This is a genomic window from Merdimonas faecis (genome assembly GCF_001754075.1).
In the GTDB taxonomy this organism is placed as follows: domain Bacteria; phylum Bacillota; class Clostridia; order Lachnospirales; family Lachnospiraceae; genus Merdimonas; species Merdimonas faecis.
Genome location: NZ_MIEH01000010.1, coordinates 1 through 57,671, shown reverse-complemented (window position 1 = coordinate 57,671; position 57,671 = coordinate 1). Strand labels below are relative to the sequence as shown.

The 57,671-nt window shown below is 48.3% G+C and carries 56 protein-coding genes, 1 other RNA gene, 1 pseudogene, 1 riboswitch and 1 other annotated feature (1 of these 60 running past the window's edge); of the genes and pseudogenes, 6 read left to right on the top strand and 52 right to left on the bottom strand.

Features of this window, described 5'->3' with window-relative positions:
- From BKD12_RS04885 to BKD12_RS04785, 21 genes are all read right to left on the bottom strand, one after another.
- Positions 1 to 179, bottom strand: the 5' portion of a protein-coding gene (locus tag BKD12_RS04885; protein ID WP_070088205.1) for a cobyrinic acid a,c-diamide synthase CobB. It extends 1,216 nt beyond the left edge of the window; the window shows 179 of its 1,395 coding nt (coding positions 1-179); it begins with the start codon at positions 177 to 179; its stop codon lies off the left edge, out of view.
- Positions 176 to 2,212, bottom strand: a complete 2,037-nt coding sequence (locus BKD12_RS04880) for a bifunctional cobalt-precorrin-7 (C(5))-methyltransferase/cobalt-precorrin-6B (C(15))-methyltransferase (protein ID WP_070088204.1) — start codon at positions 2,210 to 2,212, stop codon at positions 176 to 178. Before BKD12_RS04880 ends, BKD12_RS04885 begins: the two co-directional genes overlap by 4 nt.
- Positions 2,209 to 2,937, bottom strand: coding sequence for a precorrin-3B C(17)-methyltransferase (cobJ, locus tag BKD12_RS04875; protein WP_070088203.1), 729 nt, complete (start codon positions 2,935 to 2,937; stop codon positions 2,209 to 2,211). The genes BKD12_RS04880 and cobJ overlap by 4 nt, the downstream gene beginning before the upstream one ends.
- Positions 2,852 to 3,925, bottom strand: a complete 1,074-nt coding sequence (locus tag BKD12_RS04870; protein WP_070088202.1) for a cobalt-precorrin 5A hydrolase — start codon at positions 3,923 to 3,925, stop codon at positions 2,852 to 2,854. The genes cobJ and BKD12_RS04870 overlap by 86 nt, the downstream gene beginning before the upstream one ends.
- 19 nt (positions 3,926 to 3,944) lie before the next feature.
- On the bottom strand, positions 3,945 to 4,703 hold the full coding sequence (cobM, locus tag BKD12_RS04865; protein ID WP_070088201.1) for a precorrin-4 C(11)-methyltransferase: 759 nt from the start codon (positions 4,701 to 4,703) through the stop codon (positions 3,945 to 3,947).
- Positions 4,700 to 5,395, bottom strand: coding sequence for a precorrin-2 C(20)-methyltransferase (gene cobI / locus BKD12_RS04860; RefSeq protein WP_070088200.1), 696 nt, complete (start codon positions 5,393 to 5,395; stop codon positions 4,700 to 4,702). Before cobI ends, cobM begins: the two co-directional genes overlap by 4 nt.
- A 3-nt stretch (positions 5,396 to 5,398) precedes the next feature.
- The gene (gene cbiD / locus BKD12_RS04855; RefSeq protein WP_070088199.1) at positions 5,399 to 6,505 is read right to left on the bottom strand and encodes a cobalt-precorrin-5B (C(1))-methyltransferase CbiD; all 1,107 of its coding nucleotides are present in this window, start codon (positions 6,503 to 6,505) and stop codon (positions 5,399 to 5,401) included.
- 116 nt (positions 6,506 to 6,621) lie between these two features.
- Positions 6,622 to 6,814, bottom strand: a riboswitch (cobalamin riboswitch).
- 62 nt (positions 6,815 to 6,876) lie between these two features.
- On the bottom strand, positions 6,877 to 7,293 hold the full coding sequence (locus tag BKD12_RS04850) for a zinc ribbon domain-containing protein (protein ID WP_408606937.1): 417 nt from the start codon (positions 7,291 to 7,293) through the stop codon (positions 6,877 to 6,879).
- 137 nt (positions 7,294 to 7,430) lie between these two features.
- On the bottom strand, positions 7,431 to 7,757 hold the full coding sequence (locus BKD12_RS04845; RefSeq protein WP_070088197.1) for a DUF3784 domain-containing protein: 327 nt from the start codon (positions 7,755 to 7,757) through the stop codon (positions 7,431 to 7,433).
- Between the two features lie 68 nt (positions 7,758 to 7,825).
- A complete protein-coding gene (locus tag BKD12_RS04840; protein ID WP_141736930.1) occupies positions 7,826 to 8,083 on the bottom strand; it encodes a hypothetical protein in 258 nt (85 codons plus the stop codon).
- Between the two features lie 36 nt (positions 8,084 to 8,119).
- A complete protein-coding gene (locus BKD12_RS04835; RefSeq protein ID WP_070088195.1) occupies positions 8,120 to 8,707 on the bottom strand; it encodes a GNAT family N-acetyltransferase in 588 nt (195 codons plus the stop codon).
- 17 nt (positions 8,708 to 8,724) lie between these two features.
- Positions 8,725 to 9,099 carry a hypothetical protein gene (locus tag BKD12_RS04830; RefSeq protein WP_070088194.1) on the bottom strand — a complete coding sequence of 125 codons (375 nt, stop codon included), beginning with the start codon at positions 9,097 to 9,099 and terminating at the stop codon, positions 8,725 to 8,727.
- A gap of 60 nt (positions 9,100 to 9,159) precedes the next feature.
- Complete coding sequence (locus BKD12_RS04825; RefSeq protein ID WP_141736929.1) at positions 9,160 to 9,540, bottom strand: hypothetical protein; 381 nt, start codon at positions 9,538 to 9,540, stop codon at positions 9,160 to 9,162.
- A 143-nt stretch (positions 9,541 to 9,683) separates the two neighbouring features.
- Positions 9,684 to 9,881 carry a nucleic acid-binding protein gene (locus tag BKD12_RS04820; protein WP_070088192.1) on the bottom strand — a complete coding sequence of 66 codons (198 nt, stop codon included), beginning with the start codon at positions 9,879 to 9,881 and terminating at the stop codon, positions 9,684 to 9,686.
- Between the two features lie 185 nt (positions 9,882 to 10,066).
- The gene (locus BKD12_RS04815; protein ID WP_070088191.1) at positions 10,067 to 10,957 is read right to left on the bottom strand and encodes a DUF362 domain-containing protein; all 891 of its coding nucleotides are present in this window, start codon (positions 10,955 to 10,957) and stop codon (positions 10,067 to 10,069) included.
- Between the two features lie 270 nt (positions 10,958 to 11,227).
- A complete protein-coding gene (queA, locus tag BKD12_RS04810) occupies positions 11,228 to 12,253 on the bottom strand; it encodes a tRNA preQ1(34) S-adenosylmethionine ribosyltransferase-isomerase QueA (protein ID WP_070088190.1) in 1,026 nt (341 codons plus the stop codon).
- Between the two features lie 2 nt (positions 12,254 to 12,255).
- Entirely contained in the window at positions 12,256 to 12,891 is a 636-nt protein-coding gene (locus BKD12_RS04805) for an RDD family protein (RefSeq protein ID WP_070088189.1), read from the bottom strand.
- The gene (sppA, locus tag BKD12_RS04800) at positions 12,872 to 13,843 is read right to left on the bottom strand and encodes a signal peptide peptidase SppA (RefSeq protein WP_070088188.1); all 972 of its coding nucleotides are present in this window, start codon (positions 13,841 to 13,843) and stop codon (positions 12,872 to 12,874) included. Before sppA ends, BKD12_RS04805 begins: the two co-directional genes overlap by 20 nt.
- A 15-nt stretch (positions 13,844 to 13,858) precedes the next feature.
- Positions 13,859 to 16,279: a phenylalanine--tRNA ligase subunit beta gene (gene pheT, locus BKD12_RS04795; protein ID WP_070088187.1), complete on the bottom strand. Its 2,421-nt coding sequence runs from the start codon at positions 16,277 to 16,279 to the stop codon at positions 13,859 to 13,861.
- 98 nt (positions 16,280 to 16,377) lie between these two features.
- Positions 16,378 to 17,397 (bottom strand): phenylalanine--tRNA ligase subunit alpha, encoded by a 1,020-nt coding sequence (pheS, locus tag BKD12_RS04790; protein WP_070088186.1) that lies wholly within the window; start codon positions 17,395 to 17,397, stop codon positions 16,378 to 16,380.
- A gap of 43 nt (positions 17,398 to 17,440) precedes the next feature.
- Positions 17,441 to 17,679: a binding site (T-box leader), on the bottom strand.
- 58 nt (positions 17,680 to 17,737) lie between these two features.
- Entirely contained in the window at positions 17,738 to 18,553 is an 816-nt protein-coding gene (locus BKD12_RS04785) for a YihY/virulence factor BrkB family protein (RefSeq protein WP_070088185.1), read from the bottom strand.
- Between the two features lie 111 nt (positions 18,554 to 18,664).
- Between BKD12_RS04785 and BKD12_RS04780 the strand changes: the two genes are divergently transcribed.
- A complete protein-coding gene (locus BKD12_RS04780; RefSeq protein ID WP_070088184.1) occupies positions 18,665 to 19,234 on the top strand; it encodes a xanthine phosphoribosyltransferase in 570 nt (189 codons plus the stop codon).
- Between the two features lie 65 nt (positions 19,235 to 19,299).
- Here the strand turns inward: BKD12_RS04780 and BKD12_RS04775 are convergent, their stop codons facing one another.
- The 15 genes from BKD12_RS04775 to BKD12_RS04705 all read right to left on the bottom strand — a co-directional run bounded on the left by BKD12_RS04775 (position 19,300) and on the right by BKD12_RS04705 (position 34,577).
- A complete protein-coding gene (locus BKD12_RS04775) occupies positions 19,300 to 20,643 on the bottom strand; it encodes a SpoIID/LytB domain-containing protein (protein ID WP_083262834.1) in 1,344 nt (447 codons plus the stop codon).
- 80 nt (positions 20,644 to 20,723) lie between these two features.
- Positions 20,724 to 20,906: non-coding RNA, 6S RNA (ssrS, locus tag BKD12_RS04770), on the bottom strand.
- Between the two features lie 21 nt (positions 20,907 to 20,927).
- Complete coding sequence (locus tag BKD12_RS04765) at positions 20,928 to 21,806, bottom strand: sensor histidine kinase (protein ID WP_242872706.1); 879 nt, start codon at positions 21,804 to 21,806, stop codon at positions 20,928 to 20,930.
- 58 nt (positions 21,807 to 21,864) lie between these two features.
- On the bottom strand, positions 21,865 to 22,695 hold the full coding sequence (locus tag BKD12_RS04760; protein WP_070088182.1) for an ABC-2 transporter permease: 831 nt from the start codon (positions 22,693 to 22,695) through the stop codon (positions 21,865 to 21,867).
- Positions 22,688 to 23,602 (bottom strand): ATP-binding cassette domain-containing protein, encoded by a 915-nt coding sequence (locus BKD12_RS04755; protein ID WP_070088181.1) that lies wholly within the window; start codon positions 23,600 to 23,602, stop codon positions 22,688 to 22,690. The genes BKD12_RS04760 and BKD12_RS04755 overlap by 8 nt, the downstream gene beginning before the upstream one ends.
- An 83-nt stretch (positions 23,603 to 23,685) precedes the next feature.
- A complete protein-coding gene (locus tag BKD12_RS04750) occupies positions 23,686 to 24,360 on the bottom strand; it encodes a response regulator transcription factor (protein ID WP_070088180.1) in 675 nt (224 codons plus the stop codon).
- Positions 24,342 to 25,193 carry a Cof-type HAD-IIB family hydrolase gene (locus BKD12_RS04745; RefSeq protein WP_070088179.1) on the bottom strand — a complete coding sequence of 284 codons (852 nt, stop codon included), beginning with the start codon at positions 25,191 to 25,193 and terminating at the stop codon, positions 24,342 to 24,344. Before BKD12_RS04745 ends, BKD12_RS04750 begins: the two co-directional genes overlap by 19 nt.
- A 15-nt stretch (positions 25,194 to 25,208) precedes the next feature.
- Positions 25,209 to 25,688 carry a Cys-tRNA(Pro) deacylase gene (gene ybaK, locus BKD12_RS04740; RefSeq protein ID WP_070088178.1) on the bottom strand — a complete coding sequence of 160 codons (480 nt, stop codon included), beginning with the start codon at positions 25,686 to 25,688 and terminating at the stop codon, positions 25,209 to 25,211.
- 206 nt (positions 25,689 to 25,894) lie between these two features.
- Positions 25,895 to 27,217, bottom strand: coding sequence for an MATE family efflux transporter (locus tag BKD12_RS04735; protein ID WP_070088177.1), 1,323 nt, complete (start codon positions 27,215 to 27,217; stop codon positions 25,895 to 25,897).
- A gap of 162 nt (positions 27,218 to 27,379) precedes the next feature.
- Positions 27,380 to 28,867: a threonine synthase gene (thrC, locus tag BKD12_RS04730; RefSeq protein WP_070088176.1), complete on the bottom strand. Its 1,488-nt coding sequence runs from the start codon at positions 28,865 to 28,867 to the stop codon at positions 27,380 to 27,382.
- Positions 28,868 to 28,873: 6 nt separating this feature from the next.
- Positions 28,874 to 30,160: a Na+/H+ antiporter NhaC family protein gene (locus BKD12_RS04725; RefSeq protein WP_070088175.1), complete on the bottom strand. Its 1,287-nt coding sequence runs from the start codon at positions 30,158 to 30,160 to the stop codon at positions 28,874 to 28,876.
- A gap of 15 nt (positions 30,161 to 30,175) precedes the next feature.
- Positions 30,176 to 30,673 (bottom strand): 3-isopropylmalate dehydratase small subunit, encoded by a 498-nt coding sequence (locus BKD12_RS04720; RefSeq protein WP_070088174.1) that lies wholly within the window; start codon positions 30,671 to 30,673, stop codon positions 30,176 to 30,178.
- The gene (leuC, locus tag BKD12_RS04715) at positions 30,673 to 31,947 is read right to left on the bottom strand and encodes a 3-isopropylmalate dehydratase large subunit (protein WP_070088173.1); all 1,275 of its coding nucleotides are present in this window, start codon (positions 31,945 to 31,947) and stop codon (positions 30,673 to 30,675) included. Before leuC ends, BKD12_RS04720 begins: the two co-directional genes overlap by 1 nt.
- 19 nt (positions 31,948 to 31,966) lie before the next feature.
- A complete protein-coding gene (locus tag BKD12_RS04710) occupies positions 31,967 to 33,493 on the bottom strand; it encodes an isopeptide-forming domain-containing fimbrial protein (RefSeq protein ID WP_070088172.1) in 1,527 nt (508 codons plus the stop codon).
- A 235-nt stretch (positions 33,494 to 33,728) separates the two neighbouring features.
- Positions 33,729 to 34,577, bottom strand: coding sequence for a putative ABC transporter permease (locus BKD12_RS04705; RefSeq protein ID WP_070088171.1), 849 nt, complete (start codon positions 34,575 to 34,577; stop codon positions 33,729 to 33,731).
- Positions 34,578 to 34,703: 126 nt separating this feature from the next.
- Between BKD12_RS04705 and BKD12_RS04700 the strand changes: the two genes are divergently transcribed.
- Both BKD12_RS04700 and feoB read left to right on the top strand, forming a co-directional pair.
- Positions 34,704 to 34,937, top strand: coding sequence for a FeoA family protein (locus BKD12_RS04700; protein WP_070088170.1), 234 nt, complete (start codon positions 34,704 to 34,706; stop codon positions 34,935 to 34,937).
- The gene (gene feoB, locus BKD12_RS04695; protein WP_070088169.1) at positions 34,930 to 36,972 is read left to right on the top strand and encodes a ferrous iron transport protein B; all 2,043 of its coding nucleotides are present in this window, start codon (positions 34,930 to 34,932) and stop codon (positions 36,970 to 36,972) included. The genes BKD12_RS04700 and feoB overlap by 8 nt, the downstream gene beginning before the upstream one ends.
- Positions 36,973 to 37,065: 93 nt before the next feature.
- Here the strand turns inward: feoB and BKD12_RS04690 are convergent, their stop codons facing one another.
- The 10 genes from BKD12_RS04690 to cysK all read right to left on the bottom strand — a co-directional run bounded on the left by BKD12_RS04690 (position 37,066) and on the right by cysK (position 46,054).
- Positions 37,066 to 37,893 carry a PHP domain-containing protein gene (locus BKD12_RS04690; protein ID WP_070088168.1) on the bottom strand — a complete coding sequence of 276 codons (828 nt, stop codon included), beginning with the start codon at positions 37,891 to 37,893 and terminating at the stop codon, positions 37,066 to 37,068.
- A 71-nt stretch (positions 37,894 to 37,964) separates the two neighbouring features.
- Positions 37,965 to 39,569 (bottom strand): phosphoenolpyruvate carboxykinase (ATP), encoded by a 1,605-nt coding sequence (gene pckA, locus BKD12_RS04685; RefSeq protein ID WP_070088167.1) that lies wholly within the window; start codon positions 39,567 to 39,569, stop codon positions 37,965 to 37,967.
- Positions 39,570 to 39,677: 108 nt separating this feature from the next.
- Positions 39,678 to 40,409 (bottom strand): ABC-2 transporter permease, encoded by a 732-nt coding sequence (locus tag BKD12_RS04680; protein WP_070088166.1) that lies wholly within the window; start codon positions 40,407 to 40,409, stop codon positions 39,678 to 39,680.
- A gap of 453 nt (positions 40,410 to 40,862) precedes the next feature.
- Positions 40,863 to 41,291, bottom strand: coding sequence for a DUF6465 family protein (locus tag BKD12_RS04675; RefSeq protein WP_070088165.1), 429 nt, complete (start codon positions 41,289 to 41,291; stop codon positions 40,863 to 40,865).
- Between the two features lie 82 nt (positions 41,292 to 41,373).
- A complete protein-coding gene (locus BKD12_RS04670) occupies positions 41,374 to 42,222 on the bottom strand; it encodes a putative manganese transporter (RefSeq protein WP_070088164.1) in 849 nt (282 codons plus the stop codon).
- Positions 42,223 to 42,233: 11 nt separating this feature from the next.
- Positions 42,234 to 42,749 carry a transcription repressor NadR gene (locus BKD12_RS04665; RefSeq protein WP_070088163.1) on the bottom strand — a complete coding sequence of 172 codons (516 nt, stop codon included), beginning with the start codon at positions 42,747 to 42,749 and terminating at the stop codon, positions 42,234 to 42,236.
- 14 nt (positions 42,750 to 42,763) lie between these two features.
- Positions 42,764 to 44,353, bottom strand: coding sequence for an ABC1 kinase family protein (locus tag BKD12_RS04660; protein WP_070088162.1), 1,590 nt, complete (start codon positions 44,351 to 44,353; stop codon positions 42,764 to 42,766).
- On the bottom strand, positions 44,340 to 44,690 hold the full coding sequence (locus tag BKD12_RS04655; RefSeq protein ID WP_070088161.1) for a phasin family protein: 351 nt from the start codon (positions 44,688 to 44,690) through the stop codon (positions 44,340 to 44,342). Before BKD12_RS04655 ends, BKD12_RS04660 begins: the two co-directional genes overlap by 14 nt.
- Positions 44,691 to 44,718: 28 nt before the next feature.
- On the bottom strand, positions 44,719 to 45,093 hold the full coding sequence (locus BKD12_RS04650) for a diacylglycerol kinase family protein (RefSeq protein WP_070088160.1): 375 nt from the start codon (positions 45,091 to 45,093) through the stop codon (positions 44,719 to 44,721).
- Between the two features lie 34 nt (positions 45,094 to 45,127).
- On the bottom strand, positions 45,128 to 46,054 hold the full coding sequence (gene cysK, locus BKD12_RS04645; RefSeq protein ID WP_070088159.1) for a cysteine synthase A: 927 nt from the start codon (positions 46,052 to 46,054) through the stop codon (positions 45,128 to 45,130).
- A gap of 226 nt (positions 46,055 to 46,280) precedes the next feature.
- On the opposite strand from cysK, the gene BKD12_RS04640 reads away from it, so the two are divergent.
- Together BKD12_RS04640 and BKD12_RS04635 are read left to right on the top strand one after the other, a co-directional pair.
- Complete coding sequence (locus BKD12_RS04640) at positions 46,281 to 46,601, top strand: DMT family transporter (RefSeq protein WP_070088158.1); 321 nt, start codon at positions 46,281 to 46,283, stop codon at positions 46,599 to 46,601.
- A 102-nt stretch (positions 46,602 to 46,703) separates the two neighbouring features.
- Positions 46,704 to 47,858 (top strand): annotated as a pseudogene (locus BKD12_RS04635) (FprA family A-type flavoprotein); the annotation flags it as partial.
- 102 nt (positions 47,859 to 47,960) lie between these two features.
- Here the strand turns inward: BKD12_RS04635 and BKD12_RS04630 are convergent.
- From BKD12_RS04630 to tdh, 6 genes are all read right to left on the bottom strand, one after another.
- Entirely contained in the window at positions 47,961 to 48,539 is a 579-nt protein-coding gene (locus BKD12_RS04630; RefSeq protein WP_070088156.1) for a YgjV family protein, read from the bottom strand.
- A 106-nt stretch (positions 48,540 to 48,645) separates the two neighbouring features.
- Complete coding sequence (ppdK, locus tag BKD12_RS04625; protein WP_070088155.1) at positions 48,646 to 51,270, bottom strand: pyruvate, phosphate dikinase; 2,625 nt, start codon at positions 51,268 to 51,270, stop codon at positions 48,646 to 48,648.
- A gap of 160 nt (positions 51,271 to 51,430) precedes the next feature.
- Entirely contained in the window at positions 51,431 to 52,819 is a 1,389-nt protein-coding gene (locus BKD12_RS04620; protein ID WP_070088154.1) for an aminopeptidase, read from the bottom strand.
- 132 nt (positions 52,820 to 52,951) lie between these two features.
- Complete coding sequence (locus tag BKD12_RS04615) at positions 52,952 to 53,719, bottom strand: transposase (protein ID WP_070088153.1); 768 nt, start codon at positions 53,717 to 53,719, stop codon at positions 52,952 to 52,954.
- 120 nt (positions 53,720 to 53,839) lie between these two features.
- The gene (locus BKD12_RS04610; RefSeq protein WP_070088152.1) at positions 53,840 to 55,036 is read right to left on the bottom strand and encodes a glycine C-acetyltransferase; all 1,197 of its coding nucleotides are present in this window, start codon (positions 55,034 to 55,036) and stop codon (positions 53,840 to 53,842) included.
- 53 nt (positions 55,037 to 55,089) lie between these two features.
- Positions 55,090 to 56,151 carry an L-threonine 3-dehydrogenase gene (gene tdh, locus BKD12_RS04605; protein ID WP_070088286.1) on the bottom strand — a complete coding sequence of 354 codons (1,062 nt, stop codon included), beginning with the start codon at positions 56,149 to 56,151 and terminating at the stop codon, positions 55,090 to 55,092.
- A gap of 283 nt (positions 56,152 to 56,434) precedes the next feature.
- On the opposite strand from tdh, the gene sstT reads away from it, so the two are divergent.
- The coding region (gene sstT / locus BKD12_RS04600; protein ID WP_070088151.1) for a serine/threonine transporter SstT at positions 56,435 to 57,671 on the top strand (1,237 nt) is incomplete at its 3' end.

Genomic DNA, 57,671 nt, shown 5'->3' with positions numbered 1-57,671 from the left:
CTGCCGACTCCTAAGGCTTCCCGGTGAAACATGGGATCGATATAATCCGGACCGCATTTATAGGAAATAAGGCGTAATCCTTTTTCTTTCCAGGCTGCGAGAAGGGCGCAGGTCAGCATGGTCTTTCCCGAGCCGCTCCCCGGCGCCGCGATCATGATTCTTGGAAGTTTTGTGTTCATTGTTCCTCCTCGTCACAGGTAAAACTAAAGATCCATACCGGGTTTAACCCGGTCATCAGATGATAGTTTCCTGCTTTTCTTGCCCGGCTTACGGACACCTGCACCACGTCCTCTTCCCGGTGCCGGATCTTTTCCATACAGGCCTTCGCCTCTGCCACCGTTTCCAGAGAAATGGCTGTGAGCACCACCCGGACGCACGGATTCTTCCGAAGCACCGCTGCAAGGATTTCTGAAAGCCTTCCGCCGCTTCCTCCGATAAATACCTGGTCCGGCGCCGGTAGCCCCTCCAGAGCCTCCGGTGCTTCTCCTGAAACCACTGTAAGGCCTGCTGCCCGCAGAGCTTCCTGATTCTCCCGGATAAGCTTAAGCCCTTCCGGGTTCCTTTCTACCGCATACACATGGCCGCGAAAAGCCATCCGTGCAGCTTCTACGGCTACAGATCCGGTACCCGCGCCGATGTCATAGACTACCGAAGTTTCTCCAAGCCGAAGCTTGGAAAGGGCAACGCATCGAATCTCTTCCTTTGTCATCGGCACCTTTCCTCTTACGAAAGCCTCATCTGGAACACCGGGGCCATAAGCGCTCTCTCCGCCATCCGGATTTTCAATCAGAAGGATCACCGGGCCTTCGCCCTCGTAGGAAGACATCTCTTCGGCGCTTCCCTTACGGATATCTTCCTCCGGATAGGAAAGTCTGGCTCCTGCCGTCATGGTCAGAGTTCCATATCCATAGACCTTTAAGGTCTCGCAGATCTTACGGACGCTCTCCGCCCCGCTTCCCAGCACAATGGTCTTCTTATGACGCTCCACCGCCCAGATCAGGTTGTCTTCCCGTCCATGGAGGCTTAGAACTGCCGCATCCTCCCAGCTGGTGTGAAGCTTCGCGCAGAAATAAGAGACGGAAGAAATTCCCGGTATCACCCGTACCTGGAAGTCCGGCTCTTCCTGAAGCGCTTCCAAAAGTCTTTTTGCCCCGCTGTAAAAGCCCGGATCCCCGGACAGCACCACCGCTGCCCTCCGGATCGAAGGGTAGCGCTTCACCGCCGCCAGAATGTCTCCCGGCAGATAGGCTTCTTCCGTGACCTGTCCTTCTATTGCCACAGCTTCCAGCATCCGTCTGGCGCCAATCAAAAGCCCGGCCTCCCGGCAGGCCTTTTTCCCTTCCAGCGTCAGAGACTCTTCTGCACCCATGCCGATTCCCACGATTGCCAGTTCCCAGCTGTCAGAAAGGGACAGCTCCTGCTTCAGATAGGCATAGAGTTCTTCTTCCAAAAATCCTTCTCTTTCCTCCGGCCGGCCAATGACCACAAGCACTGCGCCGGCTTTTTCGGCCGCCTCACATTTTTCCGGAAAGCCGCCTGTGCTCCCTGCCTCCTTAGTCACCAGGAAACGGATCTTGAACTCCCGGAGCATGGCCAGATTCAATTCCGCTGAAAACGGCCCCTGCATACAGATGAGATGCCGTCCTTCCAGTCCAAGGCTATGGCATTTTTCCACCACCGAGGGCAGGGACAGTACCCGTGCATAGACCCTCTCCCGGTAATCCGGAATCCGTGTAAATGCTTCAAGCTCCTTGCTTCCGGTAGTCAAAAGGATCTTTCCTTCCTTGTCCGCCAGATATTCTGCTGCTTCTTTTGCACTCTCTACCCAGACGATCCTGTCGTCCGTCCCTGCGGCGGTCCCGTCTTTTGCCCCGTCATGCTCTGGAAGGGAAGTCCCCTCTTCCCGCAGAAGCCGAAGATAGGATTTCCCGCAGGATTCACAGGCCTGTTTTATATTGCGAGAAACTTCCCTGGCATACGGATGCGTGGCGTCCACAACGAAGGCCGGCTCATACTCCCGGATCCTATGGCACATCTCGGATACATCCATCCGGCTGCTCTCTGCCGTCACAGATTCACTCTCCGGAAGCAGGCTCTCCCCGTAGGCCGTCGCCACACAGACATGGACTCTGACCTTCCTTGCTGCCAGGTACTCTGTCAGCTTCCGCCCTTCTGTTGTCCCTCCAAAAATCAAAATCTTTTTCTCTGTCATAGCTGATATCCTCTCGGTGTAACCATCCGTCCCCGAACCACCTTCGTCTCGTGATTGCCGATGTAAACCGTGGAAAACATGTCTGCCTCTGCGTCTTTTAATTCTCCCAGAGTAAGAATCTGAAACGACTCGCCCTCTCTTGCGATATTTCTTACGATCCCGCACACGGTATCTGCCGGTTTATGGTTCATTAATATCTCACAGGCTTTTTTCAGGTAGTCCTTCCGCTTCCGGCTGGCCGGATTGTAGAGGCAGATCACAAAATCTGCCGCTGCCGCCGAAAGAAGCCGTTTCTCAATCGTCTCCCAGGGCGTCAGAAGATCGCTCAGGCTGATGATACAAAGATCATGCCCCAGGGGCGCTCCAAGGACAGCCGCGCCGCCAAGGGCTGCCGTCACTCCCGGCACGACCTCGATCTCTACCTGTGGATACTCCTCACCCACTTCATACATCAGTCCCGCCATTCCATAAATCCCGGCGTCGCCGCTACACACCATGGCGGTGGTTTTCCCTTCCGCTGCCGACTCGAAGGCCAGACGGCACCGCTCCACCTCCTGACGCATGGGGGTGGTGATATATTCTGCCCCGGGATAGGCTTCTTTTAAAAGTTCTACATACACGGTATAGCCTGCGATTACCTCACAGGATGCGAATACCTCCCGGGCTTTTTCCGTCATCTGTTCCTGGCTTCCCGGACCCATGCCCACCACATATACTTTCTTCAAATTCCACACTCCATTCTGTCACGGCAAGGGCCGCCGTCACTTGGTCTTTTTTCTGTTTGGGGATCAGAAGCTTCCCGCCTTTCGAAGCTTTCACCGCGCTCCGCTCGCAGACGTTATCGATTCCCGTTACCTGGCGGACAAATTCGGAAGAAGAAAATTTTCCTTCCACTTCCGAAAGCTCCTCCGCCGAAAACGACAGTAAGCTAATTCCCTTTTCCCTGCAATATTCCAAAAGCCCCGGCTCTTCTGCCTTCCGGTCGATGGTAGCGACAGCCCCAATACACTCCGGACAGACATGAAAGGCTTCCAACGTTTCCACCACAGCCTCCTCAATCTGCTCCAAAGACACCCCTTTTCGGCAGCCGATGCCTAATACTCCGGTCTTGGGGATCAGATACAAGGCGCGTCGCCAGCCCGGATGTTCCAGAAGTCCGATATAAACGTCCGGCTCCTCCTGCGTTTCTTTGCCGTCCTCCATCTTGATCCGGATCTCTTTTCCGGCCAGCAGATCCGCTGAGATCCGTTTCGCCTTTTCCATGTCCCGGATCAAGAGGCCGTTCTTTTTGGCAAATACATCCACCGCCCATTTCCCGTTCCGGTCCGTGGCCGTTGTCACCACCGGCTCCATCCCAAAGGCTGCTGCCAGAGCAAGGGCCAGCTCATTGGCGCCTCCAAGATGGCCGGACAGAAGCGGGATACAGTAGGCGCCCTGTTCATCGATGACCAGCACCGCAGGGTCCAGGGTCTTGGCCTGCACATAGGGTGCGATGGCACGCACGGCGATCCCTGCTGCCCCCACATAGACAAGCGCGTCCACCTCCGCAAACCGTTCTCTCGTCCACTGATCCAGAGATTCGGGAATGGATTCTTCCAGATCCCTGCATTTGACCGCCGCCTCGGCTTCATAACCTTGTTCCTGGAGCCAGTCACGGATCCTCCTCCCCAGCTCATAGCCTGCTTTCGTAAAACTGATGACTGCTGCTTTCATTCCTTCATCCTCTTGCCTTTTACTGGCTGCCTTTCCGGTATTCTGTCGTAAATGTAGGGTCATACAGCCTGGACCGGCTGTAATGCCGGCACCGCACCACGTCCCCCACGATGATCAGCGCCGTCTTGGTGATCTGGTGCGCGGCCGCCGTATCGGCAAGCGTCCCTACCGTACAGATGTGACATTCTTCCTCCGGCCAGGTCGCCTTATAGACGATGGCTGCCGGAGTTTCCGGAGCATATCCGCCTGCCAGAAGCTCTGCTTCCAGTTCTTTCAAAAGCCCGGCGCTTAAAAACAACACCATAGTGGACTGATGCCCGGCAAAGGAGCGTACTTTTTCCTTTTCCGGCACAGGGGTTCGGCCTTCCATCCGGGTAATGACCACGCTCTGGGACACATCCGGCAGCGTATACTCCAGGTTCAGCGCCGCGGCCGCACCGCTAAAGGAGCTGACGCCCGGACAGGAATCATAGGAGATTCCAAGCTCATCCAGTCGGTCCATCTGCTCCCTGACCGCTCCATACAAGGACGGATCCCCGGTATGCAGGCGGACTGTCATCCAGCCCTTTTCTTCTCCCTCCTGCATCTGAATAAGTACTTCTTCCAGAGTCATTACCGCACTGTTATAAATCCGGCATCCTTCTTTTGTCAGCTTCAAAAGTTCTGGATTTACCAACGATCCGGCGTAGATCACCTGATCTGCTTCTTGTAATAAACGCTGTCCCCGCACCGTGATCAGATCCGGCGCTCCAGGACCAGCCCCTACAAAATGTATCATACCCGTTCTCCTTTATCTTTCACAAATATCAGCGTATAGTATCCGGCTTCCTCCGGCATCTCTTCTGCGCCATGGAAAATTCTTTCCCCTTCCATACCACAGTTTTCCACCATTACCACATCCATGTCCGCCGAAAGGAGCTGTTCTTTCACCTTCCCGTACTGCCGCCCGGCTTTCATCAGGATCTTTGTCCCCGGAAGCTCCAGCGCCTCCTGGATCTGATAGGAGGCCGGCACAATGTGGATCTGCTCCGCCTTTTCCCCGATTCCCATCTGCACCCTGGCTGCCGCCGCGCAAAAAGAGGGGATCCCGCTTATGATTTCTGTCTGGTATCCCGCCTCCCGAAGCTCCTGGTGAACATAGAGATAGGTCGAATATACCGTAGGATCTCCCAGTGTCAGAAATGCCACATCCTTTCCGGCATCCAGCTCTTCCTTCAGCTTTTTCACCGCAGCCCTGTGGCTCTCTTCCAATATTTTCGGATCCTTCGTCATCGGCATATGGATCCCCAGAAGTTCTTTTTCTCTGACGGCCGGTTCCGCTCCGGCCGCGATCTGGTATGCCACTGTCTCCTCCGGCGCCTTTCCCGGCACTGCGATCACCGGACAGTTTCTTATGATCTTGCATGCTTTTATCGTCATGAGCTCCGGATCTCCCGGACCCACGCCCACACCATACAATCTTCCTGCCATGCTCTACCTCCTGCTTTTTTGCAATATTGCATCCGCCTGACTGGTCTTTCCCAGCGTCCCGTACACATTGGAAAAAACGACAGCCGCCGTCTCCATCTCCACTGGGGCGCGGTAGGAAAGATACTTCTCAATCTTGTCCATGACCGCATCCATGATCAGGCCACGTTCCTCTCCGGTACACTGCGCCAGGGCGTCATCCGTGGTCACGCAGTCCAGGAAAGCTCTGGCCTTTCCTTCCGGAAGCCCGGCAAGGAGCGCCGCGGCCGCAAAAAGTTCCATCCGGCAGTCCGCCCATTTGGAGTGGGTGTTCATGATACCGCCCGCTACCTTGATCAGCTTCCCGATGTGTCCGACCAGCACCAAACCCTGATACCCGGTTTCTGCCGCCATATCGATGGAATCGCCGATGAAATTGCTGCATTTCACAACGTCTGTTTCTTCTATGCCATAGCTCTGCTTCAGAAAATCCAGTCCATAATTTCCAGGGGACAGGATCAGGTACCGTTTCCCTTCTGCGTATTTTACCTGCATCTCCAGGCGGATGGTGTCCAGAAGCGCCTGTTCGCTCATGGGCTCTACCCGTCCGCTGGTGCCAAGAATGGACAGGCCGCCCTCGATACCAAGCCTTGGATTAAATGTCCTCTCTGCCAGCTTCTCTCCCTCCGGAATGGAGATCACAGCCTTAAGACCACCCTCATATCCGGTCTCCTGCGCGGCGTCTGAAAGTTCCTGCCCAATCATTTCTCTTGGAACCCGGTTGATGGCAGAGGCTCCCACCGGCTGATTCAAGCCCGGCTTTGTCACCCGGCCCACACCGATTCCCCCTTCCACCAGATAAGCGCTCTCCCGGATCCGCTCCACCCGGCTTTCTACCAGAATCCCATTGGTGATATCCGGATCGTCTCCGCTGTCCTTTTTCACTCCGCAGGAAACCGCTTCCTCTTCGATCTTGATTTCTTCTATAGGAAACCTGGCAGTCTCTCCATTTGGAAGGATCACCTGCGTCTCCTGGACCTTCTCTCCTGTGAGCAGCATCCAGGCGGCCGCCTTTGTGGCGGCCTGAGCGCAGGTGCCTGTCGTGTATCCCCGCGCCAGCTTTTTCCTTGTCATCTCCACCTCTCCTATATGAAAAAAAGCCCGCTTTCTTTTTCGAAAACGAGCATAAACACCACGGCTCTCCAGCCATGATGTGTGAAAACGTACAACCAGTTACTCGTGGTTCGGAAAATCCTGTACCCTAACAGGCAGGTCTCCTGGCTTTTAGATCTTTGCAAAGCGTACGCCTTCCCGGTTCCCCAGTGGCTCTTTTTACCCTTTGCTCCCTAATGACAGTGACGAGTTCGCACAGGATTTTCACCTGTTTCCCTTTTCACCAGACCCGGCATTTTCCGGTCTGACACCTGTTAGTTCCTATTCAGTTACTAATTATAGAATATACCATATCCCGGCGGGATACGCAAGAAATATAGATCTTTCCTCTTCTACTTTCCCTGTTGTCTCCAATAACCAAGTTTTGGCAATGCTTCCTCAAAATATGCCCTAGCCTGATCCTTCGGCCATTTCTCATTCGACATATGCTCTGTGCAGAAATCAACCAGAGTCTCCAGATCTGTATAGGCAAATTTGCCGTCTGCATAACACCATTTGCAGTATTCCTCGTTATATGCACCATCGGGCTCTCTGCTCATAACTTCGTCTTCAAGAGGCATTCCACAGCATTGACAGATCAGCTTTCTTGGGGATCCCAGAAGCGTATTGATCGAAACGCCAAACAACATTGACAACATCTTCAGTGTTTCTGTATTGGGGACGGTTTCTCCATTTTCCCAGCGGGAAACTGCCTGACGTGTAACGTAAACTTTTTCTGCCAGTTCTTCCTGAGATAGCCCTTGCTTCAAACGCAGTTTTAAAATAATATCCTTCGTTTCCACTCCTTACTCACCTCCATACCCCCACTATACCAGGGCGTTCTACAGAAGAAAAGCAACCCGCTGTTGCGCCTGTTCTCTCCAAAAGACGCCTTTATGGAAAATCCTTATTTTCGGTATTTCCCCGGATTTATCTTTGGCAATAGAATCGACAAAATCACCGCAATTGCAACAACTCCTATACCACTACAAAGGATATAGTCATTCTGGTTAAAGCTGCCATAAAGCAGAAGAAATGCTCCTACTCCACAAAAAATGATGCACCTTCCAAAAAGATGACACATTTCCTCCTCATTATAAGAGGCTTTTTCTTCTTCTCTCATTGTATTCCATCCGTCCAGAAACCAGGTGCCTTTTTGATGATAAATATTCACTCCCCACAAAACTGCTCCCCAGGGAATCAAAAGGGTAAGTATCATTCCTAAAATACTCATAAGCGCCGCCTCCTAAATATAAGTTTACAAACCAAAAATCCTCAGCATTTTATATAGCATGCTATTATTTATTTCTTGCGAAGCTTTAGTTTTATATCTCTTTTGTCTGCAATGTTTTGAAATGCTTTTACAACATACAAACCTCTTTCTTTTTCCGTAGCTTCAGACAACTCATTATTTTCCCCGATCTGCCGCAGGATCTCCCGAATATCAGGAAGGTCCAATAAGTTGACCGCTATACAGAAAAAAGTTTTTCTGCGTCCGTTATTGTAATTTGCAAGAAGATAATTGAGTATTTCTATTTTTCGTTTAAATCCTTTCATCATACATTCCTCTTAAATGCCGTTCTATTGTTCCCAAAATCATATATCTGCTTCTATAAAATGAACTTCCGAGCCATCCCAGTATTTTTTACAGACTCTGTCTTCCTGCCCGTCAAGGTTTAATTGATACATGCGAAAAGTTACCAAGATATCCTTAGGCTGCCACTGTTCTTCATAGGAATATTGGTATTCCATTCCGATCCTTTTCATCACGCCGCCGCTCCTGGGATTGTTTCTGTCATGCGTCGCCGTAATATACGGGATCCCGTCTTTTTTCAACTGTTCCGTCACTACTATTGCCGCTTCCGTCATAATACCCTGGTGCCAGAACTCTTTCCGCAGGCCATAGCCAAAATCGTAGGGCTCTTCCACATCAACATGTATGTATCCGACAGGAATATGATCCTTTTTCAGGCAGACAGCGTAAGCATAGGCCTGTGGCCGGGTATATTGTGCCATATACCTTTCCTCGAAAAGCTTCCGCGTTTCCTCCATGCTTTTTACAGGAAACCAGGGAAGAAACCGATTGGCCTCTTCATCGCTGTAAATCAGATACATAGCTTTTAGATCATTTTCAGTAAACCTTCTTAATATTAACCGTTCTGTTTCAAGTGTTGGCGTATTCATTTCTGCCTTTCCATATTTTATCTGTGTCCAGTTTTTATATATTCTATCAAAGCTTCCACATCGTCAAAATCATCATAATCGCCATTTATACCTTCACGGTGATAGACGATCCCATTCTTCTCATTCCTTTCCAGACAGTCCAGGAGCTGATCTTCCCCATATCTTCTGACAAACTCCGTAAAAGCGTAGGGTTTGATCTTGCTTAATAGCCCCTTTGTACATTTTTCATCACACTCATAGCAATGTCCGATTTTTTTAGAAATGGAGCACTTTCTGTTTTCGCACCAGTCCTTATCCGGACATTCTCCTGAATCACAGCCGGCACATGCCACATTTTCAGAACACAAACAGCAGGCAAGTCCACACCTTGCGATCCCCAGTTCTCGCTTCATCTGAAACCTCCCGTTAAACATCTGTATTTTTTGATTTATCGTCTTCCGCCATTTTCTGCGCTAATACTGCAATGTGTACTCTATATATCCCTGTTCTTCTCCATATACAGTAACTATAACCTGCTCCTCTTCCCATCGTATGGAAAAACTATTCTCTGAAACATTCTTCCCGTCATTAGCCACCGAGAAATCTTTTTCACGGATCTTTTCATCTTCTTTAGAATACAAAACAAGCCGGCAGTCTGTGCTCCCGTAAGGCCAGGCCGGATCGCCTACCTGATCAATTTCCAGCCGGTAAGTCCGATCCGCCGAAAAGCTATCAGAGATTACGTGAATTTTGTATTCTGTCACATATATGAAACCGGCTACCAGAATCCCCATAAAAACTGCTGCCATCCCCAGCATCACAAAGATTCCTTTTATAATTTTCCTGGGTTTCAAAGACATGAATTCCTTTCACCTCCTCAGACTACATGCATTTACAAACTTCACAGGTACATTCATCCGTTCTGCCGTTTGTTCCGGCGTCAAGCCGCTGTCTAAGGACATTGTTGGGATGATTTCTCTATTCATCTGATTTCATTCTATCTCAGCTTCTCTATGTTTTCCATATAGACAGAAACCTCTCCACAGTTTGGACATATAGCGACTTTCGGTTTCCCCATTCTTCCTCCAAATAGCTTATTCTCGTCGGAAGAAAGTATAATGCCATATCCTGCCCCTTCCACCTTTATCGCACAATTTTCTTTCATCTCACTTCCACAGCGGATACACTTCCTCATTTCGCACCTCCAGATTAGATTTTCTGTTTTCATTATACCGTTTCTGAATGATATTGAGAAGATGCTTTTGTTTTGCCAGGACCCCAAAACACAAATAGGGACAGGGGCTAACGCAAATGGGGACAGGGATAAACGCAAATGGGGACGTACACCAATGCCAAAAGTGTACGTCCCCCATCGTTCCATTACATCTCTATCAATTCATATTCCCGGGATCCGACGCCCAGATCCGCAGCCGCCTCAATAGTATGAATTCCATTCCGGCTGTTTACTCTTTCCATAAAGTGATCCCGTCCCGGATCATCAGAATGGATCACAAGATCCATGCAGGCCTGATCAATAGCTACCGGATCCGTAGATGCCAGGATTCCAATGTCTTTCATACATGGGTCCTCTGCTACCTGGCAGCAGTCACAATCTACGGATAGATTCTTCATTACATTGATAAACGCAATCTTTCCTTTGAAATGATCCACCACGCTCGAAGCTGCATCCGCCATAGCCTCCGGGAACACCACATTGCTTGCATGCTGCTGCCAGGTTTCAAACCGATCCTCCGTCTTTCCGGCTGAGTGGATCAGTGCCTTTCCAGCCCTGGACGCACAGCCGATAGCAAGCTGCTTAAGCGCCCCGCCATAACCTCCCATAGGATGGCCTTTAAAGTGTGCCAGAACCAGCATGGAATCATAATTCTCTATATTTTTTCCCAGCTTGTTCTCTTTTAGTACTTTTCCATTCGGAATCGGCCAGACTATATCCGGTCCCTCTGCATCCATAAGATCTACATCAAAATACTTTGTCCATCCGTGCTCCTCCAGAAGTTTCAGGTGCGAAGCCGTGTTATCACGCACACCACCTGCAGCATCTCCATAGGCGGTATTACATTCCACGATCGTACCGTGAACTGTTTCCACCATAGGTTTCCAGAATTCAGGTCTTAAAAAGTTCTGATTTCCTTTTTCCCCGGAATGAACCTTCACCGCTACTTTTCCAGGCAGTTCCAGCCCCATTGCCTGATACATTTCAACAACCTTTTCCGGGGTAATCTCCTTTGTAAAATATACTTTTGATTTCATCCTCCCTCACCTTCCTGCTTTTCGAACTGCATACATGCTTTATTTTATCTTAATACCTAAAGTTAACTTAAGGTCAAGATATTTCAATAATTTTCAGCAAAATTATTTCGGTAATGCATTTTGAGTATTTATTACGTCAGTTCCGAAACAGGACTGATTCTTATCTGCACAGCCAGCAACGGCTGGTATCAGGAAGGGAGAAACTCCGAAACGCCGGCGTCCAACTGCTAAAGCAGCCGGGCGCCGGCATTTCTTATATCATATCTCTTTTTACTTGATAAACATGGCGTCTCCAAAAGAAAAGAAGCGATAACGCTCTTTCACCGCCTCCTCATAAGCCGCCAGCACATGCTCTCTGCCGGCCAGGGCCGACACCAGCATAATCAGTGTAGACTCCGGCAGATGGAAGTTGGTAATCAGACAGTCCAGGATCTTAAAGCGATATCCCGGATAGATGAAGATATCCGTCCATCCGCTCTGAGCTTTCAAATGTCCGTTTTCATCCGCGGCAGATTCAATGGTCCGGCAGCTGGTGGTTCCTACACAGATCACACGGTGTCCGTTTGCCTTCGCCTGATTGATCTTCTCAGCAGCCTCCTCATCGATCTGATAGAATTCCGAGTGCATATGATGATCAGTGATCTCATCTGCCTTAACTGGCCGGAAAGTCCCAAGTCCTACATGAAGCGTCACTCTTGCAATATCCACACCTTTCTTCTGAATCTCTTCCAGCAGCTCCGGTGTAAAATGAAGCCCGGCCGTAGGAGCAGCAGCTGATCCAGAGTGTTCAGCATAAACTGTATTATATCGGTCCTTATCCTCCAGCTGATGGGTAATATAGGGCGGCAGGGGCATCTGTCCCAGCTGATCCAGAATTTCCTCAAAAATCCCTTCAAAAGAAAACTGTACCAGACGATTGCCTTCTTCTACCACATCAATAACCTCTCCTACCAGAAGACCGTCGCCGAAACTGATCTTCGCCCCGACTTTTGCCTTCTTTCCAGGTTTCACTAATGTTTCCCAGATATTATTTTCTTTCCTTTTCAACAATAATATTTCTATCTTGGCATTAGTTCCTATCTTGGAACCAATCAGTCTTGCCGGAATCACCTTCGTATCATTGATGACCAGACAATCTCCTTTTTCCAGATAATCCCCGATCTCCCGAAACACATGATGGGAAACAGCCCCGGACTCTTTGTCTAAGACAAGGAGTCTGGAGCTGGAACGATCTTTTAAAGGATCCTGTGCAATCAGTTCTTCCGGCAGATCATAATAAAAATCCTGTCGTTTCATCTTTAAGAATCCCTTCTGTTTTCTTCTCCCGCCGTATCAGGCTGTTCCTCCCGAGGCGGCTGTGTATTCTGCGGCGGATATCCAGGCATTGGCGGCACAACTGTCTGCCCCGGTCCAGGCATTGGCTGTCCAGGCATTGGCGGTGCCTGATATCTGGGGTACACCGGAATTACCTTTACTCTTTTTGCATAGATCACTCTGGTATCACAGAGGATGTCATGAAGTCCTCTTTTTTCCCGGTCAACACCGGCAATAATATACCCTATCCCCACAGAAAGGCTGCATAAAAAGCGCCCTATCGTTTCTCTGTATACTATATTGAGAATCGTAAGCTTTTGCCCGTCCGCACTGACTACACGAAGGTTCATTGCCCGTTTTCCAAGCGTGGTGCCTGTCAGATAGGTGCAAAGGATGAAATAAAGCACCTGAAAACCATAGAGCAGGATATCCTTCAGCGTATAATGAAATAAAATATTTCCTCCAATCCATGTATCGGACAAGACCGACATGATTCCTGACAGAAACAGTCGGACAAACAGAAGCCCGAAGAAAACGATGATGCTGTCGATCACATATGCGGCAAGCCGGACCCAGAATCCTGCATACTCCGTATCACGGCTACTGTAACTGTTCTGCATAGTACATCGGCACCCCGCTTTCCATTTCTTCTGCGGTTTCTGTCAGTATCTGCGCTTCGGATTTTGGCACGATTTCTTCTGCCTTTGCAAACAGCGAAGACCATACGCTGACTGGTGTTTCCAGCTCATAAAACTCATCCGTGCCAAGTTCCTTGCTCATGGCGTCCTTCATATCTTCATAGAGACTGATCTCATCGATCAGTCCATTTTCCTGCGCCTGCTTAGCCGTATAAGTACGTCCATCCGCCAGCGCTTTGACATCATCCTCGGACATACTTCTGCCCTCAGATACAATACCTACGAATTTATTATAATATTCGTCTACCTGCGTCTGATAGATGGCAATCTGCTCATCCGTCAGCTGACTGCTGTCTTTATTTTCCCCGCTGGTAATGCTGACATAGCGGATTCCCAGTTTTTCATACAGCCCAGTCAGATCGTAACCAGACATGATCACGCCAATGGATCCGGTCACGGTATTGGGATTTGCATAGATCCTGTCTGCCGCCATGGAAACCATATATCCGCCGGAAGCCGCATAATGGGCCATATAGTCCCATACCGGGCGATCCGTTGTCTCTTTATATTCTTTCAGTTTCAGATAGAGCTCCTCTGACTCATAGACTGTTCCTCCCGGTGAGTCCACATACAGAAGGATGCCTTTATTGTTTGAGTCCTCCATCAGATGGTCGATATACTCCAGTGTCGTCGTATGCTGGTAGCCGCTGTCCAGGGCTCCGGTAGACGTCTGTTCCTGAATTGTGCCCTCCACGCGCACGACAGCGATATAGTCGCTCAGCGGCGCATTAAAGGTATAATTCCCGGTAAGCAGGGTCTCCACACTGCTTTCCAGCATCCTTTCTGACACCGCATTCGTCAGCACGCTGGATACACCTACTGCGATAAATAAAACTGCGGCAATGATGAGACCGCCGATCTGCTTTTTCTTCATAGTCGTCACCTCATTTTATTTCCGGAGTTCGATTCCCATGCCTTCCAGTGTTTTCAGGATACGTTCCATCGCTTCTGTAACCTCGGCATCTTCCAGGGTCTTATCCTTTGCCCGGAATACAATAGAGTATGCTAAGGATTTGTAGCCGGCTTTAATCTGTGCACCCTCATATACGTCAAACAGTGCGTAGCTTTCCAGATAAGCTCCTCCTTTTGCCTCGATCACTTCTTCCACCTGTCCGGCCAGAATTTCTTTTGGCATTACCATACTGATGTCCCTGGTCACTGCCGGGTATTTTGCGATTCCCGTATATTTGCGGTCAAAGGTTGCATATTTTGTTACTTCCGGCATATCTAAGACAGCAATATAAGCTCTTTCTCCAATGCCGTAGGCATCTGCTACGTCCGGATGCACTTCTCCCAAATATCCGATCACATTGCCTGCATACAGGATATTCGCCTGGCGGCCGGGATGCAGATACGGCCTGTTGCCGGCCGGGTCATATGATTCTTTTTCATGAAGTCCTGCCTTCTCCAGGAATTCTTCCACTACACCCTTCATGCTGTAGAAATCGCCATCTCCATACATTCCCAGGGTAAACTGCATCCGCTCCTCAGGAAGCTCTTTTAACGGAAGCTCTTTTGGCAGATATACATTTGCCAGCTCATAAAGCCTTACATTTTTATTTCTCCGGTTATAGTTCGTTGCAAGAGAGGACAGCATACCATTCAGCGGCAGTGTCCGCATGATGCTGTAGTCCTCGCCCAGAGGGTTCATGATCTCTACTACTCTGCGCAGTTCGGAATCCTCCGGGATCTGCAGCTTATCAAATACCTTTGGGCTTTCGAAAGAATAGGTCATGCCCTGGCTGAAGCCGCAGAATTCTGCGATTTCTTTTGCGATATCTTCTACCCGCAGCTTAAACGGCAGCTTGCCCATGGTAGACTCGCCGCTTGGAAGCGTGGTCGGGATATTGTCGTATCCGAAAAATCTTGCCACTTCCTCTGCCAGATCCGCCGTACGCAGAAGATCCTGACGGAAGGTAGGGATGATAACTTCATTTGTTTCTTTTTCGTAAGACAGTCCGATTTTTTCAAAATATCCCAGCATATCTTCTGCTGAAATATCAGTTCCCAGAAGGACGTTGATCTCATCCGGCTGGAATGTGATCCGCACCGGCTCTCTCTTTTCAGCGTAAACGTCTACCATTCCGCCTACCACTTCTCCGGCTCCCATCTCCTCTACCAGCTGGCAGGCACGGTCGATGGCCGCCTGTGCATTATTGGGATCCAGTCCCTTCTCGAATTTGCCGGAAGCATCGGTACGAAGCCCTACCTTCTTGCTGGATTTACGGATATTGGTTCCGTCAAAGCAGGCCGCCTCAAACAGCATGGTGTGTACGTCGTCAGTGATCATGGAGTTTTCTCCACCCATGATACCAGCAATTCCAATGGATTTTCTGCCGTCACAGATCATCAGGACAGATTCGTCCATCTGGCGCTCCTGTCCGTCCAGGGTAGTGAATTTTTCTCCCTTTGCCGCTGTACGCACGATGATCTCCCGGTCCTCGATGGTATCCAGGTCATAGGCATGCATGGGCTGTCCGTACTCTTCCATCACGTAGTTGGTGATGTCCACCAGGTTATTGATCGGACGGATTCCTACAGAAGCCAGTCTTCTCTGCATCCATTCCGGAGATGGTCCGATCTTAATATTCTTTACGACTCTGGCGCAGTATCTGGGGCAAAGATCCGTATTTTTTACAGTAACCTTGATATAATCGCTGGCATCCTCGTCATTTCCGGTAGGCGTCACTACAGGCGGATAAAATTCCTTTCCGAACGTAGCAGCTGCTTCTCTTGCGATACCAACCACACTGAAGCAGTCCACACGGTTGGAGGTCACCTCATACTCAAATACCACGTCATGAAGTCCCAGCACTTCCACTGCGTCGGCCCCTACTTCCGTGTTTTCCGGGAAGATGTAGATGCCTTCCTCCGGTGCTTCCGGATACATGTCACGGTTAGAGCCCAGCTCTTCGATTGAGCACATCATACCGCAGCTTTCCACGCCGCGAAGCTTTCCTTTCTTAATCTTGATGCCGCCTTTGACGCGGCTTCCCGGCTCATGGCCTCCGGCCACACGGCCGCCGTCCAGCACGACCGGCACCTTATCGCCCTCATGCACGTTCGGCGCGCCCGTCACAATCTGGATAGTTTCTGCTCCTACATTCACCTGGCAGATGATCAATTTATCTGCATCCGGATGCTTCTCGATCTTCTCGATCTGTCCTACCACAATCTTTGACAGATCCGCATCCAGTTCTTCGTATCCTTCCACCTTCGTTCCGGAAAGTGTCATCGCATCCGTATATTCCTGCGCAGTCACGTCAAGATCCGGGACATACGCTTTGATCCATGATAATGATGTATTCATATTCTTCTCCTTTCAATGGGGACGTAGTACATTGCAAAAGGGGTACGTCCCCAATCCGCTTTCCCCCTGTCCCTTTTTGCAATTTGGGGTGTCCCTATTTAAAACTGCCGTAAAAATCTGATATCGTTTTCGTACAGAAGACGCATATCGTCAATCTCGTATTTCAGCAGTGCGATTCGCTCCAGGCCTACTCCGAAGGCGAATCCGGAATATTTTTTGGAATCGATGCCGCACATTTCCAGCACGTGCGGATGCACCATGCCGCAGCCCAGGATTTCGATCCATCCGGATCCTTTACAGAACCGGCAACCTTTGCCGCCGCACTTGAAGCAGGATACGTCCACCTCTGCGCTCGGCTCGGTAAATGGGAAATGGTGTGGACGGAATTTCGTTTTGGTCTCCGGTCCGAACAATTCCTTTGCAAATACTTCTAATGTCCCTTTCAGGTCTGCAAAGGAAATATTCTTATCAATTACAAGACCCTCCACCTGATGGAAAGACGGAGAATGAGTGGCGTCCACTTCATCAGAACGGAACACGCGCCCCGGAGAGATCACGCGGATCGGCAGTTTTCCCTGTTCCATAACACGGGCCTGCACCGGAGAAGTCTGGGTTCTGAGCACGATATCCTTATTTATATAGAAAGTATCCTGCTCGTCCTTAGCCGGATGATCCGCCGGAATATTCAGCTTCTCAAAATTATAAAGATCATATTCAATCTCCGGACCTTCCACTACCTCATACCCCATGCCGACAAAGATCCTCTCAATCTCTTCCAGCGCAATCGTATTTGGATGGCGGTGACCCACCATGTTTTTCTTAGACGGAAGTGTCACATCAATAACTTCCTGCTTCATTTTCTCTTCCCGGATCGTACGCTCCATTTTGCGGCGGCTTTCCTCCAGCACCGACTCAATTGCTGCTCTGGTCTCATTGACCAGCTGTCCCACCTTCGGGCGTTCCTCCGGTGCAACATCCTTCATTCCCTTTAATACAGCGGTCAGCTCACCTTTTTTCCCCAGGAAGCGTACCCGCACATCATTTAGTTTTTCCGGCATATCAGCCGCTTCTATGGCTTTCAATGCTTCTTCTTTGATGTTTTTCAGCTTTTCCTGCATCTTCTTTTCCTTCCTTTTCTGTAAAATAAAAAAACGCCCCTTTAAAAGGGACGAGTCCAACCCGTGTTACCACCCTGATTCCCGCTTTCCATTCCTGTGAAAACAGACACTCATTACTGCGTAACGTGCATCAACGGCATCTTCTACTCTGTTTTAAAAATTTCAAAGACGCAGCTCACGTGGGAAATTCGATCGCCATCTGAACCCGGGGAAACTTTCAGCCCACCGATCTCCCCTCTCTGCCGGAAAATGGTCCTCTACTGACACGGTCATCGCTTTTTTCTATCTATACGAAACTATTGTATCCAGAAGTGCAGCGGATGTCAAGAAAAATCTCCCGTCACTCCGGAAAGATCCTCATATTCAACTCTCCGCCAAGCAGGATACAGTACATACAAAAATACATCCACAGCATAATGAGCACAATCGTAGTCAGACTCCCGTACATACTGGAAAATCCGGTAAACACATCTACATATACAGAAAATATCCAGGAAATAGCCATCCAGCCTATTGCTGTAAACACAGCACCTGGAAGCTGCCTTATAAACTTATCCTTTCGGTTCGGAAGAAACTTATAGATCAGCAGAAGAAATGCAACCAGCACGATAGGCGTCAGCACTGCCCGCAGTTCGATCATACGGTCGGCAAACTCCTCAAAAATGGGGATGTGTTCTGTAATAAAAATATTCAGAGAGTTACCAAACACCGACAAGAGCAGTAAAAACAGGATGACCAGAAGGAACATGACGGTATATAAGGTAGACCGCAGCCTCAGGATCAGATAATTACGGGTCTCCCGGCAGTGATAGACACAGTTTAGTCCTGTTGTCATGGCAAGAACACCCTTGCCCGCCGACCAGAGCGCCACAATGATAGTGATCGGGATAATCCCTGTGGACTGGTTATAGACCTGATTGACGATCGTTGCCATCATGGAATCCACAGAGGTGGGGAAAACCTGCATCACCGCAGTCATCACATCCGCCTTGGTGACAGGGGTATACTGTACCAGTGTCAGCAAAAGCAAAATGATCGGAATCATACACAGCATAAAAAAGTATGCTGACTGTGCCGCATACGCTCCCACGTGATTTGCTCCGATTTCTTCGGTAACCTCTATGATTTTCTGATAGATTTCCTTAACTCTTTTCATAGTACCCTTCATTTTACTTGATTTTTCCGTTTTTGTCTATTGAAAAAAGCATCCCCATCTATTACTATATAAATTATACATATAATTTTCTTACTAAGGAAGGTAGAATCAATGGAGCTTTTGAAGGAACGGATTTTAAAAGATGGCGTGGTAAAACCAGGCAATGTACTGAAAGTAGACAGCTTTCTGAATCATCAGATGGATATTGATCTGATCAACGAAATCGGAAAGGAGTTCCGCCGACGGTTTCCAAGTGAAAAGATCACCAAGATCCTGACCATCGAGGCTTCCGGCATCGGCATTGCCTGTATTGCCGCTCAATATTTTCATGTACCTGTAGTATTTGCAAAAAAGGCTCAGAGTATCAATATTGACGGCGAGGTTTATCATACAAGAGTCGAATCCTTTACCCACAAAAAAGTTTATGATGTAATTCTCTCCAAAAAATTTCTGGGCCCGGAGGACCATGTGCTTGTAATTGATGATTTCTTGGCCAACGGATGTGCTCTGATGGGACTTCTGGATCTGATCCATGAAGCCGGCGCATCCATCGAAGGAGCTGGAATCGTGATCGAAAAAGGATTTCAGCAGGGAGGAAAGCTGATCCGTGAAAGCGGCGTTCACCTGGAGTCTCTTGCCATCATCGATTCCATGACAGACACCGGACTTTCCTTCCGGTAGACCATTTACATTTTGCTGATCGCAGAGCCGCCATAAAACGATATGGCGGCTCTGTATTTTTAATCTTATACCCCGATTTCAGCCCCCTGGTAAAACAGTGTGAGGATCTCCTGATAATTTTTCCCCTTTTTAGCCATCTCATTAGCGCCGTTCTGGCTCATGCCAATTCCGTGCCCATACCCGCCGCCATGGAGGACAAAAACATCCCCGCTTTTTTCTATCGTAAAAAAGGCACTGGGAAGAAGGGGCTGGCTTTCCGTAACTGTTCCGTCCTGTTTCGTGATCTCATACCCGCTTCCCCCAAAGGCCCTGCGGATCTTGTTTTCTGTTTCTACAGAAGCGCTCCCCTTCTCTCCGGTAAAAGTTACCTTCAGGGCCACACCACCCGGTCCCGTCTCCGATATCTCCACATTCGTAAGCACCCCCAGATCCTGACCTAAATTAAGTCCCGCCAGATTAGACAATGTCTGTACCGGAATCCTTGCTTCCCAACGGTACCATGGCAGATCCTTTTCATAATCTCCATCCTGATCCTTTACTTCCACGGATGTCAGATATCGGTTCGTCTCATCCGGAGCCGTCCCCCAGGCCTCCAGGCTGGTCGTCTTTCCACAGGAAGTGGAATAATAATAGGTGGTCACAATCTGTCCCTGATACCGCACTACCTGCCCTGCCGTTTCTTCCACAGCCTTTGTAGCCGATTCCTGAACGGCAGAATTTCCATACACCTGATAATCAGTGCTGTCATTCACATGGGCCTCATATTCCGGATAGCCATATTCTGCCATCTGCCGGAAGGCATAGCTCCTGGCGCACACAGCCTGTGCCTTTAATGCCTCCAGCTCATAGGATGCCGGCATCTCGCTTGGCACCACCCGGCACAGATAAGACTCCACCGGAAGTTCATTGATAATGACGATTCCTTCCGCTGTAGTGCGAAGCTCCAGCACTCCGGCATAGGACGGCTGTCCACACCCCCGTTTAATACTGGCAAGAGTCAGATCACCGCCGTCCTTTGCCTGGATACGCACCTTCCCGGCTGCAAATCTCCCGTCATCCGGCCGAAGTGTCAGCGGCTGCCCTGCTTCCATCTCTTCCGTTCCCTGCCCGGACTCAACCACCAGTCCTCCTGCCGCCGTTACCGTCACTTCCGGATGAGCAATATTCTCGTAACCGGTACTCATGATCAGCACCCGAATATTGGGATTTCCCATTTCCCCGCCGATGTCCTCTCCCGTGCTTTTCTTCTCTTCTCCCTTTTCCTCTTTTACTCCCCCTCCCCTGTCCGTTGCCCAAGGCTCTTCCTGTCTTCCCTGATCCAGAAGAAGAGCCTGCAGGCCACAGATAACCAGAAGACAGATCCCAAGTGCCGCCAGGTATCCGCCCAGTCTATGTATTCTCCTATACAATCCTAATGACTCCTTGTCCTTTCCTTTCTCTTATATGTATGAAAAAAGACAGCCGCATATGCGGCTGCCTTTATCTTTTGTATGTCCCCAGAATGCCGTTTCCCGTATTTTGACTCCTAGCCGCAGCCAGGTGGGTGTCCGCATCTGCTTTTCTGCCTTCCACTGACTCATTCGGAGGCTTGACATATTACAGAGATATAAGAGTCCCGTTTAAAGTTTTGTAGGTTCAAAATTACGGGAGTTATCGAACATCCCAGGTTTCCACTGGAAATATTATAACCTATTTACCCGTTTTTTACAACTGCCTGCAACAAGATTCTTATGGTAAACCACTCCTCTTCCTTCCTGGCCCAGATCTTTCCTCCCATCTGTTCCACCAAAGCCCGTGCAATCGAAAGTCCAAGACCTGTGGATTCCCTTCCATTCTGCACCGTGTAGAATCTCTGAAATAATTTTCCTGCCTCCACTTCGTCAAGCTCCCTGGCATGGTTGGAAAAAGACACCTCTCCGTCTTCCTCCAGACGGATCAGAAGATCACCGTCACTATATTTCAACGCATTATTGATAATATTTCCAAACACGCGCATAAGCCCGCTCCGGTTTGCTTTTACCCGGATCTTTTTCTCCGGCATCCGGACCTCCAGATGGATATTCTTTTCCACCAATGCTCCATACATGCTGGCAATGCTGTCCTCCAGTATCTCGCCAAGCAGCACTTCTTCTTCCTTGCGGTACTGGCTGGCAGTTGTTACCACAGAATAGGAAAATAATTCCTCTGTCAGCTGGCGCATGGCTTCCGTGCGGTTTTCGATGACGCCTACATACTCTTTTGCCTGCTCTGTCATCTTTTCCGATTTCAAAAGCTGCAGATAGCCGCTGATAGCAGTCAGTGGCGTCCGAAGATCATGAGAAATATTCGTAACAGCAGTCTTTATTTCCTGATCTCCCAGTTCGTACTGAAGCCTTGCCCTCCTCAAAAGCAAAAGCTGCCTGTCAAGATCCGCTGCCAGCTTCAGCATTTCCTTGTCCTGACAGTCCATCATTAACCCTACATTCGTATCTTCACGGAGTTTCTCCCCAAAGTCTTTACGGAGTCTGGCGGCTCCATGCCGCATTGACCATATTTTTGCCGTCAACAGAATCACTGCCACAGCCAGTATCAAACAAATGAAGCCAAGCCACACCAAAGCCGCTCCCTCCTTTTTCCTGCTCTCTGGATTTCTATTTCAGATCCTTTCTCAGGAATCCCAGGATCCCCGCCACATTACACACTATCATGATTACTATAGAGTATGCCGCCAGAAATACCGGATGCCCGGAATTTGCGCCGGCAATCGTAAAGCCTTGCCCCGTTGGCAGAAAATCCATCCAGAACTGATACCATTTCCTGACCGCTCCCGACAGATAAGACGGATTTTTTGTCATCTCTACCGCATAAGCGCCATCCGTCCCCTGAACCGCCGTCTGGATCATCTCCGGCTGAGACAGCTTGCTGAGAAGATACATCGCGGCAAACAGCAGGATAAAGGTTCCCACCTGGCAGAACACCGCAGCTGCCGCCTTATTCTGACACAGCATGGATATCATCGTATAGATAGCGGTTTCCGAACAGATCAGAAGAATTCCTATGCCTGAGTATATGGCCATAGACTCCAGATATGGCGTCCCAATCCCAAACATGGGAATCGCCACAGCGCTGACCACCAGAGAATAGGCAGTCTGCATCAGGAGTCCCGCACAGGTACAGGTTACATAGTTTGAAAGATAGATCTGCATCCGGGACGCACCTGTCACCAACTTGTTCCGGATCGTGCCGTCGCTGTATTCACAGCCCAGAAACAGGTTGGTAAACGCCGCAAAAGCCACGCTGTTGAACAGATATACATTCAGGAATATCCGGGAATACTGATCGGTCACATCATATCCTTCCTCCACCAGCCGATACTGGCTGATACAGCCCAGCACCCCATAGCACGCCAGCACTACGAGCGCTCCCCAGAACACCTTGTCCTTCCAGAGTCTCGCAAAATTTGCTCTCAGAAGCTTACGCATGGCTCTCACCTCCCATCAGATTGATGTAGTAGCTTTCCAGACTCTCGTCCCTTTCTACCATGGAGAATACCTTGCAGCCTTCCTTTTCCAATGAAAGCACCAGATCTGTTACCTCAAAGGATCCAAATACATCCACACAGCTTTTTGAGTCTACCTTGTATTCCAGACATTTCTGATCCAACACCCTCACCAGGGCCTGCACATCTGATACCTCCATATGCATACATTTCCTGCATGACTTTTCCAGCTCCTCTCTGCTGATTTCTTTTACCAGATGTCCGCTGTCGATAAAGCCATAATGAGTTGCCAGTCTGGACAGTTCATCAAGAATATGGCTGGAAATCAGAAATGTAATCCTTCTTTCCCGGTTCAGCTTAAGGATTAGCTCCCGGATCTCAATGATCCCCTGTGGATCCAGTCCATTAACGGGTTCGTCCAGCACCAGAAAATCCGGATTCCCCGCAAGCGAGATCGCCAGGCCAAGCCTCTGTTTCATTCCAAGCGAAAAGTGTTTCGCCTTTTTCTTTCCCGTACCGGAAAGTCCTACCAGCTCAAGAAGTTCCGGTATCCCATCGAACGAGGGCTTTCCCAGTATCCGGTATTGTTCTTTCAGATTATCCTCCGCCGTCAGATGTCCGTATATGGACGGTGTCTCTACCACCGCCCCCATTCTCCGGCGAACCCCGTTCAGGTCATCTCTTTCACTGTTCCTTCCATAAAGAGTATAGCTGCCCTCCGTAGGCTTCTGAAGTCCGCAGATCAGCCGGATCAGAGTTGTCTTCCCTGCTCCGTTTCTTCCCACAACCCCATAAATAGCTCCCCTTTCCACATGCATGGACAGTCCGCTCAAAGCCTGGAAGTTCCGGTATCTCTTTGTCAGATTATTTGTCGTCAATACATATTCCATACTTGCTGCCTCCTTTTCACCTGAAATGATAGCATGCAGACGTTAAGATACCGGTTAAGGGAACAGTAAAGAAACAGTTAATATTACCTTTTCATTTTAAAACCAATCCCCCAGACCGCCTCAATATGATCCTGACCGTCCTGTTTTTTTAATTTCTTCCGGATATTGGAAATATGAATTTTAAGCGATCCTTCTGTACAATCCGGCGTGTCCATGCTGATAGCGTCCAGAATCCGGGACTTTGTCGCTACTTGCTCCGGATTTCTCATCAGCTGTTTTAAGACCGCAAATTCTGTAGGTGTCAGATGCACCGGTTTCCCTTCTACAGACACCTCTCTTGTCTCCAGATCCATACGGATCTCTTCAAAAATAAGCATTTTTGCTTCCCGGCTCTTCTCCCTCTGATTTTCCGCAGCTCTGATCTGAGCGCTGATTCTCGCCATAAGTTCCCGGATATCAAAGGGTTTCGTTACATAGTCCACTGCGCCGCCGGTCAGAAGGGTTACCTTGTCGTCCACACTCGTCCTTGCACTGACCACGATTACCGGAATATCTGATATTTTCTCAATCACCTGCTCTCCGGATAATCCCGGCAGCATCAGATCCAGCAGTATAAGATCCGGTCTCCGGCGTTCCAGCAAAAGGAGGGCTTCCGTACCTGAATAGGCTCTAATGACCTGATATCTTTCTTTTGACAAGGCTTTCTCCAACATATCACCAATAAAAATGTCATCATCTATCACTGCAATCGTATACATTTCTCTCCAAGGATCCTCCATATCCCTTCGGCCGCTCCATCCCGGTCATTTCCCGGCAGGATAAAATCTGCCTTCTCCTTCAGCTCCGGCACTGCATTTCCCATAGCAAAACGAAGTCCCGCGGCCTCAAACATTGTACTGTCATTTTCTCCATCACCGATACAGGCCACCTCTTCTTTTGCAATTCCAAGCCTTTCGGACAAAAAGGCAAGCGCCTTCCCCTTTGATGCCTCTTTTGCAAAAATCTCTACATAAATCGGCGTATAAGCACAGGATAACTCCGGAAACCCCTGCAAAATCTCCCGTATCCTTTTTTTTCCGCCCGCAGAGAGAAAGTAGAACTGCACCTCTTCCACATCATATGGACTTTTCTCAAAGACCTCCTCCATGCTTCTTACAGTTCTGAGCTTCGTGGCATCCTTTCCAAAAACCAGGCGCCCAAAAAACGACAGCAGCCGTCCTTCCACATAATATTCATGCCGGATGTGAGCAGTACTTCCGATTTTTTTCTTATCATATTTTCCGCTGCAGGCTCTGACCAGGCGCAGTGCCTGCTCCTTTGGAATCAAAGTCTGCATCCATTCCTTCTTTTCTCTGCAGTCTGCCACCGAAGCCCCGTTGGAGCTGATCACATATCTGTAGATATTCTGTCTCCCCGCCAGTCTGTGCGGGAGACAGGACAAACTCCGTCCCGTCGTCGGCACTACAATGATTCCTGCCTTCGCCGCCGCTTCCAGCGCGCGTATAGTTTCTGCCGTCATCTGGCTTCTGCTGTTCAGGCAGGTACCATCCATATCCACTGCCAGCAGACGGATATTTTTCCCTTGCGTCATATCTTTTTACTCCTGCTACTCTGCAATATCTGCTGTCTGATACCGTATCACTTTCCCCAGATCCTTCAGACTCACCTCCACCTGATAGCCAATCTTTCCCGCACTGAACATAATTTTGTCAAACTGCTCGGCACTCCGGTCAATGGTCGTAACAAACTGCTTTTTCATACCAATGGGTGAACATCCGCCGTGTACATATCCTGTCAGCGGAAGAAGCTCTTTAGACTTGATCATCTCGATGCTTTTTTCCCCCACACACTGAGCTGCCTTTTTCAGGTTCAGTTCCTTACTGACAGGCACCACAAATACGTAGTGCTCCTTTGACTTTCCCACTGTTACCAGCGTCTTAAATGCACGGTCCGGATCCTCTCCCAAAGCTGCAGCCACCTCCAGTCCGCTGACCGCACCGGTCTCCAGATAGTTATGGCTCCCGTAAGGGATTTTCTTCTGATCCAGGATCCTCATTACATTTGTCTTTTCTTCCTTCTTACCCATGATGCCCTCCTTGCCACTTTTCTATTTTCACAACAAAAGAACTAACATTTTTAAATATTAAAAATAAATACTACAACGTAGATTATACTCCACGACAGGCAATCCTGCCACATCAAAGTTATCCCCTGATCGGGGATAACTTTGGGGGATAATTTGTGGATAACCTAATTGGGGACGGGGGATTTTCCAAAACCCCCCGTCCCCAATTAGGTGGCTTTCCGATATACCGCAAATGCCACTGCTGCCGTGATCAGCTCTGCGATCCAGAATCCATGCCATACGCCCACAGCCCCGAAAATTCTGCTCAGAATGTATGCTGCCGGAATGATGACAAGCACATAGCGGAATAATGAGATGACCAAGGACGGAACACCCTTCCCCAATCCCTCCAGCGCACCGGAGGATGTAACAGAAACTGCTGATATGATAAACCCGGCGCTGATGATCCGAAGCGCCGTTTCTCCCGCCCGGATCGTTTCCTCATTTTGAGTAAACAATTCCATCAGCTTCTCCGGAACAGCCAGGCAGATGATTGTGCCGAATATCATGATCAGCCCGCTCATACACAGCACAATCCGATAGATCTGTTTCACTCTCCTGTGTTCTCCCGCACCATAATTAAATCCGATCACCGGACGCATTCCCTGTACAAATCCGTTGGCCGGAAGATATAAAAAGGTCTGCAGCTTATAATAAATCCCCAGTACCAGCACATATATCTGTGAAAAGGATGCCAGGATTGCGTTCAAGGCCGAGATCAATAATGACGGCAATGCCAGATTCAAAGTAGCGGGAATGCCAATGGCATACAGCCTGGCGATCATCCGCCTGTCCGGCCTGCAATATTTCCGGCAGATTTTCACACGGATCGGCCAGCGCAGATAAACGGCAATATAGATAACCAGCGTCAGTACCTGCCCGAGGCCCGTTGCAAGCGCAGCCCCCTCGATTCCCATCGCAGGAAATGGTCCCAGGCCAAAAATCAAAACCGGATCCAAAATGATATTAGCGATACACCCACACATCAGGCTAAGCATAGTTACTTTCATGGCTCCGACTGCCTGGAAAACTTTTTCAAAGGCCACTCCCAGAACGATGGCAAAAGTAAACAGAAAAACAATGACAGAATAACGGATTCCCAGATCGATTACTTTTTCTGATGATGTAAACATCCGCAGGAACCCGGGCATGACCGCAATTCCCGCCACTGTCAGTATCACTGCATGGATCAGCGCCAGCAGCATACCCTGTGTTGTAGCCATATTAGCTTTTTTCTCGTCTCCGGCTCCCAGATGGATAGCAATGACTGCATTAATACCGATTCCAAAACCAATGCCGATGGCATTGACAAAATTCTGAACCGGATACACCAAAGACAGGGCTGTCATCGCATCTTCGCTGATCTGTGCAACGAAAAAACTGTCCACGATATTGTATAGAGAATTGACCATCATAGACAGGACCATCGGCAGAGACATGGATAAAATCAGCGGCAGTACCGGCTTTTCTTTCATAAAATTCTCGTTCATATTTCCTCCCCGGTTTCCGGACATTAAAATAGCCACACAGTTACCCAAATGATAGCTGTGTGGCGAAAAGACGATCAAATCCGGAAAAATCCACGACACATTTTCCGAAAAATATCATACTTCTTTCATCACCCATTGTCAAGACTTTGAACAATGCTTCGTTTATACCTTCAAAATTTTCTTTACGGTTTCTTTCATCTGATCCGCATCACATTCTGTTGCATGAAGAACTTTAGCATCCAGAATGTCACGGATTGCCTGAGGTGTCACCCGCCCTGAAATCCCGGGCAGCTTCTGCAAAAGATCCAATTCCTCTTCTTTCTCATATACAGGATCAATCGCTGTCAGGACACTCTTTGCAAATTTGTAAGGGCTGGCTGTGGATGCAATGAGACATTTTCTCCCATCCCCGGTCTGTTCCCGGTAACTCTCACATACATGTGCAGCAACCGCTGTATGCGTGTCCATCACATATCCTGTCCTTCCATAAACCTCACGAATACTTTCCGCAGTCTCTGCTTCATCTGCAAAACCGGCGCCAAAGTCTGCCAGCCGTTCTTTCATAGCTTCCGTAATCTGGTAGCTTCCCGATTTCTTCAGCTGTTCCATCAGCTCCCGGGTCTTCGCCGCATCCTCTCCGGAAACCAGGTAAAGCAGCCGCTCCAGATTACTGGAGATCAGGATATCCATGGATGGCGACGTGGTCAGGATAAATTTCCGATTTTTATCATAAATGCCTGTCTGGAAGAAATCATACAGCACTCTATTCTCATTGGATGCACAGATCAACTTTCCAAAAGGAATCCCCATCTGCTTTGCATAATAGGCCGCCAGGATATTCCCAAAGTTTCCTGTTGGAACGACCACGTTAATTTCCTCTCCCGGACTGATTTCTTCGTTCTCCAGAAGCTTTGCATAAGCATAGACATAATATACAATCTGCGGCACCAGACGTCCGATATTAATAGAATTAGCGGAAGAAAACTGATATCCTTTCTCAGCTAGTTCGCCGGCCAGCTTCTGATCCTCAAACATAGCTTTTACACCGCTTTGAGCCTGGTCAAAATTGCCGTGAATTGCTACTACATCCACATTATTTCCCTTTTGTGTCACCATCTGCAGCTCCTGCACCCTGCTGACACCATTCTTAGGGTAAAAAACGATGATCCGTGTTCCTTCTACGTCCGCAAATCCAGCCATAGCCGCCTTACCGGTATCTCCGGAGGTGGCAGCCAGAATCACGATTTCCTTTTCCACATGATTTTTCTTTGCCGAAGTCGTCATAAGATGCGGAAGAATGGACAGCGCCATATCCTTGAATGCAATCGTTGCCCCGTGAAACAGCTCCAGATAATACACATCATCCACTTTTGCCAGCGGAGCAATCTCTTCCGTATCAAACTTCTCATCATAGGCCTTTGCAACACAAGAACGCAACTCTTCCTCTGTAAAATCCGTAAAAAAAAGCTTCATCACGGCAAATGCCGTCTCCTGATAAGTCATTCCCCCCAGCTTCTCCAACGGGACATCCAGACAGGGAATACAGGATGGGACAAACAGCCCTCCATCCGGTGCCAGGCCTGTAAGAACAGCCTGGGAAGCCGTTACTTTCAGATCGGAATTTCTTGTACTTTTATAAAACAAATCCATCTTCTTTCACCCTTCTATTCTGCTTTTCCTAAATATGATAAACAAAACCGCACTGACTGCCATCAAAACAGGATAGTATAGATGCGGTATAATCTCAAACGGCGTTAATCCGGTCAGACTGGCCGCCGATAATAACTGGGCGCCGTACGGAATCAGTCCCTGCCCCACGGATGTAAAAATATCCAGCAAAGACGCTGACCGTCTGGGTAACACCTGAAACTCCTCACTGATCTCTTTTGCAATGGGTCCGGCCATCACGATGGCAACCGTATTGTTTGCCGTACAAAGATCTACCAGAAGCGCCAGGCCGGCAATTCCGGCTTCTGCTCCCCGCTTTCCGCGGATACTCTTACGGATCAGGCCCAAAATGAACTGGATTCCTCCATATTCCCGCACCAAAGATACGATACCTGCTACCACAATGGAGATTACCGTAATATCATACATACCGGTCACGCCCTCTCCTACGGCAGAAAACATTTCTCCCACCGCCAGGCTTCCCGTCGCCACGCCAATAACCAGGGACGTTACAGTTCCGGTGACCAGCACCACAAACACATTGATCCCGATCAGGGCGCCGACCAGCACCAGTACATAAGGAAGCACCTGCCACGCATTATAAGGCAGCGCTCCTGTCATCTCATAGCTTCCGTCTCTGGTCACGATCCAGAACAGCACGACTGTAACCAGCGCTGCCGGAAGCACGATCCGGAAATTTTCCCGGAATTTATCCTTCATCTCACACCCCTGCGTCTTTACTGCCGCAATGGTCGTATCCGAAATCATGGAGAGATTGTCTCCAAACATCGCCCCGCAGACTACAGCCGCAATACAGACCGACATGGCAAATCCTGTTTTTTCACTGATCCCTGCCGCAATCGGCGCAAGTGCCGCAATGGTTCCCATAGAAGTTCCCATAGAAACAGAAATAAAGCATCCGATCACAAACAGGCCGGCCACCGCTACATGCGGCGGCATCACAGACAAACCTAAGTTAACCGTGCTCTCCACGCCTCCGGCTGCTGTGACCGCACCCGAGAAAGCCCCGGCACTTAAAAATATCAGACACATCGTAATGATATTTTCATCACCCACGCCTCTGGATACGATTCCGATTTTCTCCTGGAATCCGATTTCTCTGTGCTGTAAAAATGCCGCCAGCAAAGCGATCAGGAAAGCGACGATCGCCGGCATGGCATAAAAGTCTCCGGTGACAATACCTGATCCAAGAAAAATCACCAGAAAAATACCTATCGGCAGCAGTGCCGCCGCACTTCCTTTTTCAGCCCCCATAAAGTCAGTCCTCTCTTATCCCTTATTTTTCTTACTATTTGTATAATTAACCAGTCCTCCGGCAGCGATCAGCTTCTGCATAAATTCCGGAAATGCCTGTCCCTGATATTCAGTTCCCTTTGTACGGTCATAAATCTTTCCGCTGTCAAAATCAACCTCAACTTCATCTCCGGCTTCAATCCCTTCTGCCGCCTCCGGACATTCAATGATCGGCAGTCCGATGTTAATGGCATTGCGGTAAAAAATCCGCGCAAAAGTATCTGCAATGATGCAGCTGACACCGGCTGTCTTCAGACACAACGGTGCGTGTTCTCTGGAAGACCCGCATCCGAAATTCTTTTTTGCCACAATAATATCCCCCGGCTGAACTTTTTTTACAAAGTCCGGATCAATATCTACCATCGCATGGCTTGCCAGTTCTTTTGCATCAAAAGAATTCAAATATCTGGCCGGAATAATCACATCTGTATCAACGTTGTCACCATATTTAAATACATGTCCTGCTGCCCTCATTATCTGTCACCTACTTTCTCCGGATTTGCAATATAACCTGCGATCGCACTTGCCGCCGCCACTTCAGGAGAAGCAAGATAGATCAGGGAATCAACGTGCCCCATCCGTCCCACAAAATTACGGTTTGTTGTGGACACACATTTTTCTCCGGCCGCCATGACGCCCATGTGTCCGCCCATGCACGGTCCGCAGCTTGGCGTATTTACCGCACAGCCTGCATCCACAAAGATATCCATAAGGCCTTCGGCAATACACTGTTTATAAATCTTCTGTGTCGCGGGAACAACCATGACTCGGACATCCGGGTGCACCGTATGTCCTTTCAGGATGGCAGCCGCTTTCCGCATATCTTCCATCCGGCCATTGGTACAGGATCCGATCACCACCTGGTCGATCTTAATAGGCTCCATCGCCTCCACCTCGTCAATGGTCTTTGCATTGCCCGGCAGATGCGGGAAGGCAACCGTTGGGCGCACCTCGGAGAGATCTATGGTGATCACTTCGTCATACACAGCATCTTCATCTGCTTCATAGATCGTATAAGGTTTGCTGGAATGCTCTTTGATATAAGCCAGCGCAGCATCGTCCACCGGGAAAATGCCGTTCTTAGCGCCTGCCTCGATCGCCATGTTTGCCATGGTAAAACGGTCGTCCATGGACAAATTCTCAATGCCGTCACCAGTGAATTCCATGGATTTATAAAGCGCTCCATCTACACCGATACGGCCGATGATATGGATGATAATATCCTTTCCGCTCACATATTTTCCCGGCTTTCCGGTCAGCACGAACTTGATCGCACTTGGCACCTTAAACCAGATTTCTCCGGTTGCCATACCTGTCGCCACGTCCGTTGTTCCCATACCGGTGGAAAAAGCTCCCAGCGCTCCGTATGTACAGGTGTGGGAATCCGCACCGATGATACATTCTCCGGCCGTAACCACTCCGGCCTCCGGAAGGATCGCATGCTCCACCCCGGATTTTCCCTGCTCAAAATACCAGGAAAGTCCCTGCTCCTTTGCATACTCACGGATCGCCTTGGAGTTCTCCGCGGACTTGATATCCTTGTTCGGAGTAAAATGATCCGGGACAAATACGACTTTATCTTTGTCAAATACATGATCGGACATCTGCTTGATGATCGGCAGTGCCATCGGTCCGGTGATATCATTTGCCATTACGATGTCTAACTTCGCTTCGATCAGCTGTCCTGCCTCCACATGGTCAAGACCCGCATGTGCTGCCAGTATTTTCTGCGTCATTGTCATTCCCATTACGACAACCTCCTCTTTTCTACTTAGTCTTACTGGATATTTTAACACAGATAAATATAGAGGCGCAAGAAAGAATCAAGAAGAGCACAAGAAGCGTCAAGTTCTGGGAATCTCCGGTCTTGACAGATGGCGCCTTCACTGCCATCTCCTGAATTTCAGGCTGCGGCTTTGGCCCTGGTTCCGGCTCAGGCTCAGGTTCTGGTTCCGGCTCGGGCTCGGGTTCCGGCTCAGGTTCTGGCTCAGGCACCTCTACAATCTCCCGGTCCTTTTCCTCATCCGCATTATCCGCCCGGACTACTACTTCGTTTTCGATCTCTTTCCCGATCAATCCTTCGTCCGTAATCATTACCTGATATTCCACCGTATATTTCTCGCCCAGGTCTGCACTCTGCAGAAATTCACCGGCATGAATGGAAAAACTATTACCGGTCACCTGAATAACTGCATTTTCGATGATATTTTGTCCTGCATCCAGGAGGACCACTGAGTTTTTCTGCAGCTTTACCCCTTCTGTCAGGATCGTGTCTGTGATCACCACATTTTTCGCCACTGCATTCTGGATCCTCTGGGTCACATCTGTTGTATACGTGATCAGGTCTCCCACCTGGTACTTTTTATCTGTCTTATCCGCCTGCTTCTCGATCGTAAGCTCCGGCCTCTCCAGCCATTTTACCTGTAAAGACACCTCTGAAGGCTCTACCGTGATCAGCTGTCCTGTACCTACGTCCTGACTTCCTCCGCCGGTTTTCACGATCAATGTGCGCCAGCTCTGGGTCAGAGACGCTTTTATGGGGCCGCTCTCCCAGCTCCCGCCGTTATTGTAGGCCACATCCGCCGCCAGATAAAACTGGTCTCCGCCCTTTACGGTGACATTTCCCTGTTTTTCCGTCTGCTCTGTCACGTTTACCAGTGTCATGCCCTCGGCCAGCGGAAACGTCACCGAATTGCCCGGATCTCCCTGGCAGGTGATCATGTCTGTCCGCTGGCGCTTTTCTTCAGGGCTGAAATATGCGGTAAGCGCCGTCTGGGACAGGGAAAGTTCCTGCTGCGGAACAGACGGAAGATTTCTTATATGCTCCGTGAAAGTGATCACCGCACCCTTAATATCTTCGTTCAAGCCTATAAAGCCGTCACTATTCGGATCACATCCGTCATAAATGTAGGACAAAATACAGTGTGACAGACAGTAAGACCGGTCCGGGGCATCCCATCCTCCGGTCAGCTGCGGCTTGATATAAGTTTCAAATCCAGGGCCTCCATAAACATAATACATAGCTTTTGCCAGAAGCTCCTCTGAACTCATCTCTCCGGACGGATAGGTGCCATTTCCCGGCGATCCCATATCCGGCTCCAGGCAATAAGCCAGATTGCCATTTACATAATAGTAGTGCGTGGAATATCCGATATATTCCACACGCTCCCCTCGCACCAGAGAAACATCCGCCGCTTCTACTGTAACAGTTTCTTTCACTCCTGCTGCCAAAAAGATCAAAAGCAGCGGCAGAAGCACAAACAGCAGACTACGATATTCTTTTTTTCTTGTCATTATTTTTCATCTCCTTTAAAAATCAATTATGCTTGCATACATGTTCAGACAAAAATCCCGCTGTCCTCCTTTCCTGTCCCTGTATTTTGATCTCGCTTTGGAAAATCGGAATGAAATTTCCTGTGGGGGAATCCCCATTGAATTTTTGTTAGAATTTTCTTAGACGAGTACCTATATCATAAATGGATTTCTGTATTCTGTCAATACAGAAATCCATTTATCCCCGGCACAGGCTCTAATGCCTGCCCTCTGTTCTGATCCTTTCCCGGATCTGTTCCAGAATTTCCTTGTGGCGTCTGGACTGAAGCTTTGGAAATGCACGCAGCATATGTCTTCCTGTCCGCAGTGAACGCTCCGCCAGCTCTTTGTACTTTCTTCTGAGCTCTGCCGCCTGCTCTTTCGTCTCTGCCAGAAGCTGCCTTTGCTCCGCAAGCTGCTGTCTTTTTTCTTCTACTGCCGCGTCTACTTTTTCCCTCAGTTCCATGGTATCCATTACATTTTCGTAGATATTCTCTCCCATCTTCCCTGACAGTTCCCTGAGATCAGCCGCAATCTTCTCCATAGCGTCCAGCTGCCGGTTCCACCGCAGGATTCCGCCGACCGTCACGGTAAGATCCGCCGCCAAAGCCGCGCTCAGGACTGAGAGGATCAGGATCCCCGCCCCCAGGGGTATCAATGCACACAGATCTCCTACCAGCGGATGGACTGCTTTCACGATCACCACGCAGGCAACTCCCCATACCACGGAGAACAGCAGGCACACATATCCGCCGATGTTAAGCGGAAGCTCTGAATAATCCCACCATTTATGATGAAACAGTTTATCCAGCACATACCCCGTCATCCCTTCAATCAGGGTAACCAGCACAGCTGATGCAAGGTACAATAGCAGCCACTGGTCTTCAAACGGCTCCAGAAAAACCACCACCATCACGACACCCACACCATAAATAGGGCAGATCGGCCCATTAAGGAATCCCCTGTTTACAAATCTTCTTTCCTTCACCGCCGCAAAGGCAACTTCCGCACACCACCCCAGTATCCCATATATAAAAAAATATAAGAGTCCTTCGTAAATCCTCATACCGATTCCATCCTGTCTTATTTGTTTTGTAAATTAGAGTATACTTCACATTGATATCCCCGTCAATTAGTGATATAATCTTTTTGCTAATGATAAATATTATCAATTACACAGGAGATGACACAAATGACACTAAAACAAGGAAAAAGTAATCAGACCTACCGGGTAGAAGCCATCCACACTTCCCTAGATCTGGAACGCCGGCTGGAAGCTCTGGGGCTTACGGATGGTTCACTGATCACGGTCATAAATAATGAAAAGAAAGGCGCCATGACTGCCAGATTCAGAGGTGCCAGATTTGCGCTGGGGCGCCAGATTGCCGAGCAGATCACTGTTTCGGAGGTGAATCCTCATGAGTAATGTTATTAATGTGGGATTTATCGGGAATCCCAACTGCGGGAAAACCACTCTATTTAACGCTTTTACCGGCGCCAACCTAAAGGTTGCCAACTGGCCCGGTGTTACCGTAGAAAAAAAGGAAGGAACTGCTTATTACCAGGGACAGGAATTTCGTCTCATTGACCTTCCCGGCATTTACAGCCTGACCTCCTATTCCATGGAAGAAACCGTGTCCAGGGAATGTATCATGAGCGATGAAGTCGATGTCATTGTCGACGTTATTGACGCATCCAGCCTGGAGCGGAATCTTTATCTGACACTTCAGCTTCTGGAACTCGGGAAGCCAGTCGTTCTTGCCCTAAACATGATGGATATCGTAGAAGAGCGCGGTATGGAGATCGACCTGCACCGTCTGCCGGAAATGCTGGGAGTCCCCGCAATACCGGTCTCTGCAAGGAAAAAGACGGGGCTCTCTATTCTGATGCACGCAGTAGCCCACCACAAGGAGCTTGCCTCTCAGGGTCCGCTGATCCATCACCATCCGGGGCTGCATACTTCCCACCGCCATGATCATCATGCAGAATATGCTATGGTATACCATGACGAAATCGAAGATAAAATCGATGCTATTATCGTTCAACTGACCAAGAAATATCCGGAGATGGAAAATAAACGCTGGTATGCCATCAAGTTTCTGGAAGCTGATCAAAATGTAATCAGCCAATATCCCGTAGACTTATCCGGTATTACTGACCGCAGCTATGAAAAAGAAATCATAAACCAGAAATACGATTTTATTGAAGAAGTCATTGGAGAGGTGCTGGTAAACAAATCCCAAAAGGCTGCTTTCACAGATAAGGTTGACTATTTCCTGACCCACAGGTTTCTTGGACTTCCTATTTTTCTCGGAATTATGGCCCTGGTATTTTTCCTGACCTTCGCCATCGGCGACTGGCTAAAAGGATATTTCGAGCTTGTGCTGGAAATGTTTTCCGGCTCCGCCGGCGATTTTCTTTCTGGTCTCCATGTAAATGCCATGCTTCAGTCTCTGATTCTGGACGGTGTGATATCCGGTGTCGGCGGAATCCTGACATTCCTTCCGAATATCTTTATCCTGTTTCTGGCACTCGCTATCCTGGAGGACAGCGGATATATGTCAAGAGTCGCTTTTGTCATGGACGACATCATGAATAAGCTGGGGCTTTCCGGACGGGCTTTTCTGCCGCTCCTTCTCGGTTTTGGATGCTCTGTCCCCGCAGTTATGGCATCCCGGACTCTGGAGGATCCTAAAGACCGGTTTAAAACGATTCTGGTCACACCATTTATGTCCTGCAGCGCAAGACTTCCGATTTATGTTTTATTTTCGTCCATGTTTTTTGGAAAAAACGCCATGCTGGTATGCTATTCCATGTATTTGCTGGGAATTCTGGTGGCCATTGCCACAGCTTTCATTTTATCCAGAATTGACGGCAGCAAGGTATCCCATTCTCTTCTGATCGAGCTGCCAGAATATAAATCGCCCAATGCACGTACCATTGCTATTTATGTATGGCAGAAAATTAAGGATTATCTGACGAAGGCCGGTACCGTCATCTTCATCGCCTCCGTCATCATGTGGGGAATCCTGAATTTCGGCCCCACCGGTTATGTTACTGATATCACCCAGAGCTTCGGCTCTCTGATTGGAAAAATGGCAGTGCCGCTGTTTGAACCGGCGGGTCTTGGCTATTGGCAGATCATCGTCGCCCTGATATCAGGCATTGCCGCAAAAGAGGTAGTAGTTTCCAGCTGCAGTGTACTGTTCGGCATCCAGAATATCACTACTTCTCACGGAATGAACGCTATGGCCGCCACATTGGCCACTATGGGATTCGGCGCAGCCAATGCATATGCACTGATGGTATTCTGTCTGCTGTACATTCCCTGCACCGCTACCATCGCCACCATGCACCGGGAACTCCACAGCTGGAAAGCCACCTTCGGCATTATCCTTTACCAGCTTCTGACAGCCTGGGTCATGAGTGCTCTGGTCTATCATTTGATTCTGTTATTCTGACAAAGGGGACAGGGGCAAATGCAAAAAGGGACACCCACTTTTACAAATGGGGACGTACACTTTTGCAAAAAGTGTACGTCCCCATTTGTTACCCTACTGCTGATGTTTCTGCAGATACGGAATCTCAATAGGATCAATAGGCGACGGAGGATTTTCCACTTCGCCCTTTACCTTACGTTTTCTACGCCTTAATAATTCTCCTCCCTTATTATAAAACCAGAAGGAGTAGGTCAGAATTTTTCCTGCCTTTCCCATCTTTTCCCTGGTTGTTTTTCCATATAGCGTACCACCAGCCTGAATCGGAACTTTCCGGCGTATCAGCGAGATCAGTTCCGTCTCGCAAGTTACATATTCCGGAAGTTCTGTATACCCCATAGATACGCATTCAATTTTATGAGCATCGCTCCCTCCGATTCCCGGCTTTTTATATTTCTTTGCCAGCTTCATGGCACATTCATTGGACTCCTCTGATTCGCAGGCATTAAACGCCTCAATAAAATCAAAGCGCTTCATGATCTCCGGAGCTTTATAATACTTCTTCGTGTTTGTGAAGCTTAAATATTTTTCCCCGCATGGGTGTGCAGGTCCTAAAATACCTCCATGCCGGTGTACAAAATCGATCAAAGCGGTCACCGGAAGTCCGCGAAGCTCCAAAAGCCGCATTTTGACCCCTTCCGGCATAATACAGAGAATATGTCCCCCGTCACAGGTATCATATTCTATTCCTTTCAGGACCACAAAATCCTCATGTACTTTTCCCTTCATGTTGTACTTCCAATGGCGGTACCCTTTATAAGTATCGTGATCCGTGATCAGCATCCCGTCAAAACCATGCTCTTTCAATTTGGTAATATACTCATCCAGCGGCACCTTACTGTCGGGAGAGCCCTCTTTTACATGACAATGCATATCCAGCTTCATTGGTATGCCTCCTTTATGATCAAGGTAAGATATTAAGGCAAAAATCCCCGGCCGAAAGCCGGGGAAATTTTTTATTCCTGAGGCCCGGCAGCAACAAGTGCTTTACCAAGCTCGTTACTCTCGTACTTCTTGAAGTTCTTAATAAATCTTGCAGCCAGATCTTTTGCTTTAGCTTCCCATTCAGAAGCATCTGCATAAGTATCACGCGGATCCAGGATTGCCGGATCTACACCCGGAAGCTCTGTCGGAACTTCAAAATTAAAGTATGGGATCTTCTTCGTCGGAGCATTTAAGATGGAGCCGTCCAGGATCGCATCAATAATACCACGGGTATCCTTGATAGAGATACGTTTTCCGGTTCCGTTCCATCCGGTATTTACCAGATATGCCTTTGCTCCGCTCTCTTTCATTCTCTTTACCAGTTCTTCCGCATATTTGGTCGGATGCAGCTCCAGGAACGCCTGGCCGAAGCATGCGGAGAAGGTCGGTGTCGGTTCTGTAATACCACGCTCGGTTCCCGCAAGCTTTGCGGTGAATCCGGACAGGAAGTAATATTCTGTCTGCTCCGGCGTTAATACAGAAACCGGCGGCAGCACGCCGAACGCATCTGCGGACAGGAAGATCACATTCTTCGCTGCCGGTGCTGCAGATACCGGACGTACAATCTTTTCAATATGGTCGATCGGATAAGATACACGTGTATTCTCTGTCACACTCTTATCTGTAAAATCAATCTTTCCATTCTCATCCAATGTTACATTTTCCAGCAATGCATTACGTTTAATGGCATTATAGATATCCGGCTCTGATTCTTTATCCAGGTCGATAACCTTTGCATAGCATCCGCCTTCAAAGTTAAAAATACCATTATCATCCCAGCCATGTTCGTCATCGCCGATCAGCAGTCTCTTCGGATCAGTAGAAAGTGTAGTCTTTCCTGTTCCGGAAAGTCCAAAAAAGATTGCTGTATTCTCTCCGTTCAGATCTGTGTTTGCAGAGCAGTGCATAGATGCAATACCTTTCAGCGGCAGGTAATAGTTCATCATAGAGAACATACCTTTCTTCATTTCTCCGCCGTACCAGGTATTGACAATAACCTGCTCACGGCTGGTAATATTGAACATTGCCGCTGTTTCAGATCTTAATCCTAATTCCTTGTAGTTTTCTACTTTTGCTTTAGATGCATTGTAAACTACAAAATCAGGCTCAAAGCTTTCCAGTTCCTCTGCGGTAGGACGGATAAACATATTTGTAACGAAGTGAGCCTGCCATGCCACTTCCATGATAAAACGGATCGCCATACGCGTATCTTTATTGGTACCGCAGAAAGCATCTACCACAAACAGTCTCTTTCCGGAGAGCTGCTTCTGAGCGATTGCCTTTACCGCATCCCATGCCTCCTGTGAAGCTGGATGATTATCATTTTTGTACTCGTCGGAAGTCCACCATACCGTGTCTTTGGAGTTTTCATCCATAACAATGTATTTGTCTTTCGGAGAACGGCCTGTGTAAATACCGGTCATAACATTGACCGCGCCAAGTTCACTGACCTGTCCTTTGTCAAAACCTTCCAGATTCGGATTTGTTTCCTCCTCAAACAGCATTTCGTAGGAAGGATTGTGAACAATTTCTGTTGTTCCGGTGATACCGTACTTTGTTAAATCGATCTTTGACATGTTACGCTCAACCTCTTTCTTTCTATAGTATAGTTCAATTCTTTCACATTATACAGGATAATTGTCAAAAAAGCAACAATAAAACTTTCATTTTGCAAGTTTTAAACTCTAATCTTGCAAATCGTCATCATCGTCGTCATCCAGAAGGTGTCTTGCTTTTTCCACTTCAGACTCCATAGAATCCTGCTCTTTCACCTTTTTCGAGTAATTCCGCTCTTTCTTCCCGACCTTCCTGGAATGCATCATAAACTGAACAATTATTCCTATCACTGCGATCACCGCACCGATTACAATCCCGATTCCACTCCACGTCATTGCATCGAGTCCCGCCAGCGCAGCTATATTTGTTCCGGCTGTCAGTCCTCCATAAATCCCCGTCACTATGATTACAAAGGGCTCCACATAGATAACCGAAAGAATCGCAACTATAATCCCCGCTGCAAGAGCCACCACAGCCGATATCCAGGAACCCGGAAGCAGCGTCAGCACAAGTCCGCTTACCTGTGCCAGCACCAACAGGAACACTCCGACCCGGTATAAAAACCAGGACAGTAAACCAAAAACAATCCCGGCTCCTAAAACGATTCCCGCAAAAGCCATTCCTTCAAGCCCGATGATCAGACCCGCCGCAGCACCGATTGCAGCACCTGCGAAAAATCCCATCAAGGTTCCCAGGATCCGGACCAGCTTAAGCCCGAAAAAGCAGACCAGAAGTCCCACAACAACAGCTGCGGCCAGCGCTCCATACGCCGCCTGGGTTCCGGCTGCAGACAAAAGCTCCCCTGGCTGTCCATTCAGGATCTGGTTTAACTGATCTTGTATGTTTGTCATCTGTTCCATCTTTGATTCTCCTTTAACCCTTATTCTTATGTTCTCTATACTCCAAATAGTATTTTTCTTATTATACCAGTAAAATTGGCAACAGTAAAGATGGGTATCAATGATATATTCTCAAATGACACCCATCTCTACTTTGATTCTTCGATCATTTCCTTACCTCTTTTTAGTAAAGACCTTTTCACTTATGCTTTTGGTGGTCCGTACCTTCCTTTCCGTAAGATTTAAATAAAAAACAATCAAAACATTTATCTGTCTTTTAATTATGTTCTTTATTTATGTTTTAATATTAATACGTATCAGTTATTTTGTCAATATATTTTTTGAAAAGAACTAAAATATCTGTATAAATTCCCGGGACTTTAAATGCCAAACAGATTTTTCACAAAAATCCGGCATAACGCCGGTCTATAAAAAAAGAGCGCCCTCCCTCGGGCGCCCGACCTGAACCATCGCTTAGAACAGTGCGACTGCTCCTGTGTCAATTCCGTTGATCACATAATATACCGCACTCTCTTCCGGCTTTATGTACAAATCCATGGTCTTGATCTCTCCGACTTTTCTGCCGGACTTTGTCCATGCTTTCTTTACATTTGCGATGATCGTCTTCTCATCCATCTGCTGTCCATAATATTCCACGACCGCATTAACCTTGATTTCTTTTTTTGCCGCGGATTTCTTCGGTGTCGTCTTCTTTGCAACTGTTTTTGCCGCTTTTTCTGTTACAGTCTTTTCTGTCGTCGTTTTTGCTGCAGGAGTCTTAGCTGGCTCTGCCTTTGCTGTCTTTACGGAGTCTGCTTTTGCGGTGGTCTTTACCGGCTGAGCTGCAGTCTTTGTCACAGTTTCGGTTTTCTTAGTTTCTGTGGTTGCTTTTTTTGTAGCCATGATAATTCCTCCTCAATCTCACCAAGTCTAACACTTAGTCCTGAATTATTATACCACATTCATATAAAAATGCAATTGTGAATCAATTGACAAACTGCAACAACAATCCTGCGACAACTGCCATAAAATACAGCACAATCATGATTTTTATGTTTTCAATCCTGTTCCGGTTCACTTTAAAAAGCACGATCAGCCCTGCCCCGGCTCCGGTGCATAGCCCCGCCACTACCGACGCAAAAGAGATTGCCCCGCTAAGATACAGCTGTGTCAGAATCACAGATGCACCACAGTTGGGAATCAGCCCGATCAGCGCGGCAATGACCGGCTGAAATACACTATCCCCCAGGAGCGCTCTTGACAGCCCCTCAATCCCGAAAACTTCTATCACAAGATTCAGAATCCATGTGAAAATGAATAGATATGCAAACAGACGGAAGGTATGCCGCCAGGCAGGCATAAGAATCCCTGCATGCGCTTCATGGCATCCACAGTGGTCACACAGATTTCCACAGCTTTTCTCTGATGACAGCCTTTCTTTCAAAAACAAATCCGCCGCATACCCTCCGATGACAGCGATCAGCACTTTTGCACCCAGCAGCATCCCCACTTCACCTGCACGCCCCGGATTTCCCAAGATGATCAGCACCGCCTCATCAGACGTTGCCAGAAAAACAGCCAGCAATGTCCCGACAGAGATAACGCCTCCCGCATAAAGATTGGCAGCCATCACCGAAAAGCCGCACTGCGGTACGCACCCGACAGCGGCCCCGACTATCGGGCCTGCACGCCCGATCTTCTGCATCACTTTAGTGATCAGCCTGCCCGAATAATGTTCCAGTGCCTCAATCAGAAGAAATGCCGCAAACAGAAACGGCAGCATCCTCAGGCAATCTATAAACGCATGTTCAACTGTATGAAATAAAAGCTCCATCCTCTTCCTTTCTATGAGTCATCTCTTACAAGCATCTTTTTTTCTTCCAATGCATCTTCAATCAGATCCAGTGTCTCCTCACTGTCTGCCATGATCAGATGATCATGATAATTGGAAGTAATATTCTTCAGCGGACTGGACTTTCCGCTTCTTAAGTCCTCCAGAAAATTTTTTACATCCCTTCTGGAACGGATATTCAGCTCCGCCTCCAGTTCTCCGTATATCCGGTGATGTACAATGACATTTTTCACACATCCTCCCAGATCTACCACTGTGCAAAGCTCCTCTTCCAGCTGTTCATCAGTATGGCATACCCTCAGCACCCTGGACGCAGCGACTGGCTCATTCAGGATATATCCCCGGTTTGTAGAGATCACATCCAGCCCCGCGGCGCGCAATAACGCAATATCCTGTACAATTACCTGACGGCTCACCTGATAGCAGGCTGCCAGTGCTGCTCCCGGCACCGGACGGGCGCTTTCCCTGATCCGCCGGACCATATCTTTTCTTCTGTCCGCTCCTGTCATAAAAGCTCCTCCCTTTATTTTTTTGAGAAAATATGCTTCAGGAACACATACATCACGATCATAAAGGCGATCATATACCCGAAAGCTCCAAGGGCCGGGATTCCCATGATCTTTGGCTTCATATCCGTGGTACAGATGATACTGGAGCTGATCAGCAGTGCCATGACCCAAAGTCCCATAACAATATTGCGGATCAGCCTCCGAAGAAGCCGCTCCAGTTCTGCCGAGGCGTGAAGATCCAGATTCACCTTCACCTGTCCTTTCATATACCCGTGCAGCATATCCGACACGAGCCCGGGAATATTCAGCGCCTTATGTATGGATCGGAAAATAGTTTTCCCGCTGTTCTTTAATTCTTTCTTCCAGTTTCTTCCCAGAAGATATCTGCCCGCCATATGCCGCGAGGCAATCTCGATGATATTGATCTCCGGAGCTATATCCGCCAGGACGCCTTCCATATGAGTCAGACCTCTTGCCAGCATAGTCAGACCATGGGGCATGATGATTTTATTTTCCTTCATGACTTCCATCAGATCCATCATCACCTCTGCAATATCAATCTGGCCAAGCTCCAGTGTCCCGTATTTACTCATCAGGCCGCTGATTCCTTCATACAATACACTCGGATCAGGCCGCTCCTTAAACTCTCCTAACTCCAGCACCACATCCTGTATAATTCCGATGTCGTTCATGGCAATTCCCTGGATCGCCTGGCCGATCAGTTCTCTGTCCCGGTCAGTCAGTCTCCCCATCATCCCCATGTCCATCCACACGATCTTTCCATCCCGGATTTTCACATTGCCCGGATGAGGATCCGCATGGAAAAATCCATCGTCCATCACCTGCTTGATATAGTTATCAACCAGCTTGCTTCCGATCTCTTTTAAGTCATATCCGTTTTCCGTCAGGTATTCCTTGTCGCTGATCTCGCAGCCGTCCACATATTCCATCACCAGCACATGCATGGTGGTATACTCCTGATAGATCTTCGGGACATCCACGTAGGCCACATCCTGATTGTTTTTGGCAAACTCTTCCATATTGGCTGCTTCCGTGAGAAAGTTCATCTCCTCGCGCGTCACGGCCCAAAGTTCATCCAAAACCATATCAAGGTCAACCATTCCCTTGATGCTTACCGGAGGCACCAGTTTTACCGCCTTGTGGAGCAGTGCAATATCACGGGCCATGGTCTCATAGATATCTTTTCTCTGAACCTTCACCACTACCCTTGAGCCATCCAGAAGCATCGCCCTGTGCACCTGTGCAATGGATGCTGATCCCAGCGGCTTTTCGTCAATCTCCGAAAATACGTCAAAGAAGGGACACCCATATGCCGCCTCGATGACTTCCGTCACCTCTTTAAAAGGCATGGGTGCCACATCATAACACAGACGCATCAATTCATCACAATACCGCTTGGGAAGAATATCCGAATGCATGGACATGATCTGCCCGATCTTGATAAAAGTAGGTCCAAGATCCTCCAGGATCAGCCGAAGCTTTTCCGGTGTCACGCCTCTTGTGATCCCGTGCTTTTTCAGTACTGCAGTAATCTCCCGCAGCCTGCTCTTATGTGCTGTGGATGCATCTTTATTCTTCTGCATGTTCTTCCTTATTGTCTTCCTTTCCTTCCTGGCTGCCGCCTTCTTCTTTTGCCAGAATCCTCTCCTTTAAAAGCCTAAGCTGCTCAGGTGTCATCTCGTCCAGCAGAGTGTCCAGTTCTTCCGGCGACGATGCCTTTACGGATACATTCACCTTTTCTTTCATCGTCTTTTTGATGTTGTGCTTCAGCTCCTCATTCAGGGCCTTTCCCTGTTCTACCGTCAGTTCACCCTTCTTCACCATTTCATCTAAAAGCTCTTTGGATTTTTCTCCTGTCACCGCCACTGCACCGATCCCTGCAAGCAGCACCTTTTTAATGTTATCGCTAAAGTTTTCCATATTCGATCTTCTCCTTTCAAACTTCTGTTTATACCACATACGCCAAAAGCTTCGGCAGAAATATGATGCAGCCAATGACCGCCGCCATAATCGCCGCAATCAGTACGGCGCCTGCCGCCGTGTCCTTTGCCACCTTTGCCAGGGGCTTTTTCTCCTCCGTCACCAGATCCACCACAGCCTCCACGGCTGTATTAACCAGTTCCAGTGCCATGACAAGCCCAAACAGAATCAGGCAGATGCACCACTCCACGGCCGACAGGCCAAGGATCGTTCCCGCCAGCACCACAAGGATCATCGCCGCCGTATGGATCCTCATGTTTCTTTCCTTGCGGATCCCGGTCAGGATTCCCTCAAACGCATAGCCAAAGCTTTTCAGAAATGGCGGTTTTTTCTCTCGTTTCATAACTTCACCTGCTCTTTTGCAATCTTCTTCCCTGCTAATCAAACAGTTCCGTAGAAAAATACCGTTCCGCTGTATCGGGAAGAATGGTAACTACCGTCTTCCCTTTTCCAAGCTTTTTGGCCATCTTAAGAGCTGCTGCCACGTGAGTCCCGCCGGTAATCCCGCACATCAGTCCTTCTTTCGCCGCCAGGTCTTTTGCCGTCCTCAGGGCCTCTTCGTCTGTAACGATGACGATCTCCTGATACACATCCTGATGCAGGATCTCCGGGATCACTCCATCACCGATTCCCATTTGAATATGGGTTCCAACGGTTCCTCCCGATAAGATCGCGGCGTGTTCCGGCTCAATGGCCCAGATCAGAATATCCGGATTCTTTTCCCGCAAAGCCTCTCCCACGCCGGTAATGGTACCCCCTGTGCCGATGCCGGAGCAAAAGCCATGAATCGGTTTTCCCGCCTGCTCCAGGATCTCACGCCCGGTCTGCTCTCTGTGCGCCTGGCTGTTGGCTTCATTGGCAAACTGCTGCGGAACAAAGACTCTTGGGTCATCCTTTTCCATCTGAAGCGCAGTCTCCATACATTTTTCAATGCATGCGCCGATATTTCCCTCATCATGGATCAGGATCACTTCTGCTCCATAGTTTTGCACCAGTTTTCTTCTCTCTTCACTAACCGAGTCCGGCATAATGATTTTTGTCTGGTACCCTTTTACTGCCCCGATCAGAGCCAGGCCAATTCCCTGGTTGCCGCTGGTTGGTTCCACGATAATCGTATCCGGGCGGATCTTCCCTTCCTTTTCTGCTGTCTGGATCATATTCAGCGCAGTCCGGGTCTTAATAGAACCTCCCACATTCACTGCCTCAAATTTCACCAGCACCTCTGCATCCTCCGGGCCGGTCATACGGTTCAGCCGGATCAGCGGCGTATTCCCTACTGCTTCCAAAACGTCATGGTATATCATATTCTTACCTTCCTTACTTTAAAAATACCTGTGAAAATATTCTTTCTTTAAAATATAGACCAAAACATTGACAAAGGCAATTCTATTTGCTAAATTATATTCGAAAACTTGAGATTTGTTTATTTACCGCCGGGTAATCGAAGCGCCATGTTCTGTATCGTAGGCCATTGAAGATACAGCTCTGACGCTTTTTCTTATGTCATCCGGTATATGAAAGGAGAAAATTATGGAATGGGTATATCTGATTGTCGCAGGCGGCCTTGAAGTGTTCTGGTCTACCTGCCTGAAATTATCTGAAGGATTCAGTGTGCTGAGATTTTCAATCCTCACCGTTATTGGCATGATCTTCAGCTTCCTGTTTTTGTCCCAGGCTACTAAAACACTGCCCCTTGGCACTTCTTACGCCATCTGGACAGGAATCGGTGCTCTGGGCGCCGTGATCGTAGGCGTCCTTCTGTTCAAGGAATCGGTTTCTCCGCTGCGTCTGATGTTCGTAGCACTGCTCCTGATCGGAATCATCGGTCTTAAGGCTACTTCCGGACATTAGCGCATGTATCAAATATTATACTTGGCTTTCTCTTTTTTATCGAATATAATGTTACCAGAGATAACAAGATACTTTTTATAGAATGAAAGGAGATTTTGCAGCATGGTTTCAGTTACAGACACGATCCGCTATATCGGAGTCAACGATCACCAGATCGATCTTTTTGAAGGGCAGTATCCGGTCCCAAACGGAATGGCCTATAATTCTTATGTGATCCTGGACCAGAAAATCGCCGTTATGGACACTGTAGACATCAACTTTACTCAGGAATGGCTCCGCAACCTGGAGACCGAATTAGGCGGCAGAAAACCTGATTATCTCGTCATCCAGCACATGGAGCCGGATCATTCCGCCAGCATCAGGCATTTCCTGGAAGCTTATCCAGACACTACGGTAGTAGCTACTGCAAAGGCTTTTGCTATGATCAGCCAGTTTTTTGACCTGGACCTTGCAGATCATGCACTGACAGCAGAGAACGGAGCAACTCTTTCTTTGGGCGCTCACGAACTGAATTTTATATTTGCCCCCATGGTGCACTGGCCGGAGGTCATGATGACCTATGACAGCACCGACAAGGTTCTGTTCTCCGCCGATGCTTTCGGCAAGTTCGGAGCCCTGGATGTGGAGGAGGACTGGGACTGCGAGGCACGCCGCTATTATATCGGCATCGTAGGCAAATACGGAGCCCAGGTACAGAACGTACTGAAAAAAGCTGCCGGACTGGATATCCAGACCATCTGCCCGCTTCACGGCCCCGTTTTAAAAGACAACCTTGCACACTATATCGAAAAATACAACATCTGGTCTTCCTACGCAGTGGAGTCTGAAGGCGTAATGATCGCTTACACTTCCGTCTATGGACACACCAAGGCCGCTGCCTGCCTGCTGGCAGACAGGCTGAAAGAAAACGGGTGCCCTAAAGTGGTCGTATGCGATCTTGCCAGAGACGAAATGACCGAGGCCGTGGAAGACGCTTTCCGCTATGGCAAGCTGGTTCTTGCCACCACTACCTACAATGCGGACATCTTCCCCTTCATGAAGCAGTTCATTGATCACTTGACCGAGCGGAACTACCAGAACCGTACCATCGGCCTGATTGAAAATGGCTCCTGGGCTCCGCTGGCTGTAAAGATCATGAAAGGAATGTTCGAAAAGAGCAAAAATATTACCTGGCTTGACACGTCAGTAACCATCAAATCTGCTCTGAACGACGACAGCCGCGCCCAGATTGAGGCGATGGCAAAGGAACTTTGCCAGTAACAAAAAACAAATCCCTGACTGTACCGATCCACTTCGGTTCAGCCAGGGATTTTTATTTTCAGAACTCGTCCTGTCAGATCCTATAAAATTTTTGCCGCTTTATGTATGACTGACTCTGCGCGCAGAAATCCGGTAAAGGGATATCACACAGATCATCCCCATCACCACCTGGGCAATTCCTGAGGAAAAGTCCCAGATCACAAAAAAGTAAATGGTCCAAAGAGCGATATTGATCAGCAAAAAGATCTTAACATAGAACACATCACGAAAATAATAGTTAGCGATGGTCCATATTAAAGTAGCCAGCACCGGGAACAGCCCTACAATACCTTTTGTATTCACCAGAACCCCGCCGGCAGTGATCAGGATACTAAGCCCGATCATCCAGTTCCTGGTATATTGATCTTTCATCAACAGAACATTCCGGAAAATAGCCAGAGACAAAGTTACCAACCCCGAATAGGATCCAAACACCAGAGATGACAGACAGAGTATTCCGTTTTCTGCAATCTGGTATCCGTAGATTTTCCGGGTGTCAGTCGTGCAGCATCCTAAAAAAGCATGACGGCCGCCGCAAACGATATGATATTTCCCACTATGATCTGCTGCATAATCTTCCTCTCCTGATTCTTTTAATCTTAAATCCCACCAATTTTTTATTATATACTTCCAACTCATCTTGTCAACGGATATCCTGATTGTTTCTTTCGCGATACTATATAACGCCAAAAAAGGGGTCCGCAAGACTGGCCTTGCGGATCCCTTTTCATCAAAGTAATAATACTTATTTGTTGTTGATCGCTGCCTGAGCTGCTGCCAGTCTTGCGATCGGTACACGGAACGGTGAGCAGGAAACATAGTCCAGTCCCAGTCCATCACAGAACTCAACAGAGGACGGATCTCCACCGTGCTCGCCGCAGATACCAAGGTGCATGTTCGGGTTGGAAGATTTTCCAAGCTCGATTGCCATCTTCATCAGCTTGCCAACACCTGTCTGATCCAGTTTTGCAAATGGATCGTTCTCGTAAATCTTTGCATCATAGTATGCGTTCAGGAATTTTCCTGCGTCATCACGAGAGAATCCGAATGTCATCTGTGTCAGGTCGTTGGTACCGAAGCAGAAGAAGTCAGCTTCTTTTGCGATCTCGTCAGCTGTCAGAGCAGCTCTTGGGATCTCAATCATGGTACCTACTTCGTATTTCAGGTCGATGCCTGCAGCTGCGATTTCTGCGTCTGCAGTCTCAACTACGAATTTCTTAACATACTTCAGCTCTTTTACTTCGCCAACCAGCGGGATCATGATCTCCGGCTTGATGGTCCAGTCCGGATGAGCCTTCTGAACTTTGATTGCCGCACGGATGACAGCTCTTGTCTGCATCTTTGCGATCTCCGGATAAGTAACGGCCAGACGGCATCCACGGTGACCCATCATCGGGTTGAACTCGTGCAGGCTGTCGATAACGGCTTTGATCTGCTCAACAGTCTTGCCCTGAGCCTCAGCCAGTTTCTTGATGTCCTCTTCCTCAGTCGGAACGAACTCATGAAGCGGCGGATCCAGGAAACGGATGGTTACCGGATTTCCTTCCAGAGCTTCGTACAGTTCTTCGAAGTCTCCCTGCTGATATGGAAGAACTTTCTCAAGAGCCTTTTCTCTTTCTTCCTCTGTCTCGGAGCAGATCATCTCACGGAACGCATCAATTCTGCCTTCTCCGAAGAACATATGCTCGGTACGGCAAAGACCGATACCTTCTGCTCCCAGCTCAACAGCCTTCTTAGCGTCAGACGGTGTGTCTGCATTAGTACGTACTTTCAGTCTTCTGTACTTGTCTGCCCATGCCATGATACGTCCGAACTCACCAGCGATGGTAGCGTCTACTGTCGGGATGATGCCGTCATAGATGTTTCCTGTGGATCCATCCAGAGAAAGTGCATCTCCTTCGTGGAATTCTTTTCCACCCAGTGTAAATTTCTTATTTGCTTCGTCCATTACAATGTCGCCGCATCCGGATACACAGCAGGTACCCATTCCACGTGCAACAACGGCAGCGTGAGAAGTCATACCGCCACGAACTGTCAGGATACCCTGTGCAGATTTCATACCGGTGATATCTTCCGGAGAGGTCTCCAGACGAACCAGGACAACTTTCTCTCCTCTTTCTGCCCACTCTACAGCGTCATCTGCTGTAAATACGATCTTACCGCATGCAGCTCCAGGAGAAGCGCCAAGAGCCTTTCCGATCGGCGTAGCCTTCTTCAGTGCCTCTGCATCAAACTGCGGGTGAAGCAGGGAATCTAAGTTTCTCGGATCGATCATTGCTACTGCTTCCTCTTCTGTTCTCATGCCCTCGTCTACCAGGTCACAAGCGATCTTCAGAGCAGCCTTTGCAGTTCTCTTACCATTTCTTGTCTGCAGCATGTACAGTTTTCCGTGCTCAACAGTAAACTCCATATCCTGCATATCTCTGTAGTGTGTCTCCAGAGTCTTGCACACTTCTTTGAACTGTGCAAACGCCTCCGGGAACTTATCTTCCATCTCGGAAATGTGCATAGGAGTACGAACTCCGGCAACTACGTCCTCGCCCTGCGCGTTGGTCAGGAATTCTCCGAACAGTCCGTTTTCTCCGGTTGCAGGGTCACGTGTAAATGCAACACCTGTACCGCAGTCATCTCCCATGTTACCAAATGCCATCATCTGTACGTTAACAGCAGTTCCCCAGGAGTACGGGATATCATTGTCACGACGGTATACATTTGCTCTCGGGTTGTCCCAGGAACGGAATACAGCTTTTACAGCACCCATCAGCTGTTCTTTTGCGTCTGACGGGAAATCTGCACCGATTTTTTCCTTGTACTCAGCCTTGAACTGTCCTGCCAGAGTCTTCAGATCCTCTGCTGTCAGCTCTACATCCTGTGTTACGCCTTTTTCTTCTTTCATCTTGTCGATGAGCTCTTCGAAATATTTCTTGCCGACTTCCATAACAACGTCGGAGTACATCTGGATAAATCTTCTGTAGCAGTCCCATGCCCAGCGCGGATTACCGGATGCAGCTGCCAGAGTCTCAACAACTTCTTCATTCAGACCAAGGTTCAGGATCGTGTCCATCATTCCAGGCATAGAAGCTCTTGCACCAGAACGAACAGAAACAAGAAGCGGATTTTCTTTATCCCCAAATTTCTTTCCTGTGATTTCTTCCAGTTTCGTCATGGCCTCCATGATCTGTCCCATGATCTCGTCATTGATCTGTCTGCCATCCTCGTAATACTGAGTACAAGCTTCTGTCGTAACAGTGAATCCCTGTGGAACAGGCAGTCCCAGGCTTGTCATCTCAGCAAGGTTTGCGCCTTTGCCACCAAGAAGGTTTCTCATGTTTGCATTACCTTCGGTGAACATATACACCCATTTTGCCATTTTGTCATGACCTCCTAAACTAAATTTTTCTAAGTCGCACATTTATTTTACTGGTTTTGCCAGTATTCGTCAAGAGTTTTAACAATGTTACAGCCTTTGTTTTACTTTGATTCTGCCGGGTTTTGCTCCGTTTTTTGCATCCCGGCAGACATCCCTCATTCTACATATTTTTCAGGAAGGCCATATAACCCTTGTACGCCTCGTATACATCCGCTTTGCTGGTTACCTCCCAGGGCGCGTGCATAGACAGAACGGCTACGCCGCTGTCGATCACTTCCATGCCGTAATTTGCCATGATATATGCAATGGTGCCGCCTCCGCCGGCATCCACTTTGCCAAGCTCCGCAAATTGATAGGCCACCTGATCCTGATCCATCGCACGGCGGATCCTGGCCAGATATTCCGCATTTGCATCATTGGATCCGTTCTTTCCGCGGCTTCCGGTAAATTTGTTAAACACCAGTCCTTTGGCAAAGAAAGCGGAACTCCTCTTTTCAAATACTTCTGCATACATCGGATCATAAGCCGCACTGACGTCTGACGAGAGCATTCTCGAGTTCTGAAGCGTTCTTCGTACCTTAAGCTCCGATTCCTGACCCTCCAATGCCACCAGCTCCGCAATGACGTTTTCAAAGAATCGGGAATGCATCCCCGTCGCACCTACGCTGCCGATTTCTTCCTTATCCACCAGAATACAGCATGCTGTGCGCTCCGGCGCCTCTGTATCCAACATCGCAAACAGAGATGTAAAGGCGCATACTCGGTCGTCCTGTCCGTAAGCCAGGATCATGCTGCGATCGATTCCGCAGTCCCTGGCACTGCCGGCCGGCACGATCTCCAGTTCTGCAGATACGAAGTCTTCTTCCTCCATGTGATAGTATTCTTCAAGGATCCGGAGCACGTTTTTCTTCACCGCTTCCTTCTCCTCTTTTTCCAGGTCTTCTGCCTGCTCCAGCGGACGGCTTCCGAAAAGAAGGTCCAGTTTCTCGCCTTCGATCACCGCCCCCGCCTTCTTCTCCATCTGCTTGGCTGCCAGGTGTACCAGAAGGTCCGTGATTACAAATACCGGGTCCTCACTCTTTTCGCCGATATTCACTTCGATGACTGTGCCATCCTTTTTCACCACAACGCCGTGAAGCGCCAGCGGAAGTGTCACCCACTGATACTTTTTGATTCCCCCGTAATAGTGGGTGTCCAGATAGGCAAACTCCTCATTTTCATACAACGGATTCTGCTTCACGTCGATTCTTGGTGAATCGATGTGTGCCCCCAGAATGTTCATCCCCGCCTCCAACGGCTGATTCCCGATCTGGAAAAGGGCAATGCTCTTGTCCATGCCTACAGCATAGATCTTATCCCCGGCTTTCAGCGGCGCTTTCGCTTCCTCCAGGCTTACATAGCCCGCCTTCTCTGCCTCCTCCTTTGCAAGCTTTACACACTCCCGCTCCGTCTTTCCGGCATCCAGGCACACTTTGTATTTTTCGTTCACCTGGTTCAGCTGATCCTGCTGCTCGGAAGTGTAGGATTTCCATACATTTTCTCTGTCCATTTTTTACAGCTCCTTTCTGACAACAGTATAACAGGGGACGTACACTTTTGCAAAAGGTCTACGTCCCCATTTGCATTTTCCCCTGTCCCTTTTTGGCTCGCAGGGTGTCCCCGACTGCGACTCCCCGTCTTTCTAGCTATTCTGTATGTCGTTTAATATAGCATTGCAGATTTTTTCTGCCTCTTTCTTTGATATCTTTAGTATCTTCACCAACCGGGATATATACACTTTTTTTACTTCTTTTTCTTCAAAAACCTGGATAAATAGCTGCAGTGGATACTCCTCAAACACCTGCTCCGCGATAAGTGTCGCCGCTTCTTTTTTCTGGGACATGACTTCTTCACTGACATCGGCAAATATTTCCAAATGTCTTTCTTTGTGAAATGTCTCGAACTGTTTATAATCATTGAAATTATCTTTATATCTTATCAGTGCATTAGCATGAATCATGCCGGGTGTGTCCATTTTATATTCTACAAGGCTGCTATACCTGTAGCGAACCGGCTCTTTTACCATATTTGCCTTAACAGGATTCATATGGATATACCTCAGACAGTTCCAATAATACGCTTCCGTTTCGATACATTCGCTCACAAATCTGTTTTGGAAAACATGTCCGTTTCTACGGTGCTTAAAATTGTAATATACTGCATATTCTGCTAAAACTACAGCCATAAATGCGGATAAAACCGGGAATTCTGCTTTGATGATCAGATGTGCATGATTAGACATGATACAGTATGCATAGAGTTCAACATCATACTTTTTCAGATACTTTAAAATTTTCTTTTTAAAATAGATTTTCTCACGCTGTTGATGATAGATTTTTTCGTTATTGATCCCTTTTACGATCACATGATAGAACATCGTGCCGCTCTCGCGGCGTCCTTTTCTCGGCATTTAATTCCCCCTTTACAAAAAACAGAACTGCATTGGGGACAGGGGGTTTTTCAATTGGGGACACCCTATTTGCCAATTGGGGACGTACACTTTTGCAAAAAGTGTACGTCCCCGTTTTTCTTACAATCCCATCTCTTCTCTTACTTCTTTGAAGCATTTTACGATGAAATCGATGTCTTCTTTTGTATGGCTTGCGCATACCTGTGTACGGATTCTTGCTTTTCCCTTCGGTACTACCGGATAGGAGAAAGCTACTACATATACGCCCTTGTCCATCATCCGGCTTGCAAATTCTGCTGCGGTTTTTTCATCGTACAGCATAACCGGAACGCATGGATGTGTTCCCGGGATGATATCAAATCCGTTGTCTACCAGCTCTTTACGGTAGTATGCAGTAACTTCTTCCAGGTGATCACGAAGCTCTGTGCTTTCATCCAGCATATCGAACAGCTCGATGCTGGCGCCTGCGATAGCTGGTGCCAGAGAGTTGGAGAACAGATACGGACGGCTTCTCTGACGCAGAAGATCGATAATTTCCTTGCGTCCGGATGTGTATCCGCCTGACGCTCCACCCAGCGCTTTTCCAAGAGTACCTGTGATAATATCTACACGGCCCTGTACACCGCAGTACTCCGGTGTTCCACGACCGGTCTTTCCTACAAATCCAACGGCATGGCTATCATCTACCATTACCAGTGCATTGTATTTGTCCGCCAGGTCACATACGCCCTGCAGATTACAAATGATTCCGTCCATAGAGAATACGCCATCCGTAGCGATCAGTTTAATTCTCGCACCTGCTTCGTCAGCCTCTTTTAACTTAGCCTCCAGGTCTTCCATATCATTGTTTTTATAGCGATAACGTTTTGCCTTGCACAGACGAACTCCATCAATGATAGAAGCATGATTCAGTTCATCACTGATAACAGCGTCTTCTGCTGTCAGAATTGTTTCGAACAGACCGCCGTTTGCATCAAAACAGGAGGAATACAGGATCGTATCGTCGGTTCCCAGGAAATCGGAGATCTTTTTCTCCAGCTTTTTGTGGATATCCTGTGTACCACAGATAAAACGTACGGAAGCAACACCATATCCCTTTTCATCGTAGGTTCTTTTCGCCGCTTCGATCAGGCGCGGGCTGTCGCCCAGTCCCAGATAGTTATTGGCACACATGCAAAGGAGTTCTCTTCCGTCTTCCATTTTTACCTTTGCGCCCTGTGGAGATACAAACGGCGCCTCTCCCTTGAATAAGCCGGCCTCCTTGATGCCTTCCACTTCTTTCGCATAAATTCCTAAAATATCATCTTTACGAGCCATTTTTTGTCGTCCTTCTTTCTTAATTTAATTAATGTTCCGATTCCATTCATCTTTTAATCATTAATATGTGCCCAGTCCAGGATAACCTTTCCGGATTCACCAGATATCATTGCTTCAAATCCTTTCGCAAAGTCTTTGATGTCAAAGTGGTGGGTAATAATATCGGAAATGTCCAGTCCGGCCTGCAGCATCGTGGACATCTTGTACCAGGTATCCCATACTTTTCTTCCATAAATACCGCGCAGGTTCAGTCCGTTAAAGATCACGGTTTCCAGATCCACGGTAGCATCTGTTCTCTGCAGTCCCAGAAGAGCAATCTTTCCACCATGCTTCATGTTATGGATCATATCATGAAGTGCTGCCTGTGATCCGGACATCTCAAGTCCCACATCAAAACCTTCCGTCATTCCGATCTCTTTCATTACATCCGGAAGTTTTTCTTTTCCAAGATTTACTACTCTTGTTGCACCAAGCTTCTTCGCCAGCTCCAGACGATACTCGTTAAAGTCTGTTACAACCACGTGTCTTGCGCCTGCAAATTTAACGATTGCCGCTGCCATGATACCGATCGGGCCTGCACCTGCTACCAGCACGTCCTCTCCCAATACATCATAGGAAAGAGCAGTATGAGTTGCATTTCCAAACGGATCAAAAATAGCATACATCTCTTCCGGAATGTTAGGATTGCACGGCCATACATTTGAAGCCGGGATTACCAGGTATTCCGCAAATGCTCCATTGCGGTTCACGCCCACACCTTTGGCATCCTTACAGTTTTCTTTGTGGCCTTCAAGACAGTTCCGGCACTTTCCGCAGGTAATGTGTCCTTCTCCGGAAACCAGGTCTCCAATCTGGAAACCTTTGACACCAGATCCCACTTCTACGACTTCTCCTACATACTCATGTCCTGCTGTCAGGCCGATCGGGATTGTATGCTGAGCCCAGTCATTCCACTGCCAGATATGTACGTCCGTTCCGCAGATTGCCGTTTTGTGGATCTTAATCTTTACATCATTCGGTCCAACCTCCGGAATCGGTACCCTTTTCATCCAAAGCCCTTCTTCTGGCTTTTCCTTTACGAGCGCCCACATCAATCCATCATTTTTCTCACTCATCTTGATACCTCCCATATCTTCGTCTCCCCAGACGATTCTTATATATTTATCGTTGTTATTATATCATTCATTTTTGCTATGTACAATGGATTGATGACGATTTATGTGTACAATTTGTTCATTTTTTTGTACATACGCTCACCCACATAAGTTATTATTTACAAATCTTTTGTTTTCTCGTATAATAATATTTAGCATTATTTACATATTGGGGGACCAAAATCCAAAATCTAAAAGAAAGAGAGGATGCAGATATTGTGATGCGAAATATCTGCGAGAAAAGATGCAAACAGTTAAAAACATCATTAGCAAATGGAACAGCATCAGTCTGGTCAAACGTATCATTTGTGGATTGATCATTGGTATCATCCTTGGACTTGTTGTTCCGCAGGCATCCGGAATTTCGATTCTCGGAGACCTGTTCGTAGGCGCCCTTCGAGGCATCGCTCCCGTACTGGTATTCTTCCTGGTTATGAGCTCGCTCTGCCACATGGGGAAGGGACAGAAGACCAACATGAAAGTGATCGTAATCCTGTACATGGCCGGCAATATTCTTGCAGCAGCCTGTGCCGTAGCAGCAAGCTACGTATTCCCGATCACCCTGACCTTTACCGAGAATACAGACACCAGTGATGTTGCTCCTCCGAGCGGCGTGACCGAAGTCTTAACCAACCTTCTGATGAACCTGGTTGACAACCCGGTAAATGCCATCGTACAGGCAAACTACATCGGTATCCTGTTCTGGGCTATCATCTTTGGTGTTGCTCTGAAAGGCGCAGGCGAAGGAACCAAAAATGCACTGGAGCACATCTCTGATGCAGTATCCATCGCCGTACAGTGGGTAATCAGCTGTGCACCGTTCGGTATCATGGGCCTGATCTTCACCACCATTTCCGAACAGGGACTTTCCGTTCTCCTTGGATACGGACGTCTGATCCTGGTACTGGTTGGAACCATGGCCGCTGTTGTATTCATTGTAAACCCGATCATCGTGTTCCTGTTTATCCGCAAGAACCCGTTCAAACTGATCTTTACCTGTCTGAAGGAAAGCTTTATCACTGCGTTCTTCACCAGAAGCTCCGCTGCGAACATTCCTGTTAACATGAAGCTTTGCGAAAGACTTGGCCTGGATGAAGATACCTACTCTATCTCCATTCCTCTTGGCGCTACCGTAAACATGGCTGGTGCGGCAATCACCATTTCTACCATGGCACTGGCAGCAGCCAACACCCTGGATATCCACGTTTCCGTCGGCAGTGCACTGATCATGTGCGTACTGGCAGCAGCCAGTGCAGCCGGAGCTTCCGGTGTTGCAGGCGGTTCCCTGCTTCTGATCCCGCTGGCATGTAGTCTGTTCGGTATCCCGAATGACATCTCCATGCAGGTAGTCGGTGTCGGATTCATCATCGGTGTAATCCAGGATTCCTGTGAGACAGGCGTTAACTCTTCTACAGACGTTCTGTACACAGCAATCGCAGACTTCCGCGACCGCCGGATCAATCCAGAGCACTACGCAAACA

What these genes read in the sequence shown, in the direction of transcription:
- BKD12_RS04880 (WP_070088204.1), bottom strand. Translation starts at nt 2,212, where the DNA reads ATGACAGAGAAAAAGATTTTGATTTTTGGAGGGACAACAGAAGGGCGG.
- BKD12_RS04870 (WP_070088202.1), bottom strand. Translation starts at nt 3,925, where the DNA reads ATGAAAGCAGCAGTCATCAGTTTTACGAAAGCAGGCTATGAGCTGGGG.
- cobM (WP_070088201.1), bottom strand. Translation starts at nt 4,703, where the DNA reads ATGATACATTTTGTAGGGGCTGGTCCTGGAGCGCCGGATCTGATCACG.
- cobI (WP_070088200.1), bottom strand. Translation starts at nt 5,395, where the DNA reads ATGGCAGGAAGATTGTATGGTGTGGGCGTGGGTCCGGGAGATCCGGAG.
- cbiD (WP_070088199.1), bottom strand. Translation starts at nt 6,505, where the DNA reads ATGACAAGGAAAAAGCTGGCGCGGGGATACACGACAGGCACCTGCGCT.
- BKD12_RS04845 (WP_070088197.1), bottom strand. Translation starts at nt 7,757, where the DNA reads ATGAGTATTTTAGGAATGATACTTACCCTTTTGATTCCCTGGGGAGCA.
- BKD12_RS04840 (WP_141736930.1), bottom strand. Translation starts at nt 8,083, where the DNA reads ATGATGAAAGGATTTAAACGAAAAATAGAAATACTCAATTATCTTCTT.
- BKD12_RS04835 (WP_070088195.1), bottom strand. Translation starts at nt 8,707, where the DNA reads ATGAATACGCCAACACTTGAAACAGAACGGTTAATATTAAGAAGGTTT.
- BKD12_RS04830 (WP_070088194.1), bottom strand. Translation starts at nt 9,099, where the DNA reads ATGAAGCGAGAACTGGGGATCGCAAGGTGTGGACTTGCCTGCTGTTTG.
- BKD12_RS04820 (WP_070088192.1), bottom strand. Translation starts at nt 9,881, where the DNA reads ATGAGGAAGTGTATCCGCTGTGGAAGTGAGATGAAAGAAAATTGTGCG.
- BKD12_RS04815 (WP_070088191.1), bottom strand. Translation starts at nt 10,957, where the DNA reads ATGAAATCAAAAGTATATTTTACAAAGGAGATTACCCCGGAAAAGGTT.
- queA (WP_070088190.1), bottom strand. Translation starts at nt 12,253, where the DNA reads ATGAAACGACAGGATTTTTATTATGATCTGCCGGAAGAACTGATTGCA.
- BKD12_RS04805 (WP_070088189.1), bottom strand. Translation starts at nt 12,891, where the DNA reads ATGCAGAACAGTTACAGTAGCCGTGATACGGAGTATGCAGGATTCTGG.
- sppA (WP_070088188.1), bottom strand. Translation starts at nt 13,843, where the DNA reads ATGAAGAAAAAGCAGATCGGCGGTCTCATCATTGCCGCAGTTTTATTT.
- pheT (WP_070088187.1), bottom strand. Translation starts at nt 16,279, where the DNA reads ATGAATACATCATTATCATGGATCAAAGCGTATGTCCCGGATCTTGAC.
- pheS (WP_070088186.1), bottom strand. Translation starts at nt 17,397, where the DNA reads ATGCAGGAAAAGCTGAAAAACATCAAAGAAGAAGCATTGAAAGCCATA.
- BKD12_RS04785 (WP_070088185.1), bottom strand. Translation starts at nt 18,553, where the DNA reads ATGAAAAGAGTTAAGGAAATCTATCAGAAAATCATAGAGGTTACCGAA.
- BKD12_RS04780 (WP_070088184.1), top strand. Translation starts at nt 18,665, where the DNA reads ATGGAGCTTTTGAAGGAACGGATTTTAAAAGATGGCGTGGTAAAACCA.
- BKD12_RS04760 (WP_070088182.1), bottom strand. Translation starts at nt 22,695, where the DNA reads ATGCGTAAGCTTCTGAGAGCAAATTTTGCGAGACTCTGGAAGGACAAG.
- BKD12_RS04755 (WP_070088181.1), bottom strand. Translation starts at nt 23,602, where the DNA reads ATGGAATATGTATTGACGACAAATAATCTGACAAAGAGATACCGGAAC.
- BKD12_RS04750 (WP_070088180.1), bottom strand. Translation starts at nt 24,360, where the DNA reads ATGTATACGATTGCAGTGATAGATGATGACATTTTTATTGGTGATATG.
- BKD12_RS04745 (WP_070088179.1), bottom strand. Translation starts at nt 25,193, where the DNA reads ATGACGCAAGGGAAAAATATCCGTCTGCTGGCAGTGGATATGGATGGT.
- ybaK (WP_070088178.1), bottom strand. Translation starts at nt 25,688, where the DNA reads ATGGGTAAGAAGGAAGAAAAGACAAATGTAATGAGGATCCTGGATCAG.
- BKD12_RS04735 (WP_070088177.1), bottom strand. Translation starts at nt 27,217, where the DNA reads ATGAACGAGAATTTTATGAAAGAAAAGCCGGTACTGCCGCTGATTTTA.
- thrC (WP_070088176.1), bottom strand. Translation starts at nt 28,867, where the DNA reads ATGGATTTGTTTTATAAAAGTACAAGAAATTCCGATCTGAAAGTAACG.
- BKD12_RS04725 (WP_070088175.1), bottom strand. Translation starts at nt 30,160, where the DNA reads ATGGGGGCTGAAAAAGGAAGTGCGGCGGCACTGCTGCCGATAGGTATT.
- BKD12_RS04720 (WP_070088174.1), bottom strand. Translation starts at nt 30,673, where the DNA reads ATGAGGGCAGCAGGACATGTATTTAAATATGGTGACAACGTTGATACA.
- leuC (WP_070088173.1), bottom strand. Translation starts at nt 31,947, where the DNA reads ATGGGAATGACAATGACGCAGAAAATACTGGCAGCACATGCGGGTCTT.
- BKD12_RS04710 (WP_070088172.1), bottom strand. Translation starts at nt 33,493, where the DNA reads ATGACAAGAAAAAAAGAATATCGTAGTCTGCTGTTTGTGCTTCTGCCG.
- BKD12_RS04705 (WP_070088171.1), bottom strand. Translation starts at nt 34,577, where the DNA reads ATGAGGATTTACGAAGGACTCTTATATTTTTTTATATATGGGATACTG.
- BKD12_RS04700 (WP_070088170.1), top strand. Translation starts at nt 34,704, where the DNA reads ATGACACTAAAACAAGGAAAAAGTAATCAGACCTACCGGGTAGAAGCC.
- feoB (WP_070088169.1), top strand. Translation starts at nt 34,930, where the DNA reads ATGAGTAATGTTATTAATGTGGGATTTATCGGGAATCCCAACTGCGGG.
- BKD12_RS04690 (WP_070088168.1), bottom strand. Translation starts at nt 37,893, where the DNA reads ATGAAGCTGGATATGCATTGTCATGTAAAAGAGGGCTCTCCCGACAGT.
- pckA (WP_070088167.1), bottom strand. Translation starts at nt 39,569, where the DNA reads ATGTCAAAGATCGATTTAACAAAGTACGGTATCACCGGAACAACAGAA.
- BKD12_RS04680 (WP_070088166.1), bottom strand. Translation starts at nt 40,409, where the DNA reads ATGGAACAGATGACAAACATACAAGATCAGTTAAACCAGATCCTGAAT.
- BKD12_RS04675 (WP_070088165.1), bottom strand. Translation starts at nt 41,291, where the DNA reads ATGGCTACAAAAAAAGCAACCACAGAAACTAAGAAAACCGAAACTGTG.
- BKD12_RS04670 (WP_070088164.1), bottom strand. Translation starts at nt 42,222, where the DNA reads ATGGAGCTTTTATTTCATACAGTTGAACATGCGTTTATAGATTGCCTG.
- BKD12_RS04665 (WP_070088163.1), bottom strand. Translation starts at nt 42,749, where the DNA reads ATGACAGGAGCGGACAGAAGAAAAGATATGGTCCGGCGGATCAGGGAA.
- BKD12_RS04660 (WP_070088162.1), bottom strand. Translation starts at nt 44,353, where the DNA reads ATGCAGAAGAATAAAGATGCATCCACAGCACATAAGAGCAGGCTGCGG.
- BKD12_RS04655 (WP_070088161.1), bottom strand. Translation starts at nt 44,690, where the DNA reads ATGGAAAACTTTAGCGATAACATTAAAAAGGTGCTGCTTGCAGGGATC.
- BKD12_RS04650 (WP_070088160.1), bottom strand. Translation starts at nt 45,093, where the DNA reads ATGAAACGAGAGAAAAAACCGCCATTTCTGAAAAGCTTTGGCTATGCG.
- cysK (WP_070088159.1), bottom strand. Translation starts at nt 46,054, where the DNA reads ATGATATACCATGACGTTTTGGAAGCAGTAGGGAATACGCCGCTGATC.
- BKD12_RS04640 (WP_070088158.1), top strand. Translation starts at nt 46,281, where the DNA reads ATGGAATGGGTATATCTGATTGTCGCAGGCGGCCTTGAAGTGTTCTGG.
- BKD12_RS04630 (WP_070088156.1), bottom strand. Translation starts at nt 48,539, where the DNA reads ATGAGTTGGAAGTATATAATAAAAAATTGGTGGGATTTAAGATTAAAA.
- ppdK (WP_070088155.1), bottom strand. Translation starts at nt 51,270, where the DNA reads ATGGCAAAATGGGTGTATATGTTCACCGAAGGTAATGCAAACATGAGA.
- BKD12_RS04620 (WP_070088154.1), bottom strand. Translation starts at nt 52,819, where the DNA reads ATGGACAGAGAAAATGTATGGAAATCCTACACTTCCGAGCAGCAGGAT.
- BKD12_RS04615 (WP_070088153.1), bottom strand. Translation starts at nt 53,719, where the DNA reads ATGCCGAGAAAAGGACGCCGCGAGAGCGGCACGATGTTCTATCATGTG.
- BKD12_RS04610 (WP_070088152.1), bottom strand. Translation starts at nt 55,036, where the DNA reads ATGGCTCGTAAAGATGATATTTTAGGAATTTATGCGAAAGAAGTGGAA.
- tdh (WP_070088286.1), bottom strand. Translation starts at nt 56,151, where the DNA reads ATGAGTGAGAAAAATGATGGATTGATGTGGGCGCTCGTAAAGGAAAAG.